The 57,671-nt window shown below is 51.6% G+C and carries 51 protein-coding genes and 2 pseudogenes (2 of these 53 running past the window's edge); 34 read left to right on the forward strand and 19 right to left on the reverse strand.

Annotated elements, in window-relative coordinates:
* Positions 1 to 553 carry the final stretch of an MFS transporter AraJ gene (gene araJ, locus HV314_RS19255; RefSeq protein ID WP_181548115.1) on the forward strand. The gene continues 620 nt to the left of window position 1, outside the view, so only the last 553 of its 1,173 coding nucleotides appear in the window; its start codon lies off the left edge, out of view; its stop codon occupies positions 551 to 553.
* Positions 554 to 580: 27 nt separating this feature from the next.
* On the opposite strand, the gene mak is transcribed toward araJ, so the two are convergent.
* Entirely contained in the window at positions 581 to 1,489 is a 909-nt protein-coding gene (gene mak / locus HV314_RS19260; protein ID WP_046275382.1) for a fructokinase, read from the reverse strand.
* A 91-nt stretch (positions 1,490 to 1,580) separates the two neighbouring features.
* Between mak and rdgC the strand changes: the two genes are divergently transcribed.
* Positions 1,581 to 2,492, forward strand: coding sequence for a recombination-associated protein RdgC (gene rdgC / locus HV314_RS19265; protein ID WP_003021479.1), 912 nt, complete (start codon positions 1,581 to 1,583; stop codon positions 2,490 to 2,492).
* Positions 2,493 to 2,542: 50 nt separating this feature from the next.
* Here rdgC and ppnP read toward each other — a convergent pair whose 3' ends face one another.
* The 5 genes from ppnP to HV314_RS19290 all read right to left on the reverse strand — a co-directional run bounded on the left by ppnP (position 2,543) and on the right by HV314_RS19290 (position 5,228).
* Positions 2,543 to 2,827 carry a pyrimidine/purine nucleoside phosphorylase gene (gene ppnP, locus HV314_RS19270; protein ID WP_016152010.1) on the reverse strand — a complete coding sequence of 95 codons (285 nt, stop codon included), beginning with the start codon at positions 2,825 to 2,827 and terminating at the stop codon, positions 2,543 to 2,545.
* A 71-nt stretch (positions 2,828 to 2,898) separates the two neighbouring features.
* Positions 2,899 to 3,576 (reverse strand): AroM family protein, encoded by a 678-nt coding sequence (locus tag HV314_RS19275; protein WP_016155840.1) that lies wholly within the window; start codon positions 3,574 to 3,576, stop codon positions 2,899 to 2,901.
* 247 nt (positions 3,577 to 3,823) lie between these two features.
* Positions 3,824 to 4,015 carry a protein YaiA gene (gene yaiA, locus HV314_RS19280; protein ID WP_016155839.1) on the reverse strand — a complete coding sequence of 64 codons (192 nt, stop codon included), beginning with the start codon at positions 4,013 to 4,015 and terminating at the stop codon, positions 3,824 to 3,826.
* Positions 4,016 to 4,041: 26 nt separating this feature from the next.
* Positions 4,042 to 4,587 (reverse strand): shikimate kinase AroL, encoded by a 546-nt coding sequence (aroL, locus tag HV314_RS19285; RefSeq protein ID WP_181546466.1) that lies wholly within the window; start codon positions 4,585 to 4,587, stop codon positions 4,042 to 4,044.
* A gap of 185 nt (positions 4,588 to 4,772) precedes the next feature.
* Positions 4,773 to 5,228: a YaiI/YqxD family protein gene (locus HV314_RS19290; protein WP_016155837.1), complete on the reverse strand. Its 456-nt coding sequence runs from the start codon at positions 5,226 to 5,228 to the stop codon at positions 4,773 to 4,775.
* Between the two features lie 148 nt (positions 5,229 to 5,376).
* On the opposite strand from HV314_RS19290, the gene proC reads away from it, so the two are divergent.
* Positions 5,377 to 6,186, forward strand: a complete 810-nt coding sequence (proC, locus tag HV314_RS19295) for a pyrroline-5-carboxylate reductase (protein WP_016152005.1) — start codon at positions 5,377 to 5,379, stop codon at positions 6,184 to 6,186.
* Positions 6,187 to 6,203: 17 nt separating this feature from the next.
* Here the strand turns inward: proC and adrA are convergent, their stop codons facing one another.
* From adrA to HV314_RS19315, 4 genes are all read right to left on the reverse strand, one after another.
* Positions 6,204 to 7,319 (reverse strand): diguanylate cyclase AdrA, encoded by a 1,116-nt coding sequence (adrA, locus tag HV314_RS19300; protein WP_181548116.1) that lies wholly within the window; start codon positions 7,317 to 7,319, stop codon positions 6,204 to 6,206.
* Between the two features lie 91 nt (positions 7,320 to 7,410).
* Positions 7,411 to 7,731, reverse strand: coding sequence for a phosphate starvation-inducible protein PsiF (gene psiF, locus HV314_RS19305; RefSeq protein ID WP_003830956.1), 321 nt, complete (start codon positions 7,729 to 7,731; stop codon positions 7,411 to 7,413).
* 97 nt (positions 7,732 to 7,828) lie between these two features.
* A complete protein-coding gene (gene phoA, locus HV314_RS19310) occupies positions 7,829 to 9,244 on the reverse strand; it encodes an alkaline phosphatase (RefSeq protein ID WP_019076143.1) in 1,416 nt (471 codons plus the stop codon).
* 104 nt (positions 9,245 to 9,348) lie between these two features.
* Entirely contained in the window at positions 9,349 to 9,591 is a 243-nt protein-coding gene (locus HV314_RS19315) for a sigma-S stabilization anti-adapter protein IraP (RefSeq protein ID WP_016152002.1), read from the reverse strand.
* A 127-nt stretch (positions 9,592 to 9,718) separates the two neighbouring features.
* On the opposite strand from HV314_RS19315, the gene HV314_RS19320 reads away from it, so the two are divergent.
* On the forward strand, positions 9,719 to 10,699 hold the full coding sequence (locus HV314_RS19320; RefSeq protein WP_000019441.1) for an IS5-like element ISKpn26 family transposase: 981 nt from the start codon (positions 9,719 to 9,721) through the stop codon (positions 10,697 to 10,699).
* A 139-nt stretch (positions 10,700 to 10,838) separates the two neighbouring features.
* Here the strand turns inward: HV314_RS19320 and HV314_RS19325 are convergent.
* Positions 10,839 to 11,660: pseudogene (locus HV314_RS19325) on the reverse strand (MFS transporter); the annotation flags it as partial.
* A gap of 301 nt (positions 11,661 to 11,961) precedes the next feature.
* On the opposite strand from HV314_RS19325, the gene ddlA reads away from it, so the two are divergent.
* A complete protein-coding gene (gene ddlA, locus HV314_RS19330) occupies positions 11,962 to 13,056 on the forward strand; it encodes a D-alanine--D-alanine ligase (protein WP_181546470.1) in 1,095 nt (364 codons plus the stop codon).
* 25 nt (positions 13,057 to 13,081) lie between these two features.
* On the opposite strand, the gene HV314_RS19335 is transcribed toward ddlA, so the two are convergent.
* Positions 13,082 to 13,303, reverse strand: coding sequence for a DUF2754 domain-containing protein (locus tag HV314_RS19335; RefSeq protein WP_016151999.1), 222 nt, complete (start codon positions 13,301 to 13,303; stop codon positions 13,082 to 13,084).
* Positions 13,304 to 13,567: 264 nt separating this feature from the next.
* Here HV314_RS19335 and HV314_RS19340 point away from each other — a divergent pair, with 264 nt between their 5' ends.
* Positions 13,568 to 13,891 carry a DUF2755 family protein gene (locus HV314_RS19340; protein WP_016151998.1) on the forward strand — a complete coding sequence of 108 codons (324 nt, stop codon included), beginning with the start codon at positions 13,568 to 13,570 and terminating at the stop codon, positions 13,889 to 13,891.
* Here HV314_RS19340 and HV314_RS19345 read toward each other — a convergent pair.
* Positions 13,876 to 14,979 (reverse strand): DUF1615 domain-containing protein, encoded by a 1,104-nt coding sequence (locus HV314_RS19345; protein ID WP_137352746.1) that lies wholly within the window; start codon positions 14,977 to 14,979, stop codon positions 13,876 to 13,878. The two genes, HV314_RS19340 and HV314_RS19345, sit on opposite strands and share 16 nt — an antisense overlap.
* Positions 14,980 to 14,995: 16 nt before the next feature.
* Complete coding sequence (sbmA, locus tag HV314_RS19350) at positions 14,996 to 16,216, reverse strand: peptide antibiotic transporter SbmA (RefSeq protein ID WP_181546471.1); 1,221 nt, start codon at positions 16,214 to 16,216, stop codon at positions 14,996 to 14,998.
* Positions 16,217 to 16,599: 383 nt separating this feature from the next.
* Between sbmA and ampH the strand changes: the two genes are divergently transcribed.
* Entirely contained in the window at positions 16,600 to 17,757 is a 1,158-nt protein-coding gene (ampH, locus tag HV314_RS19355) for a D-alanyl-D-alanine-carboxypeptidase/endopeptidase AmpH (RefSeq protein WP_016151995.1), read from the forward strand.
* 1 nt (position 17,758) lies between these two features.
* On the opposite strand, the gene iprA is transcribed toward ampH, so the two are convergent.
* Together iprA and ehaB are read right to left on the reverse strand one after the other, a co-directional pair.
* The gene (gene iprA, locus HV314_RS19360; protein ID WP_181546473.1) at positions 17,759 to 18,382 is read right to left on the reverse strand and encodes a hydrogen peroxide resistance inhibitor IprA; all 624 of its coding nucleotides are present in this window, start codon (positions 18,380 to 18,382) and stop codon (positions 17,759 to 17,761) included.
* 90 nt (positions 18,383 to 18,472) lie between these two features.
* The gene (ehaB, locus tag HV314_RS19365) at positions 18,473 to 21,397 is read right to left on the reverse strand and encodes an autotransporter adhesin EhaB (protein ID WP_181546475.1); all 2,925 of its coding nucleotides are present in this window, start codon (positions 21,395 to 21,397) and stop codon (positions 18,473 to 18,475) included.
* A 510-nt stretch (positions 21,398 to 21,907) separates the two neighbouring features.
* Here ehaB and hemB point away from each other — a divergent pair.
* The 5 genes from hemB (at position 21,908) to HV314_RS19390 (ending at position 25,975) form a co-directional block, all read left to right on the forward strand.
* Positions 21,908 to 22,882: a porphobilinogen synthase gene (hemB, locus tag HV314_RS19370; protein ID WP_181546477.1), complete on the forward strand. Its 975-nt coding sequence runs from the start codon at positions 21,908 to 21,910 to the stop codon at positions 22,880 to 22,882.
* Between the two features lie 512 nt (positions 22,883 to 23,394).
* Positions 23,395 to 24,036 (forward strand): PIG-L deacetylase family protein, encoded by a 642-nt coding sequence (locus HV314_RS19375; RefSeq protein WP_047357667.1) that lies wholly within the window; start codon positions 23,395 to 23,397, stop codon positions 24,034 to 24,036.
* A 4-nt stretch (positions 24,037 to 24,040) separates the two neighbouring features.
* Complete coding sequence (locus HV314_RS19380) at positions 24,041 to 25,237, forward strand: glycosyltransferase (protein WP_016151989.1); 1,197 nt, start codon at positions 24,041 to 24,043, stop codon at positions 25,235 to 25,237.
* Positions 25,176 to 25,805, forward strand: a complete 630-nt coding sequence (locus HV314_RS19385) for an acetyltransferase (protein WP_047357665.1) — start codon at positions 25,176 to 25,178, stop codon at positions 25,803 to 25,805. Before HV314_RS19380 ends, HV314_RS19385 begins: the two co-directional genes overlap by 62 nt.
* Positions 25,805 to 25,975, forward strand: coding sequence for a hypothetical protein (locus HV314_RS19390; RefSeq protein WP_181548132.1), 171 nt, complete (start codon positions 25,805 to 25,807; stop codon positions 25,973 to 25,975). Before HV314_RS19385 ends, HV314_RS19390 begins: the two co-directional genes overlap by 1 nt.
* 25 nt (positions 25,976 to 26,000) lie before the next feature.
* On the opposite strand, the gene HV314_RS19395 is transcribed toward HV314_RS19390, so the two are convergent.
* Complete coding sequence (locus HV314_RS19395; protein WP_001118619.1) at positions 26,001 to 26,924, reverse strand: IS5-like element IS903B family transposase; 924 nt, start codon at positions 26,922 to 26,924, stop codon at positions 26,001 to 26,003.
* Between the two features lie 86 nt (positions 26,925 to 27,010).
* Between HV314_RS19395 and HV314_RS19400 the strand changes: the two genes are divergently transcribed.
* The 12 genes from HV314_RS19400 to HV314_RS19455 all read left to right on the forward strand — a co-directional run bounded on the left by HV314_RS19400 (position 27,011) and on the right by HV314_RS19455 (position 44,528).
* A complete protein-coding gene (locus HV314_RS19400; RefSeq protein WP_326928833.1) occupies positions 27,011 to 27,262 on the forward strand; it encodes an agmatine deiminase family protein in 252 nt (83 codons plus the stop codon).
* Between the two features lie 853 nt (positions 27,263 to 28,115).
* Complete coding sequence (locus HV314_RS19405; RefSeq protein WP_046276306.1) at positions 28,116 to 28,853, forward strand: hypothetical protein; 738 nt, start codon at positions 28,116 to 28,118, stop codon at positions 28,851 to 28,853.
* 64 nt (positions 28,854 to 28,917) lie between these two features.
* On the forward strand, positions 28,918 to 29,424 hold the full coding sequence (locus HV314_RS19410) for a hypothetical protein (protein ID WP_284201682.1): 507 nt from the start codon (positions 28,918 to 28,920) through the stop codon (positions 29,422 to 29,424).
* A 127-nt stretch (positions 29,425 to 29,551) separates the two neighbouring features.
* Positions 29,552 to 30,697 (forward strand): tellurite resistance domain protein, encoded by a 1,146-nt coding sequence (locus HV314_RS19415; protein ID WP_080944083.1) that lies wholly within the window; start codon positions 29,552 to 29,554, stop codon positions 30,695 to 30,697.
* A gap of 50 nt (positions 30,698 to 30,747) precedes the next feature.
* Positions 30,748 to 32,217 carry an SrfA family protein gene (locus HV314_RS19420; RefSeq protein WP_181546479.1) on the forward strand — a complete coding sequence of 490 codons (1,470 nt, stop codon included), beginning with the start codon at positions 30,748 to 30,750 and terminating at the stop codon, positions 32,215 to 32,217.
* Positions 32,218 to 32,234: 17 nt separating this feature from the next.
* Positions 32,235 to 35,303 (forward strand): virulence factor SrfB, encoded by a 3,069-nt coding sequence (locus tag HV314_RS19425; protein WP_181546480.1) that lies wholly within the window; start codon positions 32,235 to 32,237, stop codon positions 35,301 to 35,303.
* On the forward strand, positions 35,303 to 38,017 hold the full coding sequence (locus tag HV314_RS19430) for a virulence factor SrfC family protein (protein ID WP_181546482.1): 2,715 nt from the start codon (positions 35,303 to 35,305) through the stop codon (positions 38,015 to 38,017). Before HV314_RS19425 ends, HV314_RS19430 begins: the two co-directional genes overlap by 1 nt.
* A complete protein-coding gene (locus HV314_RS19435; RefSeq protein WP_046276302.1) occupies positions 38,011 to 39,024 on the forward strand; it encodes a hypothetical protein in 1,014 nt (337 codons plus the stop codon). The genes HV314_RS19430 and HV314_RS19435 overlap by 7 nt, the downstream gene beginning before the upstream one ends.
* Positions 39,021 to 40,982: a vWA domain-containing protein gene (locus HV314_RS19440; protein WP_181546484.1), complete on the forward strand. Its 1,962-nt coding sequence runs from the start codon at positions 39,021 to 39,023 to the stop codon at positions 40,980 to 40,982. The genes HV314_RS19435 and HV314_RS19440 overlap by 4 nt, the downstream gene beginning before the upstream one ends.
* Positions 40,982 to 41,707 (forward strand): ABC transporter ATP-binding protein, encoded by a 726-nt coding sequence (locus tag HV314_RS19445; protein WP_016151919.1) that lies wholly within the window; start codon positions 40,982 to 40,984, stop codon positions 41,705 to 41,707. The genes HV314_RS19440 and HV314_RS19445 overlap by 1 nt, the downstream gene beginning before the upstream one ends.
* Positions 41,697 to 42,911 (forward strand): ABC transporter permease, encoded by a 1,215-nt coding sequence (locus HV314_RS19450; protein WP_203457869.1) that lies wholly within the window; start codon positions 41,697 to 41,699, stop codon positions 42,909 to 42,911. Before HV314_RS19445 ends, HV314_RS19450 begins: the two co-directional genes overlap by 11 nt.
* A 48-nt stretch (positions 42,912 to 42,959) precedes the next feature.
* Positions 42,960 to 44,528, forward strand: a complete 1,569-nt coding sequence (locus HV314_RS19455; RefSeq protein WP_046276300.1) for a formylglycine-generating enzyme family protein — start codon at positions 42,960 to 42,962, stop codon at positions 44,526 to 44,528.
* A gap of 110 nt (positions 44,529 to 44,638) precedes the next feature.
* Here HV314_RS19455 and HV314_RS19460 read toward each other — a convergent pair whose 3' ends face one another.
* Together HV314_RS19460 and HV314_RS19465 are read right to left on the reverse strand one after the other, a co-directional pair.
* Positions 44,639 to 46,027 (reverse strand): APC family permease, encoded by a 1,389-nt coding sequence (locus HV314_RS19460; RefSeq protein ID WP_016151916.1) that lies wholly within the window; start codon positions 46,025 to 46,027, stop codon positions 44,639 to 44,641.
* A 385-nt stretch (positions 46,028 to 46,412) separates the two neighbouring features.
* On the reverse strand, positions 46,413 to 47,831 hold the full coding sequence (locus HV314_RS19465; protein ID WP_046276299.1) for a glutamine synthetase family protein: 1,419 nt from the start codon (positions 47,829 to 47,831) through the stop codon (positions 46,413 to 46,415).
* A 211-nt stretch (positions 47,832 to 48,042) separates the two neighbouring features.
* Between HV314_RS19465 and puuD the strand changes: the two genes are divergently transcribed.
* The 10 genes and pseudogenes from puuD to HV314_RS19515 form a co-directional block, all read left to right on the forward strand.
* On the forward strand, positions 48,043 to 48,807 hold the full coding sequence (puuD, locus tag HV314_RS19470) for a gamma-glutamyl-gamma-aminobutyrate hydrolase (RefSeq protein WP_016151914.1): 765 nt from the start codon (positions 48,043 to 48,045) through the stop codon (positions 48,805 to 48,807).
* Positions 48,808 to 48,832: 25 nt separating this feature from the next.
* On the forward strand, positions 48,833 to 49,390 hold the full coding sequence (gene puuR, locus HV314_RS19475; protein ID WP_016151913.1) for an HTH-type transcriptional regulator PuuR: 558 nt from the start codon (positions 48,833 to 48,835) through the stop codon (positions 49,388 to 49,390).
* 137 nt (positions 49,391 to 49,527) lie between these two features.
* On the forward strand, positions 49,528 to 51,015 hold the full coding sequence (gene puuC / locus HV314_RS19480) for an aldehyde dehydrogenase PuuC (RefSeq protein ID WP_181546486.1): 1,488 nt from the start codon (positions 49,528 to 49,530) through the stop codon (positions 51,013 to 51,015).
* A 2-nt stretch (positions 51,016 to 51,017) separates the two neighbouring features.
* A pseudogene (locus HV314_RS19485) lies at positions 51,018 to 52,298 on the forward strand (NAD(P)/FAD-dependent oxidoreductase).
* A gap of 208 nt (positions 52,299 to 52,506) precedes the next feature.
* The gene (gene hyaA, locus HV314_RS19490) at positions 52,507 to 53,634 is read left to right on the forward strand and encodes a hydrogenase 1 small subunit (RefSeq protein WP_046276297.1); all 1,128 of its coding nucleotides are present in this window, start codon (positions 52,507 to 52,509) and stop codon (positions 53,632 to 53,634) included.
* Positions 53,631 to 55,424 (forward strand): Ni/Fe-hydrogenase large subunit, encoded by a 1,794-nt coding sequence (gene hyaB, locus HV314_RS19495; RefSeq protein ID WP_016155782.1) that lies wholly within the window; start codon positions 53,631 to 53,633, stop codon positions 55,422 to 55,424. The genes hyaA and hyaB overlap by 4 nt, the downstream gene beginning before the upstream one ends.
* An 18-nt stretch (positions 55,425 to 55,442) precedes the next feature.
* Entirely contained in the window at positions 55,443 to 56,177 is a 735-nt protein-coding gene (gene hyaC / locus HV314_RS19500; RefSeq protein WP_016155781.1) for a Ni/Fe-hydrogenase b-type cytochrome subunit, read from the forward strand.
* The gene (gene hyaD, locus HV314_RS19505) at positions 56,174 to 56,755 is read left to right on the forward strand and encodes a hydrogenase 1 maturation protease (RefSeq protein WP_047357642.1); all 582 of its coding nucleotides are present in this window, start codon (positions 56,174 to 56,176) and stop codon (positions 56,753 to 56,755) included. The genes hyaC and hyaD overlap by 4 nt, the downstream gene beginning before the upstream one ends.
* A gap of 5 nt (positions 56,756 to 56,760) precedes the next feature.
* Positions 56,761 to 57,168, forward strand: coding sequence for a hydrogenase-1 operon protein HyaE (hyaE, locus tag HV314_RS19510; RefSeq protein ID WP_181546488.1), 408 nt, complete (start codon positions 56,761 to 56,763; stop codon positions 57,166 to 57,168).
* On the forward strand, positions 57,161 to 57,671 hold the 5' portion of the coding sequence (locus HV314_RS19515) for a hydrogenase expression/formation protein (RefSeq protein WP_181546490.1). 347 nt of this gene lie beyond the right edge of the window; 511 of the gene's 858 nt are visible here — the first part of the coding sequence; the start codon lies at positions 57,161 to 57,163; its stop codon lies off the right edge, out of view. Before hyaE ends, HV314_RS19515 begins: the two co-directional genes overlap by 8 nt.

Genomic DNA, 57,671 nt, shown 5'->3' on the forward strand with positions numbered 1-57,671 from the left:
CACCATGTTTGGTAACGCCGGGGTTTTCGCCTGGTTCAGCTACGTCAAACCGTACATGATGTTCATCTCCGGCTTTTCCGAAGCGCTGATGACCTTCATCATGATGCTGGTGGGATTGGGGATGGTGTTGGGAAATCTGCTGAGCGGTCGCCTTTCTGGCCGCTATACGCCGCTGCGTATTGCGGTAATAACCGACTTTGTAATTGTGCTGGCTCTGCTGCTGCTCTTTGCCTTTGGCGGGATCAAAGCCGCGTCGCTGATCTTCGCCTTTATTTGCTGCGCGGGCCTGTTTGCCCTGTCGGCGCCGCTGCAAATTTTGCTGCTGCAAAATGCTAAAGGGGGTGAGCTGCTGGGTGCGGCAGGAGGGCAAATTGCCTTTAATCTCGGCAGCGCAATTGGCGCCTGGTGCGGTGGTATGATGCTGACGCTGGGCTTTGCCTACAACTACGTGACGTTGCCGGCGGCGCTGCTGTCGTTTTCTGCAATGTCGTCGCTGCTGCTCTACGGTCGCCTGAAGCGCAGCGTATCCCGGATGACTCCCGCTGCCGGATAGCCTCTGCGCTACCCGGCAACGCGAACATTACTCCTGCGGCCACAACCAGGCCGCGCCGCGCACGCCGCTGGAGTCACCGTGCAGCGCCTTGCGTAGAGGCGTTTCGCACTCGCCGCCAAAGACAAACTGTTTAATCAACGTTGGCACGTTTTGATACAGTCGGTCGACATTGCTCATTCCGCCGCCCAGCACGATTACGTCCGGATCGAGAATATTCACCACATGTGCCAGTGATTTCGCCAGACGCAGCTCGTACCGACTCAACGCCTGTTCCGCCTGGGCATCCCGGGCATTAACAAGACTGATAATTTCACTGCCCTTGAGCGGCTTACCGCTCAGACGCTGGTAGTCGGTGGCAAAACCGGTTCCGGAAATGAAGGTTTCAATGCAGCCTTGCTTGCCGCAATAGCAGGGCACTTCCTGCCGATAACGCAGTTCGTCTTCGTCCATCCACGGCAGCGGATTATGCCCCCACTCGCCCGCAGTACCGTTGCCGCCCGTGTGCGCCCGGCCGTTCAGCGCCACTCCAGCGCCACATCCTGTACCGATAATCACCGCAAACACGGTTTGCGCCCCCGCCGCTGCACCATCAACGGCTTCAGAAACCGCCAGGCAGTTGGCATCATTTGCCAGCCGCACTTCGCGATTCAGACGCGTACTTAGGTCTTTGTCAAAAGGTTGCCCGTTAAGCCAGGTCGAGTTGGCATTCTTCACCACTCCGGTGTAGGGCGAAATTGAACCGGGAATGCCCATCCCGACGGTTCCCGACTGCCCGGTGGCCTTTTCCGCCATCTCCACCAGCGCGGCGATGGTTTCTATCGTTTGCCGATAATCATCACGCGGCGTGGGCAGGCGATGGCGAAAAAGCTGTTCGCCTGCATCGCCAAGCGCGATAACTTCCGTTTTCGTACCGCCTAAATCGATACCTATACGCACTGTTTGCTCCTCTTCCCGATTAACAATGCAAGCATAGCGACAATTCGCTATCATGCCCGCTGGATTTAACGACAAGGCCGTGGAAATTATCATGCTGTGGTTCAAAAATTTAATGGTTTACCGTCTTAGCCGCGATGTTTCTTTGCGTGCCGAAGAGATGGAAAAACAGCTGGCATCAATGACGTTCACCCCTTGCGGTAGCCAGGATATGGCAAAAATGGGCTGGGTTCCGCCGATGGGATCGCACAGCGATGCATTAACGCATACCGCCAATGGCCAAATTATTATCTGCGCCCGCAAAGAAGAAAAAATTCTGCCGTCGCCGGTTATCAAACAGGCGCTGGAAGCCAAAATTTTCAAACTGGAAGCTGAGCAAGGTCGCAAACTCAAGAAGACCGAAAAAGACTCGCTGAAAGATGAAGTTCTGCACTCATTGCTGCCGCGCGCCTTTAGCCGTTTCAGCCAGACGATGATGTGGATCGATACCGTCAACGATCTGATCATGGTTGATTGCGCGAGTGCGAAGAAAGCCGAAGATACGCTGGCGCTTCTGCGTAAGAGTCTCGGTTCGCTGCCGGTCGTTCCGCTGACGATGGAAAACCCCATTGAGCTGACGCTGACCGAATGGGTTCGTTCCGGTACAACGGCACAGGGATTCCAGTTACTGGATGAAGCCGAACTAAAAGCGATCCTTGAAGACGGCGGCGTGATCCGCGCGAAAAAGCAGGATCTGGTCTGCGACGAAATCGCCGTGCATATCGAAGCGGGCAAACTGGTCACCAAGCTGGCCCTTGACTGGCAGCAGCGCATTCAGTTCGTGATGTGTGACGACGGCTCTATTAAGCGTTTGAAGTTTAGCGACGAGCTGCGCGATCAGAACGAAGATATTGACCGCGAAGATTATGCTCAGCGTTTTGATGCCGATTTCATCCTGATGACGGGTGAACTGGCGGCGCTGATTAAAAGTCTGGTGGAAGGATTAGGCGGCGAAGCGCAACGTTAAGCCGTACTTACCGAATGGCGGCATAATGTCGCCATTCGTCATTTCTATGCTTACAGATAGCGGCAAAGATAGGATGTTGGCTCTGCCACCTGCAGATGAAACTCACTGTTGCCCGGTACGTTGAACACGTCCCCTGCGGCATACACCTTCCACTCAGTTTCCCCCGGCAGCAGCACGTTCAGTGCGCCGCTAACGACAGTCATCTCTTCAGGCGCCGCAGTACTAAAGGTATATTCGCCTTCAGCCATCACGCCAACACTGGCGCGGCCAGTACTGCTGCTGGTAAAACCGATCGATTTTACTTTGCCGGAAAAGTATTCATTACTTTGAAGCATACAACTGGCCCCATCTCGTGATTAAGTTGAGAACCAATATAGGGGGCTGACGTTCCACCTGTCACGCAAAATTACGCCAACAGCTCCGAAGCCAGTCGGGCAATCAACACATTAGACAGAAGAACCGGGACATCCAGCGATTTTTGCAGTAAATCGCGATGGCGTTGATTGAACCCCAGACAATCCAGCATGATCACATCCGCGCCTTGCTCCAGCAGTTCTTTCCCGGCATCAATCAATTGTTGTTCGGTACCTTCGATCGGATTCGCCACGGCATACACTGGTGGAGTTTGTAACACCTGCCATTTTTGCGTCTGGGCTTTGAGCAATTCGGTGACGGGGACAATAACCCCGACCTGATGCCCATCGACAATCGAGGCCACCAGCGGGGGGATAATACGCAACGGCTCCAGCAGAATGCTATTGCGGGCGGTCAGGCGAGCGATTGAGGCGGTACTCATCAGCAGGATCACGTCAAAGCCCTGGTTATCCAGCACCTCCACGATACTTTGCAGCGAGCGCTCAACCTTCTGGCGTGAGACATGCGCAAGTTGGTGGTCGCTGAGCAGCGTTAATAAAGGCTCGTCACCGGGCGAAACGCCGTACTCAGCCATCACATCTTCTCGCCGCATCTGTCCAAGCAGACTGTGGTGAGTAATGTGCTGTTCATCGATATATTCCGTCAGGAGCGGTAACACCTCACACATCGGCACCACGCCAATCGTGAGGATAGCCAACGACGCACTCATTTGTTGCTCCACCATCTTCTTACTTTGCTGTGAAATCCCGGGCAAGTGCCGGGCGCTGACCTGCGCTACAAATGCTCAAAAGCGTAGCAGCTGATCGACGGTGTATTGTGTAAAGATTCCCAATCATTCCGGTACTGGATTGTTATTGCTTAATTTTCAATTTTAACGGTATACGGCGAAATTTAAGAAAATGTGATGAACGCCCGTCGTGGCACTTTTCAGACTCGTGCCAGGACGGTGCTTAATATCAGGTTTTATCGGGGTCTTCGTAGCGTTTTTTGGCATCCATGGCTTCCTGCGCAGAAGGATGCTCACTGATCAACGTATTCGGTTTAGGGTGATCGGCTCGAAGTTGATACCAGGTTACCGTCTGGCCTGGCGTCCCCTTTTCAACCGTAACAATGTTCGCTTGACGTGGGTAAGGTGGTTTTGTCGGCATAGTTCTTCCTTTTTACTGGATGAACATTAAGTATAGACACCGCCCTGTAACCGTGGCGCTGCCTGCGCCAGTATCTCAAGAATGTCTTCCACCACCTGCGCAGGTTTATGGGTGGCATCAACGATGTAGTGCGCAGCTTCACGGTACAGAACATCGCGCTGAGCGAGCACTTCCTGCACCTCTTCAGTCAACGGCTTACCGGTTAAGGTTGGGCGCAATCCCTCTTCAGGCGCGGCCTCCAGACGATCAACCAGTACTGATACCGGTGCGCTTAAATAGATAACCACGCCGTGGCTGCGCATGTAATGACGATTAAATTCGGTAAGAATGATACCGCCGCCGGTCGCAACAACCGTTGCCGGGGCCGTGACGGCCTGCAGAGCGCTCGTCTCCTGGGCACGAAACCCTTCCCATCCTTCCCTTTCGACAATCTCCGCCACGGTCATCTGCACGTGCGATTGCAACCAGCGATCGGTATCGACAAACTGGAAATCGATAGCCTTCGCCAGCGCCATACCGGTAGTTGTCTTACCACACCCCCGGGGGCCGACAAGATAAAGAGGTTGCGTCATTACAGAAATTCCCCAGGGAGCCGCGAGCGAGCGGGATCTGATGCGGTTAAAGATATAATCATATCACCAAACTAGTACATCGCCAAAACGTAAAGAAAAAATTACATATAGGGTAGCTGTACCTATTAACCCCTACTATAACAAGAATTCACCATGAATAAAGTGTAAATAATAAATTACACGCTTTATTTTCTACGCTGTACTTCCAGCCACCACTTATCAAGCTCAGCAGCAAAATGCTGCCTGTCTCGTGGTGAAAGGCTGTCCGGCCCGCCGGTCTGAATACCGCTGGCGCGTAGCGTATCCATAAAATCACGCATCATCAGACGCTCACGGATCGTGGCTTCGGTATAACGTTCACCGCGCGGATTAAGCGCCGCCGCACCTTTTTCAATGACTTCCGCCGCCAGCGGGATATCCGCTGTTATCACTAAATCACCGGCACTACACTGACGTACAATCTCGTTATCCGCCACGTCAAACCCGGCGGGAACACGTAATGTGCGGATAAACCGCGAAGACGGGACGCGCAAACTTTGGTTGGCTACCAAAATAAGCGGCATCTGCATGCGCTCAGAAGCGCGGTACAAAATATCTTTAATCACATTCGGACACGCATCGGCATCCACCCATATTGTCATAATTTCTCCCCACTGATGTGCAGTTGCACATTGTCGCGTGCTTTTACTTGCAGGCAAAGTGCTGTTTATCCTTCTGCACATATTCAATCCGCGCTAAGCTTAGCTTTCCCAGGTAAAACAATGAATATCACGCATAGGGAGTGACAAAATGGACAAGAAAATCGGTTTTATCGGCTGCGGTAATATGGGCAAAGCGATACTTGGCGGCATGATCGCCAGCGGCCAGGTTCTCCCCGGACAAATCTGGGTCTACACCCCTTCCCCCGATAAAGTCGCTGCATTGCACGACCAGTACGGTATTAATGCGGCGCAGTCTGCGCAAGAGGTCGCGCAAATCGCTGACATTGTTTTTGGGGCCGTAAAACCAGGCATAATGATTAAAGTGCTGAGCGAAATTACCTCCAGCCTGAACAAAGACTCCCTGGTCGTCTCGATTGCCGCTGGCGTCACCCTCGATCAGCTCGCCCGCGCGCTGGGCCATGACCGTAAAATCATTCGCGCGATGCCAAACACGCCGTCACTGGTGAATGCCGGAATGACCTCCGTCACACCGAACGCCTTAGTCACGCCAGAAGACACGGCCGACGTGCTGAATATCTTCCGCTGCTTTGGCGAAGCGGAAGTCATTGCGGAGGCAATGATTCATCCGGTCGTTGGCGTCAGTGGTTCAGCACCGGCCTATGTGTTTATGTTTATTGAAGCGATGGCGGACGCCGCCGTGCAGGGTGGCATGCCTCGCGCGCAAGCTTATAAATTCGCGGCGCAGGCAGTAATGGGGTCGGCAAAGATGGTGCTGGATACGGGTAAACATCCCGGAGAACTGAAGGATATGGTGTGCTCGCCTGGCGGAACCACCATTGAAGCGGTACGCGTCCTGGAAGAACGTGGTTTCCGTTCATCAGTGATTGAAGCGATGATTAAGTGCATGGAGCAGTCGGAAAAACTCAGCCGCTCCTGAGTTAACACCGCCGGACGTCAGGCCGCCGCCTCAGTGCGGTTACGTCCGGAATTCTTTGCTTTGTAGAGCGCCATATCCGCCGACTTTAACCATTCTCGATAATGCTCGGTTTCTGCGGTCAGCGGCGCAACGCCCACGCTGATCCGCAGAGCAACCTGCGGCGCGCAGGATAAACGCAGTTGGCCAAGTCGTTCGTGAACGCGAGACATCGCCGCAATCGCGCTGGTTGCCGGCGTGCCGCACATAATCACCGCAAACTCATCACCGCCAAAGCGCCCGATCACGTCGCTACCGCGTAAGGTCATCTGCAACTGGCGGGTCAGCGCGACAATCGCCTGGTCCCCAACGTCATGACCCCAGGTATCATTGATGCTCTTAAAATGGTCGATATCGATAATAAGTAACGTGGCGTCACGCTGGTAGCGGCGGCAATTATCAAATTCATTACGCAGTAACAGTTCCCAATGGCGGCGGTTGTACACCCCAGTCATGCCATCTCGCGTACTCATCACCTGTAAACGGCGTTTATGTTCCGCCAGCTTGATGACCGTCTGGTAGCTGACCCAGGCAAACAGCAGCGGATAAATCACCAGCACCGGCAGCGTCAATAGCACGCTAAGTTGAGTACTGCTAAAAGTGACGGAGATATCGGTTAACTGTAACGTCACCAGGCATGAAACCATCATCAAAACGGCGCCTGCGATGAATATTCGCATCCCGCCTGCGCCCATCAGGTTGATGCAGATAATCATCAGCAGCGCCGTGGATGGCAACAGGTTTACGCCCATAATCCCTATCCACATACCGGCAAGAATGGCATCGGCTTTTAAGTTGGTAAATTCGCTATGCAGAGGATCGTCGGCTTTGCTGGCCAACTGCCAGGCCAAATGCGGCCAGACAAACGCCCATCCCACCAGTAATAGCCACCAGCCACCGGTAATGGGCTGAGCAACTAATACCGACGCGATAGGGAAAAACATTCCCCCCAATCCCACCGCTCGCGGCAGCCTGATTCGTCGGGCGAATCGCAGACCGGAACGTTGGTGGTCATTTTGATGAAGCGATAAAAATGCTTCATTCGGGACGACCTTCTTTTGATAAAAGTTTTCATCATTCATTGTATTTGGGAATATTCTGAAACAAATTTCCCAAATTATAGGAAGGGGTCTGGTGGCGGAAGTATGATATTTCGGGTGAGCGATTTTACCTGCTCACCCGTAAGTGCTACGCAGATTTCTTCAGGCAAGCGCTCATAAATTTATTACGATCATCACCTTTCAGAGACTGCTCCGTCGCCTTAACGTTACATTCACGCATTTTTTGCTGCTGCGGCGTCAGGCTCTTTTCCTCCGGCGCAGATTTACTGTTTTTCAGGCAATCACTCATATATGTCTTACGCGCATCCCCTTTTAAGGTCTGCGCCGTTGCCTGCTGATTGCAGGTGGTCATACGCTGTTGTTGCGGGGTTAAAGTCTTCTCGGCAGCACCGACGGTAGTTAAAAAAATCAGACCAAAAAGCAGCGTCATTAATAATGTAATTTTCATAGCATCCTTCTTTTCTGAACGACAACACACAGGTAAGTTTGGCTGCTAACGATAAAAATACCACCCGCCGGCAAAAGTATTGCCGCCGGGTGTCGGGTTATTTCAGTCCTAACGCCGCTTTCATGGTGTAAAACAGGTCGGTTTGATCGGTCAGACCGACCACATTCGCCGCATGCGGGCCATAGGCTGCAATTCGCAGCTGGCTGCCGGTGTGCTCCTGAGATTCCTCTTCAGAGTTGCCGTAGCTGATGACCATGACCGCGCCATCTTTGGTATTCAGCGCCTGGGTCAGGCCTGGTGCTTTGGTATCCGGCGCGACAATCTGGCTGGCATGTGCGTGGTCAGCGGTTACCACCACCAGGGTGTTGCCATCTTTCTTCGCAAAGGCAAGCGCGCGCTGTACCGCTTCGTCCAGATCGACCGTTTCACCAATCTGTCCGCACGGGTTGGCGGCATGGTCCTGTTTATCGATTGACGCCCCTTCCACTTGCAGGAAGAAGCCTTTCTCATTTTTGCTTAACAGCTCAATCGCTTTATCCGTCATCTGCGCCAGCGTTGGCACGCTGTCGTCACGCTTTGGATTTGGCGTACAGGTCACAACCGGCTTATCCAGATTGCCATGATAAGACGCTTTCGGACCTTCCCAGCGCACGGGCATATTGCCGTCAGAGAACAGGCCCAGCAGCGGTTTATCCTGATTAGCTTCGGTAATCGCCGCCAGCGTCGCGGTATCACTCACCATCTGATAACCACGGGCCAGGGCTTGTTCACGCAACGTTTTACCCTGCCACTCGCCTGCCGCAGCGGTTTCCGCAAACGTTTTGGCCCCGCCGCCCAGCGTAACGTCAGCCCGGGCATTCAGTAATTGTTCGGTGATTGACCCTTTACCGCCTTTTTCCAGCGCATTGGTTGGACATTTTTCACGTGTCACGCCTGGGCCATAGCACTTACGCGAAGTCACATGGGCAACCAGCGCCGCCGGGGTAGCATCCTGCAATTCAGCGGTAGAAACGTTGCCCGTTGCCAGCCCCGCCGCTTTTGCCATTTCAAGAATTGTGGCGTGATCTTTTTCATGAATATCAACGCCCAGCGCGCCATTATAGGTTTTCACACCGGTGGTCCACGCCGTCGCGGATGCCGCAGAATCCGTCACATAATCGGGTTTACCCGTTTTCTTATCCAACGCATAGTGCGTGTATTGTCCGGTCAACGGTAAAGCATCAATCCCTTTAAAAAAGCCGCCTGCGCCTTCGGCATAATTTCGCGCGGCCGTTATTTCTGAGTCACCCATCCCATCGCCAATCAATAAAATAATATTTTTGGCCGGTTTATCGCTCAGAGATTCGCGCAGAGCCGCCGTTTGATCGGCAGACAATCGGCGGGCGCCGCCCGGCGTGGTGATATCACCCTGAGCGGCACGATTATCCATAACCGCGATGGCAGAGGTTTCTGCATTAATAACCGGGGTAAACAGCAAAGGTAACAGGGCAATAGCGAGTGCGCTTTGTTTCACTTTATTTTCTCCATGTATAAATACGGTAAAATTAAAACAAAGCGACTATAAGTATTTGATGTGACACTTTTATGATAATTTGTGGATGACGCACCACGGATTACTCAAAACGCTTTTGGCACACTCTCGCCAGCGTTATGAACGTTGGTCAGAAACGCAGGCATACGGCCTTCTCCAGCCAAAGCCCCCTCAATTTGGCGAATAAATATTTGCCGATCGTTACACGTCATATTGCGCAGCATTTCGATGATTACCTGCTCCAGCGTTTCAACCTGCGCCGTCAGTTCTTGCGACTCTTCTTCTTTTTGGGCGAGCTTAAGTAACAACTCAGTAACGAGATTTTTCATTTACGTATTCCCTTAACCAAATATAGGCCACGTTATCATTAAGACTCACAACTGCCTAGGGAAGGTGCGAACAAGTTCCTGATATGAGATCATCATATTCATCCGGAGCGCATCCCAGAGGGACATCATGAGCCATCAACTCACCTTCGCCGATAGTGAATTCAGCACTAAGCGCCGTCAGACCCGAAAAGAGATTTTCCTCTCCCGCATGGAGCAGATTCTGCCATGGCAGAATATGACCGCTGTCATCGAGCCGTTTTATCCCAAGGCGGGCAATGGCCGACGGCCCTATCCGCTGGAGACCATGCTGCGTATTCACTGCATGCAGCATTGGTACAACCTGAGCGACGGTGCCATGGAAGATGCCCTGTACGAAATCGCCTCCATGCGCCTGTTTGCCCGATTATCCCTGGATAGCGCCCTGCCGGATCGCACCACCATCATGAATTTCCGCCACCTGCTCGAGCAGCATCAACTGGCCCGTCAATTGTTCAAGACCATCAATCGCTGGCTGGCCGAAGCAGGCGTCATGATGACCCAAGGCACTTTGGTGGATGCCACCATCATTGAGGCACCCAGCTCTACCAAGAACAAAGAGCAGCAACGCGATCCGGAGATGCATCAGACCAAGAAAGGCAATCAGTGGCACTTTGGCATGAAGGCCCACATTGGTGTCGATGCCAAGAGTGGCCTGACCCACAGCCTAGTCACCACCGCGGCCAACGAGCATGACCTCAATCAGCTGGGTAATCTGCTTCATGGAGAGGAGCAATTTGTCTCAGCCGATGCCGGCTACCAAGGAGCGCCACAGCGCGAGGAGCTGGCCGAGGTGGATGTGGACTGGCTGATCGCCGAGCGTCCCGGCAAGGTAAAAACCTTGAAGCAGCATCCGCGCAAGAACAAAACGGCCATCAACATCGAATACATGAAAGCCAGCATCCGTGCCAAGGTGGAGCACCCGTTTCGCATCATCAAGCGGCAGTTCGGCTTCGTGAAAGCCAGATACAAGGGGCTGCTGAAAAACGATAACCAACTGGCGATGTTATTCACCCTGGCCAACCTGTTTCGGGTGGACCAAATGATACGTCAGTGGGAGAGATCTCAGTAAAAACCGGAAATAACGCCAGAAATGGTGGAAAAAATAGCCTAAATAGGCTGATTCGATGTGTTTGCGGGAAAAAAATCGGCCCAGATCCGCGAAATTTTAATCAGCGAGTCAGCTTGGGAAGAAATGACCTGCTTATTCGCACCTTCCCTAGCCGGGGCGCAGAAATCAGCGCCGAGATGCCCGGAACCGAAGCAATCAGCCCGCTGAGAAAAGCAATATTAGAACTGTCTGGGACCATTGATTTAATAAACAGCGCCAGAATCGGCCCAATTGAGCCGTTACATAACTGGATCACCATCGTAGTAAAAAACAGGCTGATCACCAGCGCCGGATAAGGCAGCGAGGCAAAGACGGCCTTCCCGCTCAGGCGTTCGCTTTTTTTGATTGTCGGGCGCACACCTTCTTTGATAAAGAACAGCGTGACCAGAAAACTCACTACCAGCAAAGCCGCGGTAATACAGAATACCGCCCGTAAGCCAACGTGGTCGGCAATAAAGCCCCCCATCAGCGGCCCGCCAATAACGCCGCTAATTTGCGCCGTCGAGAGCGTACTCAGCGCCCACCCGCTGCGTTCGCGCGGAACCTGTGAGGCTACCAGCGCCATCGCATTGGGAATATAGCCAGACGTTAACCCCATGACCCCACGCAGCAGAAAAAGCTGCCAGACGTTAGTGGCAAAGGCCTGCAGTAAAATCGCAATCGCCATACCCAAAGAGGCCCGCAGCAGCATCAGCTTGCGTCCTTTACGGTCGGCTAAACTCCCCCACATCGGAGAGACAATGGCTGAAATCAGGAAGGTGACGCTAAACGTTAAGCCGGACCACATTGAGAGTGCTTCATGGGAACTCACCCCCAGTTGGGAGATATAGAGCGGTAAAAAAGGTAAGATTTGGCTGATTGCCAGGCCGGTGAAAAAGCAACCGAACCATACGGAAATGAGGTTGACTCTCCAGGATTCCATAGGGACTCATAGCGATAAGTAGCTGAAAACTGTGAGTAGCTTAACAAATTACTTAGCCAAATAAGGGTCCACAGGTGCGATATATCACAGTTTAGGACTTTATCTTCCCGCTCATCATATTTGTGATATACCTCACATCAACCCCACAATATCAGCAGGGGTTTATGCTCCGCGTCCGTTCTGCGCGTTTGCGCTTATCTGTTCCTCTGTTGCCCACCAAAACAATCTGCCAGAAGCCGAGGAAACCTGCGTTTTGTCGTGGTAATGTATGTGCTTTGCATTCATGGAATGGGTTTTTAAGATGGCAAAGTTGCGGGTAGGAATCGTATTTGGTGGTAAATCAGCGGAACATGAAGTGTCATTGCAATCGGCAAAAAATATTGTCGATGCCATCGACAAGACTCGCTTTGACGTTGTGCTGTTAGGTATTGATAAGCAAGGGCAATGGCACATTAGCGATGCCAGTAACTATCTGCTCAATTCAGATGATCCAGCGCATATTGCGCTGCGTCCTTCCGCGACCAGCCTGGCTCAGGTCCCGGGTAAACAAGAGCACCAGTTGATCGATGCGCATAACGGTCAGCCACTGCCAACGGTCGATGTTATTTTCCCGATCGTACACGGCACGTTGGGTGAAGATGGCTCTCTGCAGGGTATGCTGCGCGTGGCGAATCTGCCGTTCGTCGGTTCTGATGTCCTGGGTTCTGCGGCCTGTATGGATAAAGACGTGACCAAACGTCTACTGCGCGATGCCGGATTAAACATCGCGCCATTTATTACGCTCACTCGCGCCAATCGCAACCGCATCAGCTTTGCCGAGGTGGAATCCCGCCTTGGCCTGCCGCTGTTTGTGAAACCAGCCAACCAGGGCTCGTCCGTTGGCGTCAGTAAAGTGACCAGCGAAGCGCAATACAATCAGGCCGTCGCGCTGGCATTTGAATTCGACCATAAAGTCGTGGTGGAACAAGGGATTAAGGGCCGCGAGATCGAATGCGCGGTGCTGGGCAACGATCAACCGCAGGCCAGTACCTGTGGCGAGATCGTGCTGAACAGTGATTTTTACGCTTACGACACCAAATACATTGACGATAACGGTGCCAAAGTGGTTGTTCCGGCAGCGATCGCACCGGAAGTTAACGATAAGATCCGCGACATTGCTATTCAGGCTTATCAGACGCTGGGCTGCGCCGGTATGGCGCGCGTGGACGTTTTCTTAACCGCAGAGAACGATGTTGTGATCAATGAGATCAACACGCTGCCGGGCTTTACCAACATCAGCATGTATCCAAAACTGTGGCAGGCGAGCGGCTTAGGCTATACCGATTTGATCACTCGCCTGATCGAACTGGCGCTGGAACGTCATGCGGCGGATAGCGCGTTGAAAACCAGTATGTAAACCCGCCTGGATGCCTGATCGAGAGCTATTGGGCATCCTTTGCTTCTTCTTCATCTTCCACGCGGCGACGGATAATTAATCCGGACAGCCAAAAGCTAATCACCCACGTTACCAACCCCACCGCATAGGTCTGCCATCCCTGCGCTTCAAAACCCAGTAAGCCCACCACACCGTTCAGAATAAAGATAAGCCCAATAGCGAAGGCATAGTAATGCCAGTCTCGGCGGATTTTAACAGGCAGGTTCATAACGGCTCCGGTGGAAATACAACGTGATAGCACATCCTCGCACATTTCCTCATAGACGTCTGTGGCCTGTGCGGAATTTCTGAAATGTAACTTGATTTCACTTAAGGTTACATAATTGTGACAACCAGCAAAAAACCGAGATCCAGGAATAATCTCTACCTGAAATTACCATCATTCTGATATTGACATTGCCGATCACCTGTCAGACTCACTGTCAGTTCCAGGCATCACGTCAAAAAAAGCAGGTTATTTCCGGAGGTCTTTATGGCTGATTTTACGCTCTCAAAATCCCTGTTTAAGGGCAAGCATCGGGATACCTCCTCCCTGCCCGGCAACATTGCGTATGCCGTATTTGTGCTGTTTTGCTTTTGGGCAGGCGCGCAGGTTTTAAATCTGTTGGCCCACGCTCCCGGCATCTATGAACAGCTGATGCAGTTGCAAATGCAAGAGACAGGACGCCCACGAGTTGAAATTGGCTTAGGCGTCGGTACCCTTTTTGGGCTGGTCCCTTTCCTTGCCGGAAGTCTGATTCTTGGCGCCATCGCGGCATTCGTGCGCTGGCGCCGCCGTCATCATAATGATGACTGACCCATACATTTCGCCCGACGATCGTCCACCCGTTTCGCAAACCACGCGGTGGTCAGATTACGTGTAATCTTCGGGCTTTCCAGCTGAATGCCTGGCAGCATTTCACGGGGTAGCGCTTTCCCGCTCTTCGCTTCCGCCAGCTTATAGACCTTCTCGTACAGCGCGGTATCTTCAAAAGCCAGACTGTCACCTTTTTGCAGTTGGCGGTGGATCTCACTCTCGCTCATCCCCAGCTTCCCGGCCAGTTTACGTACCGCCAGCTCGGTTTTGCCCGGCTCGCTGCTGCCGTAGAGAATCAAGTCACCATCCATCGCCAGCTTCACTCCGCTGGCTTTACTGACCGCATTCTGGAAAGCTGCATTGCGGCTGGCATACCATCCCGCATTGAAATCGGCGAAACGGAAGATTGGCGCGCTGTAATTCGCCGGGTAGTTAAGCAGATGATACGTACCGAACCACAGCCCACCGCGGCGGCTGAACACTTCCTGACGTACTGTTCCCGCCATTTTCCACGGATACCCGTCGGCGTGCTGCTCGGCAAACGCGATACTGACCTGCATTGGCCCACCGGTATGTACCGGATTAAGCGAACCAAACAGCGTCTGCCCCATCGGGGCCATATTGATAAAATCATCAAAAATGGCGCTAAGCTGTTTTTCCGTTTTCACCGTATCCAGACGCTCGCTGTAGCTTTTCCCCGTTGGCGAGTTAATCTTCAGTGCGGTATGCACCACAAACTGCGGGATATGCATACGCTCGGCGCGCCGGTCGATCTCTTTCCAGGCGATTTTACTTAAGTTTGGAACGGCCGGATCCGCCTGATAGTTTGACTCCTGTTGCGCAACCGCTAGCACCGAACAGATATTTTCAACCGTCGGCGCCAGCTTCTGGCTTTCAAACGTCTTCGCTAAATCCTGCGCCCATGCGTCCCGGTTTTTCACGCTGGCGGGCATTTTCTGGCGCACCACGCTCGCCACATCGACGGCTTTCTCCCCTTTTTTTAGCGGCTGCGCGGGTTGGCTACTACATCCCACCAGCACCAGAGCGGCCAGACCGGACAAGGGGTAAAGACGGGAAACCGTCGACATAACATCTCCTTTTTTATTAACTAAGCGTATGGGTAACTTCCTGAATATCCTGGCCATCAAGCTCACGTTCAAAGCTGCGCAGACGCTTATAAATAGACATCAGTTCGACTAACGTTGTCCAGGAGTTAATCAAATACTGGAACGAGCCGCGCACCTGGCCAAACACGTTGGTGATTTGTGTCATCAGGCCGAGCGTAATCGTACCGGCAACAATCGACGGAAACAGCAGGAACAAGCCGAAAACGTTATCAACCTGCAGGTATAGAATACGGGCGATATTGAAGTACATATAGTGAAAATAGAGGCGGAAATAGTTCTGGCGCACCGCATGGAACAGTTCACGCACCGTCGGCGGGGTCGCACGATTAGCGTCATCTTCGCCGTAAACCAGTTCTTTACGGTAGGCCGCTTCCACGCGCTGGTTTTTAAACTCCAGCCCCGGAAGTTTGATGCCGACTACCGCCAGCAAGCCGGTTCCCATCAACGACCAGACAATCGCGGCAATCACCAGCCCATAAGGAACATGTCCAATAATTGGCAGGTCCGGCACATGGGCTGAGAGTGTGACCAGTACAGGTAAGAAGGCAATCAGCGTCATAATCGCATTGATAAAGCTGACCCCCATATCTTCAAGCGTGGAGGCAAAACGCATGGTATCTTCCTGCACACGCTGCGCCGCGCCTTCGATATGACGCAGATGCTGCCAGTGCGCCATATAGTGTTCGTTCATTGCGGTACGCCAGCGGAATACATAGTGGCTAACGAAGAAGTTGTTCATCACCCCAATGACCACGGCAATCAGCGCAATGCCAAGAAAGATGCCTACTTCATGATAGAACTGCTCAATCTTCACCTTATGCGGCGCACTCAACGCGGACTGAATCAGATCATAGAATGGCGCATACCAGGCGTTGACGGCGACGCCAACTTCAACCAGAAACCAGGTCACGAAAATAATCAGCGACGTGCCCAGTATGGACCAGTACTGCCAGCGGTGCGGGCTGTAGATAAACCAGAACAGCGCGAACACCCCAACACAAAGAATGTAATACGCATAAAAAATCAGGTAATCCAGTGACCAGAATCGGGCCGCGCTAATCGGTACGTCTCCCGACGCGCCGGTAATATGTGCAACCCAGGCTCCCCCACCTCCTTGCCAGAATACAACGGCGACCAGTGCCCAAATAAATGCCGAAATAAAGAACGGCCCCGGCTTTGGGAAAAAAGACTTAAACATAGTGCTCTCCTGCTAACTTCTTATCGTTATGACGACTGCTGTGTATTTGCCACCGTGGAGTGCGGCGGCCAGACGGCTCACGCCCAAAAACACAAGCTGAAACCGACAAGTGTGACCAAAACCGCGGCACTTAGTTCGCACCCGGGTATGAAGAATTGTTTCTGTGATTTTCACACTCGACAACGTTCCAGCAAGTGCAGATTATCACAGCGTGAGATCACAAAAGCGAACATCCGTAATCCGGGAAACGCTCGCGTTTACTCATCGTTACGTTTTTCACACTATCATTGGCTGATAAGCGCTTTGCAATACGCCGATGAGTAGTATAAATACGCATACGCACGACATCCTTTTTCACTTTCTCTAACTCATGGACACCACCGTTGAAACGTAGTCTGCTTTTTTCTGCCGCGCTGTGTGCGGCGTCATTGACATCTGTCCAGGCGGCACAGCCTATAACCGATCCGGTCTTCGCCTCTGATATCGTCGATCGTTATGCCGACCATATATTTTACGGCAGCGGTGCTACGGGGATGGCGCTCGTGGTGATTGATGGCAACCAGCGCGTATTTCGCAGCTTCGGCGAAACACGCCCTGGCAATAACGTTCATCCGCAGCTGGATTCCGTTATTCGAATTGCCTCTATTACTAAATTAATGACCAGCGAAATGCTGGTGAAATTACTCGATCAGGGTACGGTTAAACTCAACGATCCATTGAGCAAATATGCGCCGCCTGGCGCGCGCGTGCCGACTTATCAGGGCACGCCGATTACGCTGGTGAATCTGGCGACGCATACCAGCGCGCTGCCGCGCGAACAGCCTGGCGGCGCGGCGAAGCGCCCGGTGTTTGTCTGGCCAACCCGTGAACAGCGCTGGAGCTATCTCTCAACCGCCACGCTTAAAGCCGCACCGGGTTCGCAGGCTTCTTATTCCAACCTGGCGTTTGACCTGCTGGCCGATGCGCTGGGAACCGCATCCGGAAAGCCTTATCCACAGCTGTTTGAAGAAAAAATCACCCGCCCGCTGGGGATGAAAGACACCACCTTTACCCCATCCCCCGATCAATGCAGACGCCTGATGGTCGCGGAAAAAGGCGCCAGTCCTTGCAACAATACCCTGGCGGCAATGGGCAGCGGCGGTGTTTATTCAACGCCCGGCGATATGATGCGCTGGATGCAGCAGTATCTCTCATCTGATTTTTACCATCGTAGCCAGCAGGCCGACCGTATGCAGACGCTGATTTATCAGCGTACGCAGTTAACCAAAGTGATAGGGATGGATGTTCCGGGTAGAGCCGATGCGCTGGGTTTGGGCTGGGTCTATATGGCGCCGAAGAATGGGCGACCAGGAATTATTCAAAAAACCGGTGGCGGCGGCGGCTTCATTACCTATATGGCGATGATCCCACAGCAAAACGTCGGGGCATTTATCGTGGTGACCCGCTCTCCGCTAACCCGCTTTACCAATATGAGCGACGGTATCAACGATCTGGTTGCAGAGCTGAGCGGGAACAAACCGCAGGTTATTCCTGCATCCTGACTTAATACTCAAAAGGCAAACGGTTAATGCTCACCAGTTTGCCTTTATTCATTTCAATGTAACCACCTTTACGCAATGCCGCGAGAACCTCAGCGACAACTGAGCGTGAAATTCGCGTGCGTTGGTGAATATAGTTCATGACGCCGATACGCGAACGCAGTACGTCGTCCCATTTCATCATGGATATCAGCGTCGCGCGGATCTGAACGTAGGAGTTATTGCCGATCAGCTGCAGATCGCGCAACTCAAACATGGAATTTTGCCATGCTAACCAGCAAAAGGCTTCACGCCAAAGCTGGCATTGTTCAATTATATTTATCGTTTGCGAAGCAGGCAGGTGGTATCCCGTACAATTACTTTCGGTTATTAATCTGTATTGTACATCTGTTTTTATCACGCCATCAGAAAGGCCCATAATAAAAGGCGCCTGTGCAATCCCGACCAGCACGCTTTCTCCTCTACGCAGGGAAACAACACCACTTAAAATAACAAAAGTATCGTCACTATTAATATCGCTGGAAAAAATTATTTCTTTGTCGTTATCACACTCAAAGTGTTTACCATATTTCGCTAAACATTTATCAAGCTTACCAAACTCAAGAAGAGGTTTATTTGAAGATAGCATGTGCGTATTCCTTGCAAGAAATGCCCGTCAAATCCGTGACGGGCATTATTTCTAAATAAAATTACCTTTTATTTCTCTGCAAGAAAGTTGTTACCAGGTATATTTAACACCAACGTTTGCAGACCAGTCTTGATCGACATCACCGCCACCGAGGTAATTAGCATCGGTGTACGCGCTGAAGTTCTTGGTGAAGCTGAACTGAGTACCCAGCCCAACGCGTACCGCAGAACCTTCTACGCCGTTGTCGATAGAATCACCGTTTACATCAGAATCGTTGTTAGAGTCGTCGTAAACGTAGGCCAGTTTGAAGTACGGGGTCAGCGCCTGGTCATCGCTGTAGGCGAAGGTATAACCCGCATCTACACCAAGTTCATAACGCATGCTGTCATAAGACTGACCGTCAACTTTCATGTCGTTGCTCAGCTTATAGTCATCACCAGACTGGAACAGACCGGATACGCTACCGTAAGGGGTTACGTAACCTGCGTCACCCAGCTTCAGGTCATAACCCAGTTTCAAGCCAAAGCCCCAGGCATCAGAAGAGGTGCTGCCATCAACATACTGACCGTTGCTCATGCTGGCAGACAGATCGTTGTTGAAGTGGGAGTAGCTTAAGTTACTGTCAACAAAGATGTTGTTCGCAAAACGAGCAGAAGAGTAGATATAGGCAGTCTGGCTATCCTGATCTACCTGACCGGTACGATCACTCATGTCACCTTTCGCGAAGCCTGCCGCAGCACCGACAATCCACTTAGCGTTGTTACCATCGATTTTGGAATCAACACCGACCATGATGCCGTTAACATCCTGATCATAGTTAATGTTGCCGTTATCCGCATCGAAGCTGCCGCCGAAGTAGCTCACCCATGCACCACCGTTATCTACCAGACCATGACGCGCGTTAGTCAGACGAGTACCAATGGTGTCTTGCTCCAGGTTCCAGATATTGGTGTTGGCAGACGGAATACTCAGCGCCATGTTCGCGTAGTCGGTCAGCTCCATCTGCTGCAGAACAACGGTGTTACCCTGCTGCTGAGCCTGATAGGTGTAAGCACCCAGGTCTGCTTTGTTGGCTGCAGAGAAGGTTGCGGTGCTGTTCTTGTCGTTAACGTAGATCAGCTCGTTACCCTTGTAATCGGTAACAGAACCTGCGCCAGTGGCGTTATCGATGCGAACTTTATAGTTACCGGTTGCCGCTGCTACGTGATCACCGTAGTTATCAACTTCAGACTGATCGCCTGAGGTGTCGGAATCACCGTTACCGTTGATAGTCAGATGACCATCAGAGTTCATCGCGATCACGCCATAACCGTAGTTAGCCTGGCGCGTATCGTTAGTACGATCGTTGGTCAGGTCAGCATTCAACACATAGTTAGCGCTGTTGATGTCGAAAACACCCGCATTAACATGGTTGTAAGCGTCGGTGTAGCTGGTCAGATTCAGGGTATCAACCTGCAGCGCGTTACCGGTGCTGTTGCCCACATCCAGAACGCCGTTGTTGGTGACGTTAATGGTATTGGCATACAGCGCGGCATTAAGCACATTCCAGCCAGCAGAGACATCATCAGCAATCGTTACGGTACTGTTGTCAATAGACAGCGTATTAGTCGCAACACGACCATCTTCATTGATGTTCAGTGCGGAAGCACCGGTCAGAGAGATGGAGTCAGAAACCAGCGCAGAATCGCCCACGTTGACAACGGAACCGCTGTTGATGCTCAGGGTGTCAATCAGAGAAGTTTTGGTAGTATCCCACTGGGAAGCGCCGTTCAGCGTCACGTTGAACAGACCGCTCTGATAAACGGTATTGCCAACCACATGACCATTTTCGTCATAAGAGGATGTGTTGCTATCGATACCGTAGGTTGAAGAAGGCCACAGGCTGTTGGCAGCGATATCAATCAGCGTAGGAGTGGCTTCAGTGCCCTCAGCATAGCTTTCGTAAACGCCATCACCATCAACGTCAACCTGATGGACGGACATTGCCGCACCAACCCACTTGCTGCCGTGGTTCAGGGTCAGATCCAGACGGTCAGTACCATCCCAGCCGTTGGTATCCAGATCGGCATCGGTATCGCGGTAAGTATCAGCGCCGTTCGGGAAGAAGTTCTCATCAAAGTTGCTGGAGAACAGCACATCGCCCATCAGCGTAGCGTTATCAAACGTGGCGGTGGTCTGCATCGCGTTATCTGCATTGGGATTAGCAATAACCGCCAATGCGATATCATTCGCGTTCCAACCGTTACCGTTGTAGTCGCTCGCATTGCTGGTGTTACCAAACCAGCCGGATCTTCCTTCATCAGACCAGGAACCAGAGGTCAGGGTAGAGTCGGTAACAGCGATAGTGTTGTTAAACACTTCGCCGCTGTTTACGCCGGTGATGACGGTATTATCGTCAATATCTTCCCACTCATAACCTTGAGTCAGGGTAATACCCGCAACGTGAGAGTTGTTGGTGATAGACAGATCAACTTCTTGATCCAGAGTGATAGCCGTACCCAGGTTATAAACGTCGACAACGTGCGTATCAGCCACGTCATTATAGGTACCGTTGTAGGTATAATGTTCGTAGTTGTCATCGATAGTGGAGTTGATGACGTTCATTGCCAGACGGTCGTAGTAATAGTCGGTACCCGTACGGTTAGTACAATCCGTGGTCATACATTCGGATGTCACCATTCCGTGAATGGTACTGTTTTTAATCGTCAGGCTGTTATAATTGCCGTTAGTTGACAGTCCATCATCCAGATAATAAGTAGAAATAACGCCGTTGACAGTAGCGTTATTGATTACCGGATAAATATCACCATTATAAATACTATCAGTGCCGTAATTGTTCCAACCGACATATCCATCGAAGTAAACGTCATCAACATGTGATGCGTCATTATAATGGGTGAACGTTGTGTATGTGGTTCCAGAAATATCAGTAGAAGCATTCGCCTGAGAAGTGATTGCCAAAGTACAGGCTAATGCTAATTGTGAGACTACTAGTTTCTTTTTCCAAGTGTGCATTTGTCATCCCTCCTCAGGGACGTAATATAGTTGATCCATCAATTATCAATGCAAAGAAAACATTTTATGTTTCGCGGGGACGATTATGCGGTTTCACAAAGTAAAGGTTCAATTATTCTTTGCTAGTCGTCCGAAACCGGACAACACTACGAATATCCTCACATCTGACACAAAAAACAAAAAAACTCATTCTTTCAATGAAATACCGCACAACACATCTCTAAACCATATAATTAACAAATAACTCACCACACACCCAAACAAATAAACAATAAATAAAGAGGAATTATCACCAGCCCTACACAAATAAACGCATCGATATTTAAAATAATAAAAATAGAAACAAGCAAAATAATGAATATAAATAACTTGCCATAAATGTGAATAAATTGCTCTAATGATTCAGCCTTCCACGATGGAAAATCCAGATATAACGCCAACTTTCGTAAACCACCCACCCTCAGGTTCGGGTATACTACGGCCTTCGATTCCACAAACATCAGGCATACCATGACAGACCTAATCCAACGCCCTCGCCGCCTGCGCAAATCACCTGCGCTGCGCGCAATGTTTGAAGAGACAATACTCAGCTTAAATGACCTGGTGTTGCCGATCTTTGTTGAAGAAGAACTCGACGATTACAAAGCTATCGAGGCCATGCCCGGCGTGATGCGCATTCCAGAGAAGCATCTGGCGCGCGAAATTGAACGCATTGCTAATGCAGGCATCCGCTCGGTCATGACATTCGGCATTTCTCATCACACCGATGACACCGGCAGCGATGCCTGGAAAGAAGACGGTCTGGTGGCGCGCATGTCGCGTATCTGTAAGCAGACCGTACCGGAGATGATCGTCATGTCCGACACCTGCTTCTGTGAATACACCTCGCACGGTCACTGCGGCGTATTATGCGAGCACGGCGTTGATAACGATTTAACCCTTGCCAATCTCGGCAAACAGGCGGTCGTTGCCGCCGCTGCGGGCGCAGATTTCATCGCCCCTTCCGCCGCAATGGACGGCCAGGTGCAGGCGATTCGCCAGGCGCTGGATGCCGCGGGCTTTACCGATACCGCGATCATGTCCTACTCCACCAAATTTGCCTCTTCTTTCTATGGCCCATTCCGTGAAGCCGCAGGTACCGCGCTGAAGGGCGATCGTAAAACCTATCAGATGAACCCGATGAACCGTCGGGAAGCGATCCGCGAATCGCTGCTGGATGAAGCCCAGGGCGCAGACTGCCTCATGGTCAAACCGGCTGGCGCATACCTCGATATTCTGCGCGATATCCGCGAGCGCACCGAGCTGCCGATTGGCGCTTATCAGGTCAGCGGTGAATACGCGATGATCAAGTTTGCAGCCCTCGCGGGTGCCATAGATGAAGAGAAAGTGGTGCTGGAAAGCTTAGGCTCGATCAAACGCGCTGGCGCGGATCTGATCTTCAGCTACTTCGCACTGGATCTGGCTGAGAAAAAAATCCTGCGCTAACTTTATTGTGCCATGCCGGGTGGCGTAAACCATCCGGCCTGTTATCGCCAGCCTAAAGATTCTAACGAGTACCAGCGCTCAGCGTCTTGCTGTTTATGATTCATTCTGAAAGTAATATCCCCTCTGAAGTTCATCATTACAATCAATATCAATTATTCGTAAATGAATACTAAAATGACATATGTATTCCATTCTTCTATTTGAAGGTATAGTTACAGTACAATTTAATAACTTCATCATCTAATTATAAAAAACCAATCACTCAGAAAAATAAAACCAGTAAAAAAAATTAATGCATTCATTTTTCTTATTGATTAAGAAAAAACATCCTAACTTTCAATAAATATTATTTTTTGACTAATCAAATTACACATTGTAATATCTTTATTACGACAAACACTAATCCATCCCGTCTTTCCAACAAGAGCTTTAAATATCTGCAAAACAGATATTGTGTTTATATTCATTGAACACCCAAATAACACTCTCATAGAAAAGTGAAGGATTTGCTCATGGTTACATCATACCAAAAAGGGATATTAGCAATCGGTGCCCATCCGGACGATATTGAACTCGGATGTGGTGCCTCGTTATCCCGCTTAATAAAAGAAGGCTATCACGTTACTGCCGTCGTCATGACCGCAGGGGCTGAAGGGTGCGTTTTAAAAGCCGACCGACACGCAGAATCTCAATCGGCATTAACATCATTAGGCTGCCATCAGATTTTTCATTTTCATTTTGAGGACACACGCACACCGTACTTTGTTGATACGATGATCAAATCACTTGAAGACGTCATCACAAATCACATTCCCGCACAAATCAACATCGTGCGAACTTATACTATGCATGATTCTGACCGGCATCAGGATCATCGCGCGGTACATAAGGCTTCTATCGTTGCCTGCCGAAATATTCCCCAGGTTCTCGGTTATGAAACCCCCAGTACCTGGCTGACGTTTGTTCCCCAAGTTTTTGAAAAGGTCAGTGAAAACTGTTTCATTCAAAAACTTCGTGCGCTTTCATTTCACCAAAGCCAGCAGCAACGTGATTATATGCGTACAGAACGTCTGCGTACCGTAGCTCAATTCCGAGGGCAACAGGCCGGATGTGAATTATCTGAAGGTTTTGTTGTTCACAAAATGATTCTCTAATTATATGAAAACAATATTTTTTATTATGATGAGCCTATGTATATTACTTTGGTTCCTCACAACCTTAAAACGAAAACCTAGTTTACGTAACGACAGTATTGACGCTATTATTCCGGCCTATAACGAAGGTCCTTGCCTGGCACAATCGCTGGAAAACTTGTTATTAAATCCCTATTTTCATCGAGTCATATGTGTAAACGATGGTTCCACTGATGATACCGAAATCATTATGCATAAGGTGAAAGAAAAATGGGGAGAACGCCTGATTACCGTGACGCAAAAGAATACCGGGAAAGGTGGCGCCTTAATGAATGGATTAAACTATGCTACCTGTGAGCAGGTTTTTTTAAGCGATGCTGACACCTATGTCCCTCCTGATGGTGACGGTATGGGATTCATGTTAGCAGAAATAGAAAATGGCGCCGATGCCGTTGGTGGAATCCCCTCAACACATCTGCCTGGTGCTGGATTGCTGCCACATATCCGTGCAACGGTAAAACTTCCGATGATCGTCATGAAGCGGACATTACAGCAGTTGCTCGGCGGTGCGCCTTTTATTATTAGCGGAGCCTGCGGCATGTTTCGTACTGATGTGCTGCGCAAATTTGGTTTTTCCGATCGTACCAAGGTGGAGGATCTCGATTTAACCTGGACCCTGGTCGCGAATGGTTATTGTATCCGTCAGGCAAACCGCTGCATTGTTTATCCTCAGGAGTGCAATACCTTGGGCGATGAATGGAAACGATGGCGGCGCTGGATCGTGGGCTATGCCGTTTGCATGCGTCTGCATAAATCACTCATCCTCAGCAGATTCGGCATCTTCAGCATACTCCCAATGGTGCTGGTCGTGTTGTATGGCGTAGCAATCTATCTCATTACATGGCAGCACATCACGCTCACTATCGGCCCACATGCGATTGTGCTTTCCTTATTTCCCATTATTTGGGTTGGAGTGGTTTGCTCAATTGGAGCATTTAGTGCCTGGTATCACCGATGCTGGAAACTTATTTTCCTTGCGCCTTTTTCTGTTTTTTACGTACTTCTGGCTTATTTAATTTGGATTGTATATGGACTTATTGCCTTTTTTACTGGACGTGAACCCCTACGTGACAAACCCACACGCTATACCGCGGTGGTGGATGCGCCAAACAATAACCCCCCCACAGCTACCCGCGGTGGTGAAGAACTATCTAAAGCTTAGCGAACAGAATAATAAGTCAGTATCCATTGCACCTGGCGTTGTTATTGATGAAAGCGCGGGAGCGGTGACGATCGGTGCTGGCAGTAAAATTTGTCATGGTGCAGTTATTCAGGGGCCTGTCGTAATTGGGGCCGATTGCATTATTGGTAATTACGCCTTTATTCGACCGGGTTGCTTAATTGGCAATCAAGTACGTATTGGCTATGGCACCGAAATCAAAAACGCAGTATTGGAATCGACGACCACCATCGGTCCCCAATGCTTTATTTCTGACTCGGTTATTGGCAAAGGCGCTTACCTGGGCGCGCAGGTAAGAACCAGCAATCATCGCCTCGATGGTAAAACCGTGCATGTCAGGCTGGACGATGAAGACATTGATACAGGCTGCGAAAAATTAGGGTGTTATATCGGTCCCGGTGCGCGGCTTGGTGTTCAGGTCATTATTTTACCAGGCCGATATATCGCAGCTGAAAGCACAATTGGCCCACGGATAACCATCGAGCAAAACCTGCCAAAAGGTAAATATATCCTCAAACAAGAGATCTCCTGTCTCGTAGGTGAAGAATAATGAAAAGGACTTTATTTGTATCGTTGATACTCAGCACGGCTTCTCTCCCGGCTGAAGCAACCGACCTGAAGCTGACAGCCGGATACGACTTTACTGATTATTCGGCAGGGCATGGCACCCGTAACGTCATGTTCAGCGAGGCTTTGTTGAATAAATCAGATTTCGGGTAAGTCTCCCCCGTAGCGGGTTGTGTTTTCAGGCAATACGCACGCTTTCAGGCATACCTGCTTTCGTCATTTTGTTCAGCGCTCGTACCAGGGCCATAGCCTCTGCAACCTGACCATCGTAGTCACGCAGTGTCAGTGAACCCCCGAACAGCTGTTTTACCCGGTACATCGCCGTTTCCGCTATCGAGCGACGGTTGTAATCTGTTGTCCATTTCCACCGCGCATTACTCCCGGTCATTCGCTGATTAGCCACTGCACGGTTACGGTCTGCATATTCACCGGGCCAGTAACCCGCACCTTTTCGGGGAGGGATAAGCGCGCTGATTTTCTTACGCCGCAGTTCATCGTGACATAGCCGGGTATCGTAAGCGCCATCGGCGGCGGCTGACCTGATTTTCCGGTGGGTTTGCCGGATTAACCCGGGGAAGGCCTCTGAGTCCGTAACGTTGTTCAGCGACAGGTCAGCGCAGATGATTTCATGTGTTTTACTGTCAACGGCGAGATGCAGCTTACGCCAGATACGGCGGCGTTCCTGGCCATGCTTTTTGACTTTCCACTCGCCTTCACCGAAGACCTTCAGCCCGGTGGAATCAATTACCAGGTGTGCGATTTCACCCCGGGTGGGCGTTTTGAAACTGACATTAACCGACTTTGCCCGCCTGCTGACACAGCTGTAATCCGGGCAGCGTAGCGGAACGTTCATCAGAGAAAAAATGGAATCAATAAAGCCCTGCGCAGCGCGCAGGGTCAGCCTGAATACGCGTTTAATGACCAGCACAGTCGTGATGGCAAGGTCAGAATAGCGCTGAGGTCTGCCTCGTGAAGAAGGTGTTGCTGACTCATACCAGGCCTGAATAGCTTCATCATCCAGCCAGAAAGTTATGGAGCCACGGTTGATGAGGGCTTTATTGTAGGTGGGCCAGTTGGTGATTTTGAACTTTTGCTTTGCCACGGAACGGTCTGCGTTGTCGGGAAGATACGTGATCTGATCCTTCAACTCAGCAAAAGTTCGATTTATTCAACAAAGCCCTGGAGTTGGTGACGCTTGAAGGGCCGACCACCATCCGTCAGACATATGCAAGTGATAATTTCGCCGCGGGCTACATCAACTTTTATCTCTGTAATAACGCCGTGATTGCACCACAATTTGGCGATAAGCGCACTGACCGCAGCACCTACGCTATTTTGCAGGAGCTGTTTGCCGAGCATGAGATTATTCAACTGAATATTGATGGCATTGCAGCTGCCGGCGGTGGCATTCACTGCGCGACGCAGCAACAGCCTCGTTAGTGGTTGATTATGCTAGCAGGGATTCTGGCGGATTACATGTAAAACAGAGATAGCGTACCTACCGGATGTATTCTGTTTTGCAACCTCACGACGTGAGGTAAATGCAAACAGGATACAACTCTTATCATCAATTATTCTTTCCTGCCTGAAGATAATTTCGGAAAAGAGAAATAAAAGTATACTTTCATTATCCGAAAATTAGATATTTCGAATAAAGAAAAACAAAGTCATCACAAGATAATACTCACATCACATAAGTGAAAAATTCTGCTTTAATATGCTTTAAAAAAGAAAGGCCGTTCAGTTCAGCCTCAGGTAAGTTATCGAGTTCCCACGGATAACACTTATCGCAACTACCAATCATAATAGTCATTTTATTATTGACTTAGATCAATCTACATGAACAACATTCAACCCTCTATGAAAACATAGCATATTAAATTAAGATAAATTCACATCGCGAATAAATCAGGTATACTCATAACGAATTTTTTATGTTCTGTGAGAAGGGCCCCTCTGGTAACCGCACTGTTGATCATTTCACCATGGCTTACTCCGTATGAAGGCTCAACAACTTCGTTTACGTAAACAGCATAAATCATTTAAAAACAAATAGTTCACATTAAAAAAATTATAAAACAAAGTGGATGTTTTTTATTTCGCCACAAATAGTAACAACACGAAATTAATACACCACTTAGTATTTTGATTCTATTGTATTACCGGGGTAAAAGTTATCACGTCATAAAAAATACAGAATTTAATTTTGCCCTATATGAAATCGCTACTTATGCGAAATTTAATCACCATACAGCTTTTTATCGTTGCTAATTTATGATTTAAGGAAAAAAAAGTGAACTCTTTTAACCGAAATACTGCTTGTCTGCTAATTTCCGCAACATTACTGCTGAGCGGTTGCGCCAATACTGGAAGCACTCTGCTGTCAGGAGCAAAACCGGATCCACGTCTGACAACCACCGAGCAATCCCAGTTTTTTAGTGCTTCTGGCGCGCAAGGTTGTGGCATTGGTGCGGTATCAGGTGCTGCGCTTGGCGCTGTGGTTGGTGCTCTGGCTGGCGACACCAAGAAAGCAATTGCAGGTGCTGCCATTGGTGGTGCTGCTGGGTGCGCTGCGGGTATGACGGCTAACTACTATCTTGATGGTCTGAAAAAAGATTATGCCTCCACAGCCGATCGCCTGCAGGCAATGGATACGGATATCAGCAAAGATACCGCTGCAGTAGAAAAATCTACCCTTGCTATGAAACAGGTTATCAGTGAAAACCAGGCAACCTTAACCAAAATTAGCATCCAAAAAGATAAGGCTGGCTTTGATAAAGCAGGAGCCAAAACACAATTAGCACAAATCGACGCCAACATCAGCAAGATGAAAGAGACCGTGAAAGGTATGAAAGACAAAGAGTCTGCCTACAAGGTCGCTTTGCAAGGACAAACTACTACCACATCTGCAGAGAAAACCAAGCTTGCTAATTTAAACAAAGAGTACAGTAGCCTGAATAGCAAGATTAGCGACCTGGAAAAAGAAACGAACGAGTTTTACGAACAACGCCAGGCTATTTCTCTGGGCTAAAAGCTTTAGGCCGATAGGATTATCGGCCTTTTTGGGGCCGTTTTGAAATGTAACGTGTTGTTATTTGACTCAATTTATGGATTATTTGATGAGAAAATATCTGCTTCTCGCCGCAATTGTGCTTACCGGCTGTACCACATCGCCACAGGACTGTGATTTACACGCACAAGATCCGAGTTTTATTACCAAACTAAGCTGCGCCACATCCGGCGGTTATCGTCAGCAGGTTGATCAAAAAGAGCAGCAGGTTCGACTCAGCCAGTATGAAAATGAGTCGGCGAAGCAACAGCAGGCTTATACCCAAAACCGACAGCAGAACGTCAATCAGAAGCTGGCCGATGAACAAGCAAGGTTAAATACCGTGCGTTCAGACCTGTCACAGACCCTTGCACAGCTGAAGTCCAGCAAAATAAAAAGCAGTGAACGCCAGAAGGAAATTCAACAATTGCAGGACTTGCAACGGCAGTCTCAGCATGCCAGTGGCGCAAGTGAAATTGCTGCAATTGAAAAAAAAGTCGCAGAAGCCAAGCAGAAAATCAAAGTCCTGGAGGAAGCAAATACCCTTCGCTAAGGATGCCCTAAAAGTGGCGCAAATCCCCTGGCCACTTTTTCTGCTGCTGAAGAAAACGGCTCTGGCTTGCTGATATGCAACTGTATGCATACCACGCATATAACTCACAACAATAATGATTTCGGTTATGCAACGATTAACAACTGCTGCGCCTATTGATGAAGCGACTCTGACAATCTACGAGGAGACGGTTGCGATCATACACCGTCATCTTCCGCCATCTTTGGCGCTACTCTACGCCACCGCTCGCCGTGGTTCACAAGGACATCTGGAATGGTGGACTGAGCGCCAGGGGCTGGCAAAGCCCTTTTCTGCGCTAAGCGAGGCGGAACAAGCCTCCGTCCAGAGTAAACGCCAGCAGTACCATGATGTTCTGGCCGGTTTGATCGAGCAGTTACTCGCACGCGGCGAAGAACATTCAGCACATGCCTTACAAAGGCTGTTAACGCATTCGCGCGATCTTAACTGCTATAGCGTAGGTGGCGAACCTGTGCTGATTAACTGGGTCATTATCAGTGAAGCGCCCCCACTTCCCGTGGTCGTTATCCCGTGGTGGCGACGCTTCCTGCCATGGCTATTATTGCTGCTCTTGTTGCTGCTGATCGCCTGTGCCGGGTGGTGGTGGCATAAAAATTCCTTAACCTCGCCCTCTCCTCCGTTGCATCACGATGTGCCTACCGCTGCGCCTGCTGTAGCCCCAGCCAGCACGAACTTAACCCAGGCAAACCCCAGCATAAATCTGGAGAAACGCAAAGATTTTGGGCGGATTAAAATTAACCTGACCTGGCAACAGGGAAGCCATAAAGAGCCTATCGACCTCGATATCGCCGCCTTTATTCGTTTTAAAAATGGCAAGATCAGTGGTGCCGAAGCGTTGAGTAAGTTCCTGGGAAACTATGACAAACCGCCTTATCTGTTGCTGCAACAAGATCTTCGTGAAGGTAACAATCAAGAGGGTGAATGGCTCTTCATTAATGGTAGCCACTGGCAGGATATTGATGAGGTGCTGATTTATAGCTTCATTTACGGCGGTGCCGATAACTGGCAAGGGACCAATGCCACCATCACGATTTATGTACCCGATCAACCCCCCATTATATCCACACTGACTGACAGCAATCAGCGCAATAACGTTGCGGCGATAGCCAGACTCAAAAACGTCGATGGCAATATCACGGTTGAGCGTCTGGACCGTTTCTTCCCTGACCGGAAGTCGCTGGATAAGCACTATGGCTGGGGTTTTGAATGGACGCCTGGCGCGAGTAAAAAATAGCCTGCATCACTGTGGCTTTTGTTAAATCACAGCCTTACAAGGTTTAGACAATGCGAAATTCGATTCAGGGACCACTGCTGCGTACCGGGCATAATTCCTCATTTAAGGCTCTGGGTGAAACGGGCTATCCCGTTTTTAAGATGGCGTTCCAGTTACGTGAAGCAATCTACCGTCTTGACGCAGGGCGCGATTTGGCTCGTCATTTAGCTATCCCACAAAACGATCAGGGTGGTGACAGAACCGATTGGTACAGCAGCTTCCCTGGCGATGTCATCCCCTGGAGCGGTGCGAGTGAAGCGGAGCGGGAATCAGCACGCCAGCAATTTAATGCGTTTCAAATGTCAGTGCAGGCGTTAAGTGAACAGTTACTCAATGCTGAGCAAAACAGGACTGGGGGCGATCGCCGCGTCTTCGCACAGTTGCTGAAGTCAGTCACACATTTCCCGGATTATGAATTTGTGTACCTCGTAAACGGGATCCTGGTGATTACCTTTTGGGGATTTGTCCATCCGGAAGGCGAACAACGTAACCCTATGCATTGGCTGAGTCCAGCATTACTACCAGCCCCCCCTCACGCGGCCTCAACCCCTCTGGCTCCTGTAGACGCCGCTGTAACCCCAGCTGTTACACCTGATGTATATACCGTAGTGCGCAGACGCTGGAGCTGGCGTTGGTTACTCTGGTTGCTACTTGCATTGCTGCTGCTGGCATTATTGTTAGGTCTACTACGCGGATGCGTACCATCACTCTCCATTCCGGGACTCCCAGCCATCGCCACGGATAAAACGGCGATCGATGCGGCTCCTGCCATCGAACGTCCAGCCGTAGGCGTTTCCGATGTAACAACGCAGGTTTCCCGCACAGGTTCAGAAACCGTCGTGGGTTCAGCTGTCATCCCTGGTATATCTGAGGGTACTGCAGTCGATGCGCAGCAAGCTCTGGAACCAACATCGCCAGCCGTTCCGGCAGCGACAGCAACCACGCAGGTCGGTGACGACACAATTCCCCCAGTTGTTCCTGCAAGTGATGCCAACGCTGATGCGTCGACTATTCCAGCACCTCCTGCTGTACCTGGCGCCGCAGACGCTCAAACGCCCCCCACAGTTCAACCAGTCACCACGCAGCCAGTCATCCCAGCACAGGGCACACCGCTGACGTTTCCTCCGGCCCTTCCCGATGGCCCGGCGCAGTTTCTTAACGGAGAATGGCGCGTGAATGGTGGTATTCAGGACAAGCTCACCGGGCGACCGTTGCAACTGCAATATAACTTTGCCCAGGGTAATGGCACCGTCAGCATACGCCAGTCCAGCGGTGTGACCTGCCGTGGCCCTGCCAGCGGCAATGTGCAGCAAGGGGCGCTAAGTATCACCAATCCTGAGCAGATGAAATGTAGCGACGGTTCAAACTTTATTGTACCGACAATCGAGTGCAAATCAGCCGCTGCTGGCCACGCTGATTGTATTGGCAGTAATGATGGGGAAAAAACATTCCCTATTCGCATGCTTCAACCTAATTCCTGAACAGGGACGAGATAACTATGTTGCCTGAGATTGTATCTTTCGATCGTCAAATTACCCTCGTGGGTGACTCTGGGATCCAGTTTATGGATTTCGGATTGTCACTTGGCCGCCTGCCTGCTGGCGAATTTGTCAAATTAGCAAACGGTGTACTCACCCGTTTAATTTACAACGAGCAGCGCGATTACTATTTCTATCAGCCGACCCCCGATAACATCGAGAAGGCAAAAAGCCAGTACGATATCCCTGTCGAACAGAGCCTGAAGTTGTTCGACGGCATCTGGTTACCGCTTCCTTTGTTTCGCTTTAGCCCACCGAATGTGTACCAGGAGGGACCGCTAAACTGGGCTCGTTTTCGTTTAGTCAAACTACCAGAACCCGATTTAGATGGTCACAGCCATCGCATGACGCTGGCGATCGACACCCGTATTATGGCTAAACAGCAGGCTGCCGCTGATCTCAGTCCGAACCAGGAAGATGTGAATGCTGGGGCAACCTTCGCCGTCGCGACAGCAACCTATGCCCTAAATTGGTACCTGACGCAGGACTGGATAACCGACTGGCTCAAAGAAGTATTCAAAGAAGCGAGCAAAGGCCGGGATATCGACGAGCGTGAGCAGGAACTTGCACAGCAATACCCGCTGGCACATTACCTGAACCTTCTATCATTGATGGCTATTCCAGTCGAAGGTCTGCAAATCCAGACTGAACCCGTCATTGAACTGCCGCAGTTCAGAGTGATCGCCAATCAGGAAACCAATGCGATTAAACCCATCGCCGTCGACCTGATACTCGACGTGGGCAACTCGCGCACCTGTGGCATTCTTATTGAAGATCATGGGCAATCAGGTTCAGGCATGAGGCACAACTATGTGCTGAAACTACGTGATCTCAGCGCCCCCGAACATATCTATACCGATCCTTTTGAAAGCAGGGTCGAGTTTTCGCAAGCCTTCTTCGGCAAAGATCACTGCTCTGTACGCAGCGGCCGCCACGACGCGTTCCAGTGGCCAACTATCGCACGTATTGGTGGTGAAGCCAGTCGTCTGGCGGCTCGTCGTAAAGGCAGCGAAGGTTCAACGGGTCTATCCAGCCCTAAACGCTATTTGTGGGATGAGAAGTTTTATGGCCAGGGTTGGCGTTTTAATGGCAGCTATGTGCAGGACAGCAATCCATTGGCAACGGCGGCACCGTTTGCCAACCTGATCGATGAAAGAGGCGAAGCCCTGCACACCATTGAAGATGAGATGGATCGCATCCCCGTCTTTACGCCACGCTACTCACGCAGTTCGCTGATGACCTTTATGCTGGCTGAAGTTCTGACCCAGGCCATTAGCCAGATTAACAGCCCGGAGCAGCGTATTCGTCAGGGACACGCCGGGATCCCGCGTCAGCTACGCCATATTATTCTGACGGTTCCACCAGGTATGCCCATGGCTGAACGCTGTGTGCTGGATGAACGCATGCGTCAGGCTGTCAGCTTGGTGTGGAAATCGTTACGCTGGCACAACGGCGAGAACGATCCGTACAAAGACGTACAAGAAGAGCATACGGAAGCTAACATCAAGATCCCATTACCTAAAATCAGGGTAGAGTGGGACGAAGCCTCCTGTGCACAGTTGGTTTACCTGTACACCGAGATTAATCAGAACTTTGCCGGTCATCCGGAAGAGTTTTTCGACGCAATTGGCCGACCAGACCGTACCGATCGTGAAAGTATCACTATCGCGTCAATTGACATTGGCGGCGGGACCACCGATCTGGTGATCACCGATTACCGCCTCGATCATAATGGGCACACAGGTGGTGGTACTAACGTACATATCATCCCCAACCAGCGCTTTCGCGACAGTTTTAAGATCGCAGGTGATGACATTTTGCTGGATGTTATTCAGTCATACGTTCTCCCCGCTTTTGAGCAAGCCCTGCGTGAAGTCGGTGTGATGTCCACTGAAACATTGATGTCCCAGTTGTGCGGATCGCAGAATATTAGTGCTGCCGAAGCCGTGCTTCGCCAACAGCTAAGCCTGCAGCTGTTCGTCCCGCTCGCATTACATATCCTGGGAACATACGAACATTATGATCCGCTTGATGAACAAACGCATACCCAGATTAACCAACGTGTCGGCGATTTGCTACCAGTCGGTTGTATTCGTGATGAAGTCGAAGGATTCGTGCGCCGAGAAGTTCAGAAAGCGGGAGGTCCGACCGACTTTAAGCTCGCGGATATCATGCTTAATCTGCCACTCGCCAAACTCCATGGCGATCTCTGTGCAGGTAAGTTCAGCATCGATAAAGTCCTGACCGCACTCTGTGAAGTGCTGTCTTATTATCATTGCGATCTGCTGCTACTCACCGGCCGGCCGTCTCAGTTACCTGGGATTCAGGCGATTATTCGTCGCAACCTTCCGTTACCGCCAGGGCGTATTCTGCCGTTACATGGTTATCAGACTGGTACCTGGTATCCGTTCCATAAAAACGGTCATATCGACGATCCGAAAAGTACGGCTTCAGTGGGTGCCATGCTCACGCAATTGTGTGCAAACCATAGCATTCCTAACTTCCATTTCCGCACCTCAGAGCTGAAACCGTATTCAACGATTCGCCATATCGGCACCATTGATATGGATAACCTGATTCGCGATGCCGACATCGTTTATCAACATATCGAGTCTGAAAACGGGCAGATCAAGCTTCCGGCTATCACCGAGGAAAATGGCGAGAAAACCACACAAAGCATCGTTATGCGTGGCGACCTGCGCTTAGGCTATCGCCAGTTGAATGCAGAACGCTGGACTGCTGCACCGCTGTATACCCTACGTTTTAGCGAAGAAGGACGTAAAAAATTCTCTTCGGCTCAGTCCACGGATAACGGCTCCCCGTATCTCAAAGTCAGACTGGCGATCGATAAGGGTAAACGAGCTCGTCAACTTGGACTGATTAGCGATCGCCTGACGATCGCCGATGTCAGCAGCAACACCGATAAGTCATTTAGCAAACGTGATTTGGATCTGGAACTCAATACGATGCCCGATAGAGGGCTCATTGATAGCCGTCACTGGCTCGATAGCGGGAGTGTTAAAAAATAATGAATAGCGAACAAAAATCTCTCACTCAGGGTTGGGCTGCTATCGCTCAGGGATGCCTGGACGCACTCGGATGGGTCGACAACGTACGCCCCGGTTCACGTCGTTTAGACAACGAAGCAGACAAACTCAACTTGAGTTTGCTGCGTACGAGAAACCTGGCCAATAGCCTGACTCAGGTTGCCAAAACACCGATGACCGTCGGTTTTTTCGGTATTTCTCAGGCAGGGAAATCGTACCTCATTTCAGCGCTCGCCGCTGGTAGCAATGGGTCGCTGGAAGCACTCTACGGCGAAAGGCGTGTTGACTTTATCAAAGAGGTTAACCCTGTCGGCGGAGGTAAAGAAGCGACGGGGTTGGTCACTCGCTTTACCCGTCAGGCGCCCGCCGCACCGGCTGGATACCCAGTGCCGTTGCGCCTGTTCAGTGAAATCGATTTGGCTAAGATTCTGGCCAACGCGTGGTTTAACGACTTCAACCATGAGCAATTGAGCTATCAGCTTGACCAAAGCCGGGTTGAAGAGCGCCTGCGCCCATTCCTGCAGCGGGCTGTGCAGGTACAGGAATATAACGGCGTCAGCCAGGAAGATGTCGTCGCCTTGTGGGATTACCTTAACGCTTCCTTTAAAAAGTCAGTTGAGAAGCTTGAACACGCCTGGTGGCCGCAGGTGTTGAAAATTGCCCCGACGTTGAGCCCAAATGATCGTGCAGAGCTCTTTTCCCTGTTGTGGGGAGAACAGCCAGCCCTCACAGAAACCTACCGTTCATTAGCCAATGTACTGGCGAAACTGAACCATACCCGGATGGTATTTGCCCCACTGGAAACGCTGACTGACCATAGCAGCGGCAGTATCATGAACGTTGATAGCCTGAACAGGCTGGGCTCCAGCCAGGATCGCAACGTTGAGATCCGTTATTGGAAAGAAGAACAACAAATTGGTAGCGCCAACTTAACGCAGGCGGAACTGGCGGCCTTAACCACAGAGCTGATTTTTCCTCTGGCAGAAGTTGAAACCGACAGCGTTGTGGAACAGGTTGATCTGCTCGACTTCCCTGGCTATCGCGGTCGTCTCAAGATCACTGCACTTGAACAGGCTGGCCGGGATGGACTTAACGCAATTTCGCAGCTCCTGCTTCGCGGAAAAGTTGCTTACCTGTTCGAACGCTATACCGATAACCAGGAAATGAATGCGCTTGTCGTATGCGCCAGCTCAGCCAAACAGAGCGACGTTGCTGATGTGGGTCCGGTATTAAACCGCTGGGTAGAGAAAACCCAGGGTAAGAGTGCCGAAGAGCGCGGAGGCCGCAACCCGGGTCTGTTCTGGGCAATCACCATGTGTGATATGCGAATCGTCAACAGCCTGCAACATACCGAAAGCCAGTTAAAAGAAGGCTGGGAAGGTATGATGCACATGACTTTACTGGAGCGTTTCTCGCACTATGAATGGCTTCCACAATGGGCACCCAACCAGCCTTTCAACAACTGTTTCCTGGTACGCAAACCCGGGCTCGATAACCCCTTCCTGAGGCTTGAAGGGGATGCCGGACAGGAGCGACTCCTGGAAGTGGGTATCAGCGATCGTTACCATGATGTACTCGATACCATGGGCAGTACCTTCGTCTGCGGAAAAAATGTGAATATGCACGTTGCAGAACCGAAAGCAGCCTGGCAGGCAATGCTCGAACTCAACGACGGTGGAATGTCGCGCCTGACTAAAGCACTACGCGGCGTCGCCCATCTCGACTTCAAGTTAAAACGTTTACAGCAACAACTGCTGCAATGTCGCATGGAAACCGGCGATCAACGCCTTGGTCGGTGGTACGAAAAAGACGGTGATGGGCAGATTGTGAAAAAACAAGCAATTGCCAAAGAGTTATGGCAGGGCTTGTCTGCATGTTCCCACAATATGGGGGAGCTTATCGAACGCTTGGTTCTGCCGACTCAGGAGCTCAACAACATTTATTTGAGTATTCGCGACCTCGACCAGGCGCCGCAAACCGAAGGCGAAAGCCCGACCATCAATGCTTTCGCAACCAGCCCGTTTGGTGGTAATCCTTTCGCTGAAAACCCCTTTGCCAGCGATCCCTTTGCGACTACACCTGTTGAAACCGCCGTTGTTGATGTGCCAGCAACTGCCGCAACGGAACGTGTAGGCCAGGATGATGATTTCGCGCATCAGGCCTTTAAAGCCTGGGTAGCCCACCTACGGGAGTTGCCGCAGCAACCGTTGCAGTGGCGTCAACTGGGCATGAGCATTGAGCTGATGAATCAACTCAGCGAAGAGCTAATCACCGCCGCCACACGTTTGGATCTGGAAGGGACATTGAAACATGCCCTGGCGGGTCAAGAGCAGGCTGAAACAACCCGCGTACACATGCGAGCACGTCAGGTTTTACGTGCTCAACTGACCATACGTGATTTTATTGCCTGGTTTGGTTATCTCACGCTGCCAGCAGAAAAGGTACCCAACAGCTATGTTGGCGAGAAAAATAAAGTGTTTCTGCGTCAGAAGCAGCTCGCTAACGATGAGTTGCCACAACTCGCCGCCGTCGCACCACAGCCCGGCGTATCCTATCTGGGTGACTGGCTTTCTGCTTTGATGAGCGTCATCCTGGACAATGCGGGTCATAGCGCCACACGGGATATTTCCTTCGAACAGAATCGTCAACTTGGTCAGATTATCAGCCAATTGAAACAAGAGAACATGCCATGCTAGCTAAAATCATCGCCTGCCAGCCGGCAGAGCCAGGTACTGCACAACTAATGGTCCGCCTGCGTGGTGAAACCGCAATATTGACTAATCTGACCTTTACTCTGTGCAATAACGAGCAGAACTACCTACAACCCGATGGCAGTTGGAGCCCGGCACAACACTGGTTTTCCATGAACGGTGGTTATGCGTTGAATAATGGTAGCGGTTTTCGTATTGGCCCAACATTGCTTGACCCATTGCTGGCGACAGCAAGCCAGGTACAAATTCAGATCAAGTTGGATTCTGGAGAAACACGCAATACCACGTTACAGCTGGCGCGCGACGAACTGTTCTCTTCTGAAGCAAGAGGTGAAACAGGCAACTATAGCGGCAGCAGCATGCTGGCTACTCCAGAAGTTCCTTCTGAGCCCGTCATTGCGACAGAAACCGTTGTTGCCCCTGAACCTGTAGAGCCGGTTATTCATACTGAAGTGAGAACTCCGGCGAAATCAGGGCCCTCCCGTCTTCCTGTCATTGGAGCGGCAATACTGGCATTAGTCGTGATTGCCGGTGCGCTGTGGTGGTTTTTAGGGCGGGATAAATCACCGGAAGTCACCCCCGTTGAACAAGCACAGCAAGAAACACCGGCGTCTGCACCCGCTTCCGCACCAGAGCCTGTCGCTCATAGTACCTGTTCTGCACAGGGTTTGAACAGCCAGAACGAGCTTGATTTCGTCCAGAGCTGTGTTCAGGAAAAGCTCGACAGTGACAAACTGCTGACCATTATCCAGGCCGCAAAAGAGGCTAAAAAATGTGGTGTTGCACAGCGTCTGTATGCTAACCGTGCCCAGGGTGGCGATACCAAAATCGCGCTCGTGTACGCAGGTGAATACGACCCGAAATACCACCAGCCAAGTGAATGTTTCAAAGCGCCAGATAAAGATACTGCAGCATATTGGTACGAAACGGTTCTGCAAACGGAGCCTGACAACCAAACGGCCAAACAGCGCCTTAAGGAGCTAGGAAAATGACCTGGAATCTGATGAGTCGTCTGGCTCTGCCATTATGTGGCCTGTTGCTCAGCGGGCATGTATTTGCCGCTGATGGCGACAAACCTCTGCTCCAGGAAGGTAAGAAAACGTTATATCAACGTGTTCTCACTACCCCGGGTTGCAAACTTGGGACTACCGCAGGTGATGATAAAGGTCAGCTACAGCCAGCCTTCAGCAGCCTGTATGTTTATCAAAAAGAAGATGCAAACGGCCAGAGCTGGCTTAAGGTCGGGCCGGATAGCTTTGGTAAAACTATTGGCTGGTTGCCAAAGTCATGTACCGTCGACTGGAAAATGCAGCTCACATTGGCATTTACCAACCCGGCAAACCGTGACCGTTTGCTGTTCTTTAAAGAGAGAAAAAGCCTTGATGATATTCTCTCTGCCCCCGATCCCGTATCGCTGATTGCCCCGCTTCGCGCCAGGTTAAAACGGGACGGCCATGCCGAGGGTATTCAGGCTGAAGAGCCCGAGTATTTTGTCGATCTGCAAAAGCAGTTTTATCTGCTGCCAATCCTGAGCGGCGAAGAGGTCATGACTGAAGATGGCTTCTATACTCGTCTGCTTAACGTAGCCTCCGTCAGTAAAGCTGAAACGGCTAAAAAACAAGAAGATAACGTAAATCAATTGAAAGGGTTTAACGCCTCGGTGGTCTTCGTTATTGACTCAACCATTTCAATGGGGCCTTACATTGAACGTACCAAAGAAGCGGTTAATAAGATCTATGGCAAGATCAAACAAGAGCATCTGGATGGGCAGGTTAAGTTTGGGCTGATCTCATTTCGTTCAAACACCAAAGCCGTTCCGGGCCTTGAGTACCGCACAAAGATTTACGCAGATCCTAGCCATGTGAAAGATGGTGCGGATTTCCTGAAGAAGGTCGCTGATTTAAAAGAAGCGAAAGTCTCCAGTTCTTTGTATGACGAGGATGCGTATTCCGGCGTGCTATCAGCTATTGATGACATTGACTGGAGCCCGTTTGGCGCACGTTACATGGTCCTGATTACCGATGCAGGTGCTATTGACGGCAGCAACAAACTGTCAGGTACCGGTCTGGATGCCAGCCAGCTTCGCCTTGAGGCGGGTAACCGCGGTATTGCTATCTATACGCTGCACCTAAAAACATCAGTCGGCAAAGATAACCATGCCAAAGCCGAAAGCCAGTACCGCGATCTCTCCAATTTTGACAGTACCCAATCCAACCTTTACCAGGCCGTAAATGCCGGTGATCTTAAGATGTTTGGCCAGCAGGTAGATGCGCTAGCTTCCGCCATTACTGAGCAGGTTAAATCTGCTTACATGGGTGATGCTGCGATTGGTAGTGCGCTTTACGCGAAAGACGATGGACAGAAACTGACACCGGAGCAAAAGCTGCTTCAGGATACGGCATTAATTGGACATGCCATGCAGTTGGCCTATCTGGGTAAGCGTAACAGCACACAAGCCCCGTTAGTCTTTCAGGCATGGATTAGCGACCGCGACCTGATTAAGCAAAACATTCCTACCACCGACGTTCGTGTTCTCTTGACCAAAGGTCAGCTAAGTGACTTAAGCGATGCTGTCAGCCAGATCCTTAAAGCAGCAAATGAGGGGATGATCTCACCGACCAAAATGTTTGAGCAACTGCGTACTGTTGCAGCAACAATGGGCGCTGATCCTAACCAGCTGAAACAACAGGACAATACCCGCATTGGCGATCTGGGTGTACTGGGAGAATATCTGGCCGATCTTCCCTATAAGAGCGATGTCCTGAACCTCGACGAAGAGACCTGGAAAAGCTGGGATGGATTGTCACAGGAGAAATTTATCCGCACGCTGTCATCCAAACTGCGTCATTACCAAAAATATAACGCCGATGCTGATCGCTGGGTTGAGCTGGCAAAAGGAAGCGATCCACGCGATCGCGTTTATCCCATCCCACTGGAAATGATGCCCTGATGCTGCGCATAGAAGAGTTGTGCGTTGTTCGTGGTCAGGGCAGTCATGCTCACCGGGTTTACCTGCCGCAGTTCACGCTGCGGTCAGGCCAGGTGGTCGCGGTCACAGGTGAAAGTGGATGTGGTAAAAGCACGCTACTGGAAGCCATCGGCTTATTACTGCAGCCCAGTAAAATCGGGTGCTTCGAGCTGGAAGAAGGTGCACAGCAATTTGATATCGCAACGCTGATAAAGGATGAACAACATAATAAACTAGCGGGTATTCGCGCCCGTCAGCTTGGCTTTGTGTTACAAAATGGGGGGTTGCTCCCCTATCTGAGCGTCAAAGATAACATCCTTCTGCCGTGTCAATTGCTGGGATTACGCCCCGACAACGCGCTGCTGGATAGAGTAATCGATGCTCTCAAACTTGCGCCATTATTGGCCAAATATCCAACGCAGTTGTCGTTTGGTGAACGACAGAGAACCGCTTTCGCACGTGCGATATTGCACCGTCCAAAACTGGTACTGGCGGATGAACCAACAGCCGCACTTGATCCTTACAACGCAAAGAAATTATTTAGCCTGTTTATTGAACTGGTCCGCCAGGAAGGCATGATGGCGCTGATTGTTTGCCATGACTGGCCACTGGTACAACATTTCAATTTACCCTGTTTAACTGCCCAGCCTGAACCGTTAGTGGCATCGTCGAATCACGAACAGGGAGGAACCTATTTTGTCCTTTAACCGAGCCAGACTGCTGGGCCGCCTGGCTATGCAAGACCTGTGGCACGATCGCATCATTTCTTTTTGCATCGTCTCTTCTCTCGTCGCTGTTATCGCACCTTTATTACTTCTTTTCGGTTTGCGTTTTGGGATTGTGAACCAGCTGCAAGAAGATCTGGCCAGTGACCCTCGTAACCTGGAAATCCGTATGCTGAGTAGCGGCAGCTACAACCAAAACTGGATCGAAAAGTTACGGCAGCGACCCGATGTGGGTTTCGCCATCGGACAAACGCGTTCACTAAATACGCTTGCTGACCTGCAAACAGACAGCACACATTTCATTGAGAATGCTGAAGTTATTCCAACAGACTCAGGGGACCCTTTACTCAAGTCCCTTGAACTCCATCAGGAAAACGAGGTTGTCATTACCCAAGAAGCCGCACGTAAATTAGCGGTCAGTGTTGGTGATTCGCTCTCTTTGCGAGTAGGCAGAATGCTTGATGAACGCCGGGAATGGGGACGAAAAAGCGTTACCGTCGTGGGGATTTTGCCTGCGACCTATTTTAATCGTGCCGCAATCTTTACCCAGCCTTCGTTATTGCTTGCGCTTGAACATTTCCGCGATGGCTATGCGGTAACTGGGTTGGGGATGACCAGCGGTGCGCAGCTTGACGGTAAACCACCGCTCTACGCACGCGCCAGATTATACGCCCGCGATATTGATCAGGTTGCCAGCCTTGAGCGCGATCTCCGGGAGCAGCGCATCGAAACCACCAGCCGTCTGGCTGATATAGAAAATGTGAAAAGCATCAATCGGGTTTTGGGCATTATTTTTAATACCATTGCCGCCACTGCACTGGTTGGCTGTATTTCCTCACTTATTGGCTCATTTATCGCGAATGTTGACCGCAAACGTAAACATATTGCTGTCCTCCGCCTGCTCGGTTTTACCCGTCCGGCAGTGGGTGCCTATGTGATTTTTCAAGGCTGTCTGCTTAGTCTGGTGGCTTATATCGGCGGCTTTGCGATCTACCTCTTAGCCAGTCAGGTCTTTAACCAGGCGTTAGCGGGCAGTCAGGCAACAGGTCAGATGATTTGTAAGATCACCCCGTTGCACGGCCTCGTCGCTCTGATACTCACCATCATCGTGGCGACACTGGTCGCCGGCATTGGTGCCTGGCGCGCAATTAATATTGAACCGGCGCAGAGCCTGCGCGAGGCATAACTCTTATTCCTACTTGCCCAAGGCATTTATCATTTGCGGAGAACGTCCATGACCCTTACCCCTTCCACATTATCACGCTGGCTGGCGCTGACTCTGCTGGTGAAGATGTCACCCGTGCTGGCCGAACCGTGGGCAGAGAAAATCTATAACCCCAAGCCGGATAGCGAAGATATTATTTTGCCCATGCCCTGTGAAGGCTCCATGGTTTTCCGTCAGGTAGAAATCCCGGTCTCAGGTCCTCTGGATGATATGCCGATCACCTTAGGAGAAGATGGCGGAGAATGGGGTTTTGTTGAACACAGTTATCCAACCTTCATCGCCGGTAGCTTTACCGAAAGCAAAAAAAACAAAGGTCGTTACTATTTGATGGCCAAATATGAACTGACAGCATTGCAATACCAGGCATTAACCAGCGGTACCTGTCCCACGCCATCACGTAAGTTAAGCATCGCAGAAACCAATATCAGTTGGTTCGATGCAGTAAATTTTGCCGATAAATATAACCAGTGGTTACGCACGAATGCTCTCGACAAATTACCGAAAGAGGATGGCAACCCTGGATTTTTACGTCTGCCCACTGAAGTAGAATGGGAATTTGCAGCACGCGGCGGCCTCAAGGTAAACAGTGCGGAATTCCGTGATTCCCACTATCCGATGGATGACATGAAAAATTACGAGTGGTATTCCGGGTCGCAGTCCTCTAACGGCAAAGTACAGCTCATTGGGCTGTTGAACCCTAACCCCCTCGGCCTACACGATATGCTGGGTAACGTCTCTGAGATGATGTTCACCCCATTTTATCTCAATAAAATCAACAGACTTCACGGCCAGGCTGGTGGTTTTGTGGTTCGCGGAGGCAGCGTCATCTCGAATGAATCAGAGATCCGTAGCGCGACCCGTAAAGAAATTAACTACTACGATGAAGCCCATCCTTTCACCAGCAAAACCACCGGCCTGCGTCTGGTACTGGTCTCTCCGACCATTACATCAACAGACCGAGTGAAACAGCTGGAGAAAAATTGGGCTGCTCTCGGCGCAGATAAACCAGGTATAGATAAGAGCAAAGAAGTCCCCACAGACACCGCAAAAGCGCTGGGAAGCCTGGCATCAGGCATTGAAGACACAGAGCTGAAAAAGAAACTGAAGGATCTGGAAAATCAGCTCCGCGCCAGTAATCAGCAACAACAGGAAGAACGGGCACAATCGATCCGCGCCAGCCTTAACCTCGGTTCCTTCCTTTGCACAAAATTGCAGGATGATGGCCGCTTTCTTGACTTCCTCAATCACAACTATGAATTGCTGTGTAAGGATAAAGATGACAGTGATAAAAATTGCGCGATCCGAAAAACAAAACTTGGTGAGCAAACAGATCGCCTGCAACAGCTGACGAGTTACTACGCCAGTAGTCTGGTTGATTCAGCCACGCTTTATGGTCAGGAAGGTCTGAAACATGAAGTGATGGTTTTCGATCAAATGCTCACACTGAACAAACGTCTTGCAGGCCTTAAGCCATTCCTCGCCGCGCACTGGCAGAACCAGCAACAATATCTGGCAAACGGGAAAATTGATGCAACCAGATGGTTGGATACATGTAAGCAAATTAAAAGTGATCATTGATTTCATTCTGATTAAACGCACATGAATAAAAGGGGCGTACCCTGGCAGTTCGCCCCTTTAGTGACTAACAGAGTTCACAAGTTGGTTGATAACTCACCCTTTGGAAAAAGTCACTCCCAGGCCTGCTCAGATTTCGCGGCGTCAAACTGCGGCGGCGGCTTGCGGAAACGTCCGGTCAGGTAGGCGAGATACACCAACCCCACGCCAGCCCATACCAGTCCCAGCGTCAGCGATGTCACCTCCAGGTTCACCCACAGTACGGCAACGGTGGCGGCGCCGACCATTGGCAATACCAGGTAGTGCAACTTTTCCTGCCAGGTATGCTTACGTCCTTCACGACGCCAGAAGTGGTTAAACACGGACAAATTAACGAACGTAAAGGCCACCAGCGCGCCAAAGTTAATCAACGCCGTGGCGGTCACCAGGTCAAAAAACAGGGCCGAGAGTGCCACAATCCCGACCATAATGACGTTCAGCGCGGGTGTACGCCATTTCGGATGGACATAGCCGAAGTACTTCTCCGGGAAGACGTTATCGCGGCCCATCACGTACAGCAGACGCGAAACGCTGGCATGGGACGCCAGACCTGACGCCAGCGTATTCACAAAGGTCGTACACAAAAAAATAGACTGGAACAGTTTGCCGCCAACGTACAGCGCAATCTCCGGCAGCGCCGCGTCCGGGTCTTTAAATCGGCTAATATCTGGAAAAAACAGCTGCATAAAGAACGAGGCAGCAATGAAGATCAGTCCGCCGTAAAGCGCGGTAAGGAAAATTGCTTTTGGAATGGTACGCGCGGCATCCGGTGTCTCTTCAGAGAGCGTGGTTACCGCATCAAAACCTAGAAACGAGAAGCAGACGATGGTCGCCCCGGTGATAATCGGGATCAAATGCGCATTCTGGCTGATAAACGGTTGTAGCGACCAGACGGTCCCAACCCCTTCGCCTTTGTGCAGCCCCTGCACCACGAGAACAATGAACACCACGATTATCGCGACCTGCACCAGTACAAACAGCGCATTGAAGTTCGCCACCAGATTAACGCTTTTCAAATTGGCCGCGGTGAGGATCGCTACAAACATCACCACCCAAATCCATGGCGCAACGCCCGGGAACAGCGCGGAAAGGTAAATTTTCGCCAGCAGGACGTTAATCATCGGCAGGAACAGGTAATCAAGCAGTGACGACCAGCCGACCATAAACCCCACATGCGGGTTGATTGCTTTTTGCGCATAGGTGTAGGCAGAACCGGCTTGTGGAAACTGGCGTACCAGCTTTCCGTAACTGATGGCGGTAAACAGCACGCCCGCCAGGGCCAGCAGATAGGAGGCCGGAACATGGCCATTGCTGATTCCCGAAACAATACCAAAGGTGTCAAATACCGTCATCGGTGTGAGATAGGCCAGCCCCATCACCACCACCTGCCACAGCTTGAGGGATTTACGCAACTGTGCTTTGCCCGGCTGGGCCGCGAGATCCACAGAAGAATTAGTCGACATAGCTTTCCTCCCCGCCACGGGCCAAGATCTGCGTTCGAAACGTGGGTACAGCAGACCTGGGTCGTGTCGGGGTGGAAAGCCAAAAGAAAGGCGTCAATGTTGCACGGCACAGATGCGGTCCGTACTTACTGCGGGAGCCATGGATGCTCACGCGGGGCGGGTTTTTAAACATTGGCATCATCACATTTCCTCGTCACAAACTCTGTCGGTTATCTGAAGACCCGTTGTCGCAAGCCGCTCCATTACGCGACATCCGGGAAATGGCAGGTGATCCTGCAATATTGACGGGCTGGCTCCGCTCAGACCGCATGATGCGACTTCTTTTTTCAATGACTAAACAATGCGACAGGCCCGACAAACATTCCGCCGCCGGGCCACTTTCCTGTCAGGCGTTTTTCAGCATCCACTCAATTTCAGTGTCGGTAATCAGGCGTTCAAACTGGATCAGTTCATCGTGTTTACAGGCGTGATACACATGGCTAAAACGCTCCCCGAGCAACTCACGCAGACTGTCATTTTGCATGAACTCCCACAGCGCATCGCTCTGGCGGATCGGGAACGGTAGCCCTTCCTGCTCCAGGCCGTTGCCTTCCACCTCTTCCTGCAACGGCAGCTCGTTATCCAGCCCATGCAGGATCCCCGCCAGAATGGTCGACATCACCAGATACGGGTTGGCGTCAGCCCCCGCCACGCGATATTCAACCCGATGGTTATCACGATCGCCGCAGGGAATGCGCAGCGCCACCGTACGGTTGTTGTGCCCCCAGGAAGCCTGGGTCGGAACATACATCCCCGGCTGGAAGCGGCGATAAGAGTTCACATTCGGCGCCAGCAGCGCCATTGACGCGGGCATCAGATCAATCATCCCGGCAAGCGCACGTTTAAGTAACGCGGAATCATCGCCATTCGCATCGGCCAGCACGTTCTCGCCTTTATTATTCATAATGCTGATGTGGATATGCATTCCGCTACCGGCATGCTCCTCATAAGGTTTTGCCATAAACGTGGCATGCATCTTATGTTTCTCCGCCACCAGCCGTACCAGCCGTTTCAGCGCCAGCGCGTCGTCGCAGGCGTCGAGTACGTTATCGGTATGGTAGAGGTTGATTTCAAACTGCCCAGGGGAGGCTTCAGCCACCGCGCCGTCAGCCGGGATCAGCTGCAAACGGGCCAGTTCATCGATATCGTTTAGCACATCAGCAAAGTGGTTCAGGTTATCAACCGAGTAAACCTGACTTTGCGTATTCCGATCGTCCGTTCCCGGCGCGCACGGCGGCTGCAGATAACCTTCGGGATCGCGCTTACGATCGAGTAAATAGAACTCCAGCTCTACCGCTACGACGGGGAACAGACCGCGCTGGCGAAGTTTCTGCCAGAGTCGGTTAAGTACGTTCCGCGGCTCAACGTCAAAGGGAGCGCCATCTTCATCCAGCATCGTCAGCATCATCTGCGCAATACATTCCGGATCGGCGGCCGAAGGTGTTAACGTGCCAGGCACCGGGACACAGGTCCGATCCGGTTCGCCAAGCTCCTGGCCTAATCCCGCCTCTTCGACCACATTGCCAAGAATATCCATCGCGAAAACGGATGCCGGGAAATAGCAGCCTTTCTCTAACTTGTGTAACCCTGCAACGGGAATGCGTTTACCACGAAAGCAACCATTCAGGTCGGTTAACAGCACATCCACGAACTGCGTGTTGGGGTAGCGCTCCAGATACTGCTTAACTTCACGCGCAAACGCGCTACTTCGTCTCTCTTCAGAATGCTGAACAAAATTCTCAACTTCTACGATATTGGTTTCCATGATTCACCGCCGTTGGCCTGTAAGCTGTTCTGTGATTTGACTGTTAAATATAATGTCCACCCTTCGACTCTGGATGCAAACAAATTGTTTGTCAAATGTTAAATTAAGTTTGCTAGAAGGTTATTCCACTGCTAGATTGAGAAAATAATGAACGGAATGGCATAACAAGGAACCGTTTGGCAATAATTTATTCCAAAACGTGAGGTCGATCATGGGCAATATATTTGACAAGCCAGTTATTGGTGTAGTGATGTGTAGGAACAGGCTTAAGGGTCACGAGACCCAGACTCTGCAAGAAAAGTACCTGAATGCAGTATTGAACGCCGGTGGATTACCGATAGCGATTCCCCATGCGCTTGCGGAACCCGAATTACTGAACGCGCTGTTACCGAAACTGGATGGTATCTTCCTGCCAGGAAGCCCAAGCAATGTGCAGCCGCACCTTTATGGTGAAAATGGCGATGAGTCTGACGCCGATCCCGGGCGTGATCTTCTGAGCATGGCGCTAATTACCGCCGGGCTCGAAAGGCGCATTCCCATTTTCGCCATCTGCCGGGGCTTACAGGAATTAGTTGTCGCCACTGGCGGGACTCTGTATCGTCGCCTGTGCGATCACTCACAGTTCCTGGAACATCGTGAAGATGCGGAACTCCCGGTGGAGCAGCAATATGCGCCATCTCATGAAGTCCAGGTTCAACAGGGAGGATTGCTATCTCAGCTAATACCAGGTTGCAGCACGTTTTGGGTTAACTCCTTGCATGGTCAGGGCGCAAAAACCCTTGGCCCGCAACTGCGCGTGGAAGCACGCTCGCAGGATGGATTAGTGGAAGCAGCCAGCGTTCACGACCATCCTTTCGCGCTCGGCGTGCAATGGCACCCGGAATGGAACAGTAGCGAATACGCCCTGTCGCGTTTGTTACTTGAAGGTTTTATCACCGCTTGTCAGAACCACCTCGCTGAAAAACAGCGACTCTGACCACTACAGTTAAGGAAATGCAATTATGAGCGATGACGGCCTGGCGCCGGGTAAACGTTTGTCAGAGATCCGCCAGCAATTGGGTCTTTCACAGCGTCGTGCCGCCGAACTGTCTGGGTTAACGCATAGCGCCATCAGCACCATAGAGCAGGATAAAGTCAGTCCTGCCATCAGTACGCTGCAGAAGCTATTGAAAGTTTATGGGCTGTCGCTCTCCGAGTTCTTCGCGGAACCGGAAAAGCCTGACGAACCGCAGGTGGTTATCAATCAGGATGATTTGATTGAGATCGGGAGTCAGGGAGTATCCATGAAGCTGGTACACAACGGAAATCCGAATCGTACGCTGGCCATGATGTTTGAAACCTATCAGCCAGGTACGACAACCGGGGAGAGAATTAAACACCAGGGTGAAGAGATTGGGACAATACTTGAAGGTGAAGTGATACTGACCATCAACGGTCAAACGTATCATCTTGTTGCAGGGCAAAGTTATGCCATTAACACCGGTATACCACACAGCTTCAGCAACACCTCGGCAGGGATCTGCCGCATCATCAGTGCCCACACTCCTACCACTTTCTAATAAGTAGCGGCCTGAGTTTCTCAGGCCTTCTTAAATAACGCGCATTAACAGGGTACATCCCTGGGGCATCGTGCAGCCTGATTTTGCCTGAAAAGATCAGCAACGAACTTTATCTTATTGATATAAAAGGAGTAGCTATGAACTTTCAGAATCTTAAATATTGGCGTGAAAAAGCCAGCCATTATTCGCCGGAGACCCGTTTATTTATTAACGGCGAATATTGCGCAGCCGCCGATAACGAAACCTTTATTACGCAGGATCCGGCAGGACAACGTCCGCTCGCCAAAGTCGCCCGCGGCAAAAAAGCGGATGTAGACCGCGCGGTCACCGCAGCCCGCACCGTGTTTGAACGCGGAGACTGGTCGCAAGCATCACCCGCAGAGCGCAAGGCAGTCCTGCACAAGTTCGCCGATTTAATGGAGCAGCATCACGAGGAGCTGGCGCTACTGGAAACGCTCGACACCGGTAAACCGATTCGCCATAGCCTGCGTGATGATATTCCAGGCGCGGCACGCGCCATCCGTTGGTACGCCGAAGCAATAGATAAAGTCTATGGCGAAGTGGCCACCACCTCGGTGAACGATCTGGCGCTGATTGTGCGCGAGCCGGTGGGCGTCATTGCGGCCATCGTGCCGTGGAATTTTCCCCTGCTGCTGGCCTGCTGGAAACTTGGCCCGGCACTGGCTGCAGGCAACAGCGTGATCCTCAAACCTTCAGAAAAATCACCGCTGACCGCCATTCGCCTTGCTGCGTTGGCAAAAAAAGCAGGTTTGCCAGATGGCGTTCTCAGCGTGGTGAGCGGATATGGCCACGAAGCGGGCCAGGCGTTGTCGCAGCATCCGGATGTTGATGTGATCACCTTTACCGGCTCGACCCGCACCGGCAAGCAACTGCTCAAAGACGCTGGCGACAGCAATATGAAACGCGTCTGGCTGGAGGCTGGTGGTAAAAGTGCCAACATCGTTTTTGCCGACTGCCCGGATCTGCCGAAAGCCGCCGCCAATGCTGCAGCAGGCATCTTCTATAACCAGGGTCAGGTCTGTATCGCCGGTACGCGTCTGTTACTGGAAGAGAGTATTGCCGACGAGTTCATCGCCCTGCTGAAAGAGCAGGCGAAAAACTGGCAGCCGGGCAACCCGCTGGATCCGGAAACCACGATGGGCACGCTTATCGACAACGCGCATGCCGACACCGTGCATGGTTTTATTCGCGACGGTGAAGCGCAAGGCACGCTGGCGCTGGATGGTCGCAGCCATGTACACCCAGCGGCTATCGGCCCGACTATTTTTGTCGATACAGCCCCGCAAGCCCACGTCAGCCGCGATGAGATTTTCGGCCCGGTACTGGTCGTCACCCGTTTTAGCAGCGAAGCCGAAGCCCTGGCGCTGGCCAACGACAGTGACTACGGCCTGGGGGCCGCGGTCTGGACCCGCGATCTGTCGCGCGCCCACCGCATGAGTCGTCGCCTGAAGGCCGGTTCGGTCTTCGTTAATAACTACAACGACGGTGATATGACTGTGCCGTTCGGCGGTTATAAGCAAAGCGGCAACGGGCGCGATAAGTCCCTGCATGCGCTGGAAAAATTTAGCGAACTGAAAACCATTTGGATCTCCCTGGAGCCTTAATCATGACTGAACATACCAGCAGTTATTACGCCGCAAGCGCCAATCAGTACGAACCGTTTCCCACCCTTAGCGAGTCGGTTAGCTGTGATGTTTGCGTCGTGGGCGGTGGATATACCGGTCTCTCCTCCGCCCTGCACTTAGCGGAGATGGGTTACGACGTAGTGCTACTGGAATCCGCGCGTATCGGCTTTGGGGCCAGCGGACGTAACGGCGGTCAGTTGGTGAACTCCTACAGTCGCGATATCGACGTCATCGAGCGCACCTATGGCCCGGACGCCGCCAAAATGCTTGGCAGCATGATGTTTGAAGGCGGTAATATCATCCGCGAACGTATCAAGCGTTATCAGATCGAATGCGACTATCGCCCCGGCGGACTGTTTGTGGCGCTGAACCACAAGCAGATGGAAACGCTGGAAGAGCAGAAGTCGAACTGGGAACGCTACGGCAACACGCAGCTTGAACTGTTAGACAGCAGCGAAATTCGTCGCGAAGTCAGCAGCGATCGTTATGTCGGCGCGCTGCTCGACCACAGCGGTGGTCATATTCATCCGCTGAACCTGGCGATTGGCGAAGCTAACGCCATTCGTCTGAACGGCGGGCGCGTCTTCGAACAGTCGCCGGTCACCCGTATCCAGCACACCAGCCCGGCGGTGGTCAGCACCGAAAAAGGTCAGGTTACGGCCCGCTTTGTGATCGTCGCGGGCAACGCCTACCTCGGCGACAAACTCGAGCCTGCGCTGGCAAAAAGCAGCATGCCATGCGGCACACAGGTGTTAACCACCGAACCGTTGTCTGCGGAGATGGCACGCTCGCTGATTCCAAAAAACTACTGTGTAGAAGATTGTAACTATTTGCTGGATTACTAACGTCTGACCGGCGATAACCGCCTGTTGTACGGCGGCGGCGTGGTCTACGGCGCCCGCGATCCAGACGATATTGAACGTCTGGTAATGCCGAAACTGCTGAAAACCTTCCCGCAATTGCAGGGGGTAAAAATTGATTACCGCTGGACCGGTAATTTCCTGTTAACGCTATCTCGCATGCCGCAGTTCGGCCGTCTTGATACCAACATTTACTATATGCAGGGCTACAGCGGCCACGGCGTGACCTGTACCCACCTGGCAGGACGTCTGATTTCTGAACTGCTGCGCGGGGATGCCGAGCGCTTTGACGCTTTCGCCAAACTGCCGCACTACCCGTTCCCGGGGGGGCGCAGCCTGCGCATTCCGTTTACCGCCATGGGGGCGGCATATTACAGCTTACGCGATCGCCTTGGGGTTTAAGTTCTTCCGCAATAAACCCGACGCACAGGGCGGTCTCCCCTGTGCGTTTTTTTATTCCCGGACAGTGAAAAACAGGTAACGGGCACGAAAATATCGCAATAGGACATAACCCTACACTTTGCATTGTTTCTCCCTGCTGATCGGATAGGCTTTTTTAGATTATCGCTGGCGACGTGGCCAGAACTCAACGGGGGAAGAAACGCGTGTTATGAATACGAATAACGAGGAGACCTTTTATCAGGCGATGCGCCGCAAAGGGGTGAGTCGACGCAGTTTTCTCAAATATTGCAGCCTCGCAGCAACATCGCTTGGGCTGGGAGCCGCAATGACGCCCAGAATAGCCTGGGCGCTGGAAAACAAACCCCGGATCCCGGTCGTCTGGATCCACGGGCTGGAATGCACCTGTTGCACCGAATCATTTATCCGCTCCTCTCACCCACTCGCCAAAGACGTCATCCTCTCCCTGATTTCTCTTGATTACGACGACACCCTGATGGCCGCCGCCGGAACGCAGGCCGAAGAGGTATTTGAAGACATTCTGAGCCGCTACCACGGCCGATACATTCTGGCCGTCGAGGGCAATCCTCCGCTGGGTGAACAAGGAATGTTCTGCATCAGCGGCGGGCGACCGTTTATTGAAAAGCTAAAAAGAGCCGCGGCAGGCGCCAGCGCGATTATCGCCTGGGGAACCTGTGCCTCCTGGGGCTGCGTGCAGGCCGCCCGGCCTAATCCAACCCAGGCAACGCCGATCGATAAGGTGATCACCGATAAACCAATCGTGAAAGTGCCCGGCTGCCCGCCGATTCCGGATGTGATGAGCGCCATCATTACCTATATGGTGACGTTTGATCGTCTGCCTGAACTCGATCGTTTGGGGCGTCCGCTGATGTTCTATGGTCAGCGTATTCACGACAAATGCTACCGCCGCGCCCACTTTGACGCCGGGGAGTTCGTTGAGAGTTGGGACGATGACGCTGCCCGAAAAGGCTATTGCCTGTACAAAATGGGCTGCAAAGGGCCTACCACTTATAACGCCTGCTCCACCACCCGCTGGAATGGCGGCGTTTCTTTCCCCATCCAGTCCGGTCATGGGTGTCTGGGATGTTCAGAGAACGGCTTCTGGGATCGCGGTTCGTTCTACAGCCGCGTGGTGGATATCCCGCAGATGGGGACGCATTCAACCGCCGATACCGTGGGCCTCACCGCGCTTGGCGTGGTGGCCGCCAGCGTCGGTGTCCACGCAGTCGCCAGCGCCGTCAATCAACATAACCGCCACAAACAGCAATTAGCCGACGCCGGACAACAGTCGCCAGACAATGAGGATAAACAGGCATGAGCAATTCGTATCAAACCCAGGGATATACGGTCAATAATGCCGGCCGGCGCCTGGTTGTCGACCCCATTACGCGCATTGAAGGCCATATGCGTTGTGAGGTGAACATTGATGAGCAGAACATCATCACCAACGCGGTGTCCTGCGGCACCATGTTCCGTGGACTGGAAATTATTCTGCAAGGGCGCGACCCGCGCGATGCCTGGGCGTTTGTCGAACGAATTTGCGGGGTGTGCACTGGCGTACATGCGCTCGCATCGGTCTATGCCATTGAAGATGCCATTGGCATCAAGGTGCCCGACAACGCCAACATCATTCGCAATATTATGCTGGCGACGCTGTGGTGCCACGACCACCTGGTCCACTTTTACCAGCTAGCCGGAATGGACTGGATTGACGTTCTGAATGCCCTTAAAGCCGACCCACGCGCAACATCACAGTTGGCACAAAGCCTTTCAGCCTGGCCGATGTCCTCCCCGGGCTACTTCTTTGACGTACAAAACCGCCTGAAGAAATTTGTCGACGGCGGTCAGTTGGGGATTTTCCGCAACGGTTATTGGGGACATCCGCAGTACAAACTGTCGCCAGAGGCTAACCTGATGGGCTTTGCCCATTATCTGGAAGCGCTCGATTTTCAGCGCGAGATTATCAAAATCCATACGGTGTTTGGCGGCAAGAATCCGCATCCTAACTGGATTGTCGGCGGCATGCCATGCGCTATCAATATCGATCAGAGCGGCGCGGTTGGCGCGGTCGATATGGAACGCCTTAACCTGGTACAGTCGATCATCACCCGCACCGCCGACTTCATCAACAACGTCATGGTTCCTGACGCGCTGGCTATCGGCCAGTTCAACAAACCCTGGAGCCAGATTGGCACCGGGCTGTCTGATAAGTGCGTCTTAAGCTACGGCGCGTTCCCGGATATTGCCAACGACTTCAGCGCGAAGAGCCTGTTGATGCCTGGCGGCGCGGTCATTAACGGTGATTTTAACAACGTCATGCCGGTGGATCTGGCCGATCAGCAGCAAATTCAGGAGTTTGTCGATCATGCCTGGTACCGTTATCCGGACGATCAATTAGGTCGTCACCCGTTCGAGGGGATTACTGAACCCTGGTACAACCCCGGCGATGTCAAAGGCAGCGATACCGATATCCAGCAGCTCAACGAACAGGAACGCTACTCGTGGATTAAAGCCCCGCGCTGGCGCGGACACGCCATGGAAGTTGGACCGTTGGCGCGTACGCTGATTGCCTATCACAAAGGGGATGCCGCCACGATTGAATCCGTCGATCGCATGATGTCCGCACTCAAACTGCCGCTGTCGGGTATGCAGTCGACGCTGGGGCGTATTTTGTGCCGCGCGCACGAGGCGCAGTGGGCCGTGAGCAAGCTGCAATATTTCTTCGACAAGCTGATGACCAACCTGAAAAACGGCAATCTGGCTACGGCGAATACCGAAAAATGGGAGCCTGCAAGCTGGCCGCAGCAGTGCCGTGGGATCGGTTTTACCGAGGCGCCGCGCGGAGCACTCGGTCACTGGGCGTCGATTCGCGACCAGAAGATCGACGTGTATCAGTGCGTAGTGCCGACCACCTGGAATGCCAGCCCGCGCGATCCGAAGGGGCAAATTGGCGCCTACGAGGCGGCGTTGATGGGCACCCAAATGGCGATACCGGATCAACCACTGGAGATCCTGCGCACCTTGCACAGCTTCGACCCCTGCCTGGCATGTTCAACCCACGTCCTCGGCGACGACGGCAGCGAACTTATCGCAGTCCAGGTTCGCTAAGCGTTAAGGAACGGAACGATGACTGGAAAGATATCCCCACGCGTCGGGGAGGCGCGTGATACCGCCGTCAGCCACTATGTGTTTGAAGCGCCCGTACGCTTGTGGCACTGGCTGACAGTGGGCTGCATGTTGGTTTTGATGGTAACCGGATACTTCATTGGCCGACCACTGCCGTCGGTCAACGGCGAGGCCACTTACCTGTTCTACATGGGCGACATCCGGTTAGTGCATTTCGCCGCAGCCATGGTGTTTACGGTGATACTGCTGGGTCGCATTTACTGGGCCTTCGTCGGCAATCGCTATTCACGCGAGCTGTTTATCGTGCCTGTCTGGCGTCGCAGTTGGTGGCAGGGTGCCTTTTCGGTGGTGCGCTGGTATCTGTTTCTGGAAAAAAAACCGGGAGAAGATATCGGCCATAACCCCGTCGCGCAGGCGGCGATGTTCGGTTATTTCCTGCTCTCAGTTTTTATGATCCTCACCGGTTTTGCCTTATACAGCGAGCATAGCCAGTACGCCATTTTTACCCCCTTCCGCTATGTGACGGAGTTTTTCTACTGGACCGGCGGTAACTCTCTCGATATCCACAGCTGGCATCGGTTGGGGATGTGGTTCATCGCAGCCTTCATCATCGGTCATGTGTATATGGCTATCCGCGAGGACATCATGTCTGACGATACCGTCATCTCAACCATGATCAACGGCTACCGTAGCCACAAATTTGCCAAACGCCAGCGCGATAAGGAGGCGTCATGAGCGAACCTAACGTCATCGTGATGGGCTTAGGCAACCTGCTGTGGGCAGATGAAGGATTTGGCATTCGCGTTGCCGAACGCCTGTACGCCCACTATCACTGGCCGGAATGGGTAGAGATTGTCGACGGCGGCACGCAAGGGCTGAATCTGCTGGGCTACGTTGAGCAGGCCAGCCATTTGTTGCTGCTGGACGCCATCGACTACGGACTCACGCCAGGCACTTTGCAATCCTACGCCGGTGAACAAGTCCCCAGTTACCTCAGCGCCAAAAAAATGAGTCTGCATCAGAACAGCTTCTCCGAAGTGCTTGCTCTGGCGGAGATTCGCGGTCATCTGCCCGCCCACATCGCCCTCGTAGGACTACAGCCGGTGCAGCTGGACGACTATGGCGGCAGCCTGACCGACATCGCGCGCGCTCAGCTCCCGGCGGCAGAACAAGCCGCGCTAAGGCAACTGGCCGCGTGGGGCATCGCGCCACAGACAATCGATGAAACGCGTTGCCTGAACTATGAATGCCTGTCGCTGGAAAACTATGAAGGCGTGCGTATTCGCCAGTATCGTGTAACGCTGGAGAGATAAGCAACATGTTGAATGACAAACCATTTTCTGCGCTATGGCAACGCATGCTGGCGCGCGGCTGGCAACCGCTGACCGCATCTGAACTGGATGACTGGGTAACGCGTGTGCGTGATGGCGTGGTGCTGCTCAGTAGCGATCCCCGCCGCACGCCAGAAGTCAGCGATAACCCGGTAATGATTGCCGAGTTGCTTCGCGAGTTTCCCCAGTTTGACTGGCAAATCGCTATGGCGGATCTCGAGCACAGCGAGGCTATCGGCGATCGTTTTGGCGTATTCCGCTTCCCGGCCACGCTGGTATTTATCCACGGCGAGCTGCGCGGCATTCTCAGCGGCATCCACCCGTGGGCCGACCTGCTCAACCTGATGCCCCCCCTCGTTGAAGAACACATCCCCCGGAGCCTGCAAGATGAGTGATACCTTTTTTCATCTGCTGGGACCGGGAACCCAGCCGGGCGATGACAGCTTCAGCATGAATCCCTTGCCCCTCACCTGCCAGGTCAACAGCAGCCCCAGCATGGCGAGGCTGGAAAACTGTCCGCACAGCCCGGCGGTGATGGCATTGTTAGCCGACGTGCGCCACCAGCTAAGCCAGAAAATTCCCGCAAAACAGGACGTGCTGGGATGGGATTTATCCACGCTCAACGCAGACGACCTCACGTTTTTGAATACGCTGCTCGGCGAAGGCGAAGTTTCCGTGCGTATCCAGCAGGCTGACGGCAGGGCGAGCGAGATTCAGGAGTCTATTTTCTGCGGAATCTGGCGGGTGCGTTGCCAGAATGACTTGGGTCAATGGGAGGAGCATCTGGAGGCAGGCAGTGCGCCACGGGCGCTGTGGCAGGCAGCAACAATCACGACGCTGCCAGACGATAGCCTGTTGCCTCCGCCCGTCGATGGGTTGATGAATGGCCTGACGCTGG

Source organism: Citrobacter sp. RHBSTW-00887, assembly GCF_013728095.1.
GTDB lineage: Bacteria > Pseudomonadota > Gammaproteobacteria > Enterobacterales > Enterobacteriaceae > Citrobacter > Citrobacter braakii.

Bases quoted from the DNA above. Each gene is read 5' to 3' on its own strand.
- rdgC (WP_003021479.1), top strand. From the start codon at position 1,581: ATGCTGTGGTTCAAAAATTTAATGGTTTACCGTCTTAGCCGCGATGTT.
- ppnP (WP_016152010.1), bottom strand. From the start codon at position 2,827: ATGCTTCAAAGTAATGAATACTTTTCCGGCAAAGTAAAATCGATCGGT.
- HV314_RS19275 (WP_016155840.1), bottom strand. From the start codon at position 3,576: ATGAGTGCGTCGTTGGCTATCCTCACGATTGGCGTGGTGCCGATGTGT.
- yaiA (WP_016155839.1), bottom strand. From the start codon at position 4,015: ATGCCGACAAAACCACCTTACCCACGTCAAGCGAACATTGTTACGGTT.
- aroL (WP_181546466.1), bottom strand. From the start codon at position 4,587: ATGACGCAACCTCTTTATCTTGTCGGCCCCCGGGGGTGTGGTAAGACA.
- HV314_RS19290 (WP_016155837.1), bottom strand. From the start codon at position 5,228: ATGACAATATGGGTGGATGCCGATGCGTGTCCGAATGTGATTAAAGAT.
- proC (WP_016152005.1), top strand. From the start codon at position 5,377: ATGGACAAGAAAATCGGTTTTATCGGCTGCGGTAATATGGGCAAAGCG.
- psiF (WP_003830956.1), bottom strand. From the start codon at position 7,731: ATGAAAATTACATTATTAATGACGCTGCTTTTTGGTCTGATTTTTTTA.
- HV314_RS19315 (WP_016152002.1), bottom strand. From the start codon at position 9,591: ATGAAAAATCTCGTTACTGAGTTGTTACTTAAGCTCGCCCAAAAAGAA.
- HV314_RS19320 (WP_000019441.1), top strand. From the start codon at position 9,719: ATGAGCCATCAACTCACCTTCGCCGATAGTGAATTCAGCACTAAGCGC.
- ddlA (WP_181546470.1), top strand. From the start codon at position 11,962: ATGGCAAAGTTGCGGGTAGGAATCGTATTTGGTGGTAAATCAGCGGAA.
- HV314_RS19335 (WP_016151999.1), bottom strand. From the start codon at position 13,303: ATGAACCTGCCTGTTAAAATCCGCCGAGACTGGCATTACTATGCCTTC.
- HV314_RS19340 (WP_016151998.1), top strand. From the start codon at position 13,568: ATGGCTGATTTTACGCTCTCAAAATCCCTGTTTAAGGGCAAGCATCGG.
- HV314_RS19345 (WP_137352746.1), bottom strand. From the start codon at position 14,979: ATGTCGACGGTTTCCCGTCTTTACCCCTTGTCCGGTCTGGCCGCTCTG.
- sbmA (WP_181546471.1), bottom strand. From the start codon at position 16,216: ATGTTTAAGTCTTTTTTCCCAAAGCCGGGGCCGTTCTTTATTTCGGCA.
- iprA (WP_181546473.1), bottom strand. From the start codon at position 18,382: ATGCTATCTTCAAATAAACCTCTTCTTGAGTTTGGTAAGCTTGATAAA.
- ehaB (WP_181546475.1), bottom strand. From the start codon at position 21,397: ATGCACACTTGGAAAAAGAAACTAGTAGTCTCACAATTAGCATTAGCC.
- hemB (WP_181546477.1), top strand. From the start codon at position 21,908: ATGACAGACCTAATCCAACGCCCTCGCCGCCTGCGCAAATCACCTGCG.
- HV314_RS19375 (WP_047357667.1), top strand. From the start codon at position 23,395: ATGGTTACATCATACCAAAAAGGGATATTAGCAATCGGTGCCCATCCG.
- HV314_RS19380 (WP_016151989.1), top strand. From the start codon at position 24,041: ATGAAAACAATATTTTTTATTATGATGAGCCTATGTATATTACTTTGG.
- HV314_RS19385 (WP_047357665.1), top strand. From the start codon at position 25,176: ATGCGCCAAACAATAACCCCCCCACAGCTACCCGCGGTGGTGAAGAAC.
- HV314_RS19390 (WP_181548132.1), top strand. From the start codon at position 25,805: ATGAAAAGGACTTTATTTGTATCGTTGATACTCAGCACGGCTTCTCTC.
- HV314_RS19415 (WP_080944083.1), top strand. From the start codon at position 29,552: ATGCAACGATTAACAACTGCTGCGCCTATTGATGAAGCGACTCTGACA.
- HV314_RS19420 (WP_181546479.1), top strand. From the start codon at position 30,748: ATGCGAAATTCGATTCAGGGACCACTGCTGCGTACCGGGCATAATTCC.
- HV314_RS19425 (WP_181546480.1), top strand. From the start codon at position 32,235: ATGTTGCCTGAGATTGTATCTTTCGATCGTCAAATTACCCTCGTGGGT.
- HV314_RS19430 (WP_181546482.1), top strand. From the start codon at position 35,303: ATGAATAGCGAACAAAAATCTCTCACTCAGGGTTGGGCTGCTATCGCT.
- HV314_RS19435 (WP_046276302.1), top strand. From the start codon at position 38,011: ATGCTAGCTAAAATCATCGCCTGCCAGCCGGCAGAGCCAGGTACTGCA.
- HV314_RS19440 (WP_181546484.1), top strand. From the start codon at position 39,021: ATGACCTGGAATCTGATGAGTCGTCTGGCTCTGCCATTATGTGGCCTG.
- HV314_RS19445 (WP_016151919.1), top strand. From the start codon at position 40,982: ATGCTGCGCATAGAAGAGTTGTGCGTTGTTCGTGGTCAGGGCAGTCAT.
- HV314_RS19455 (WP_046276300.1), top strand. From the start codon at position 42,960: ATGACCCTTACCCCTTCCACATTATCACGCTGGCTGGCGCTGACTCTG.
- HV314_RS19460 (WP_016151916.1), bottom strand. From the start codon at position 46,027: ATGTCGACTAATTCTTCTGTGGATCTCGCGGCCCAGCCGGGCAAAGCA.
- HV314_RS19465 (WP_046276299.1), bottom strand. From the start codon at position 47,831: ATGGAAACCAATATCGTAGAAGTTGAGAATTTTGTTCAGCATTCTGAA.
- puuD (WP_016151914.1), top strand. From the start codon at position 48,043: ATGGGCAATATATTTGACAAGCCAGTTATTGGTGTAGTGATGTGTAGG.
- puuR (WP_016151913.1), top strand. From the start codon at position 48,833: ATGAGCGATGACGGCCTGGCGCCGGGTAAACGTTTGTCAGAGATCCGC.
- puuC (WP_181546486.1), top strand. From the start codon at position 49,528: ATGAACTTTCAGAATCTTAAATATTGGCGTGAAAAAGCCAGCCATTAT.
- hyaA (WP_046276297.1), top strand. From the start codon at position 52,507: ATGAATACGAATAACGAGGAGACCTTTTATCAGGCGATGCGCCGCAAA.
- hyaB (WP_016155782.1), top strand. From the start codon at position 53,631: ATGAGCAATTCGTATCAAACCCAGGGATATACGGTCAATAATGCCGGC.
- hyaC (WP_016155781.1), top strand. From the start codon at position 55,443: ATGACTGGAAAGATATCCCCACGCGTCGGGGAGGCGCGTGATACCGCC.
- hyaD (WP_047357642.1), top strand. From the start codon at position 56,174: ATGAGCGAACCTAACGTCATCGTGATGGGCTTAGGCAACCTGCTGTGG.
- hyaE (WP_181546488.1), top strand. From the start codon at position 56,761: ATGTTGAATGACAAACCATTTTCTGCGCTATGGCAACGCATGCTGGCG.